Origin of the sequence: Lentibacillus sp., from assembly GCF_035301675.1 — a bacterium.
Lineage (GTDB): Bacteria > Bacillota > Bacilli > Bacillales > Amphibacillaceae > Lentibacillus.
Genome location: NZ_DATGTT010000018.1, coordinates 1 through 57,671, shown reverse-complemented (window position 1 = coordinate 57,671; position 57,671 = coordinate 1). Strand labels below are relative to the sequence as shown.

The 57,671-nt window shown below is 44.8% G+C and carries 56 protein-coding genes (1 of these 56 running past the window's edge); 8 read left to right on the top strand and 48 right to left on the bottom strand.

What is annotated here, in order from left to right; translation table 11 throughout:
- Positions 1-561: the 3' end of an aryl-sulfate sulfotransferase gene (locus tag VK097_RS03690; protein WP_324210452.1), read on the top strand. It extends 1,119 nt beyond the left edge of the window; the window shows 561 of its 1,680 coding nt (coding positions 1,120-1,680); its start codon lies beyond the left edge, outside the window; its stop codon occupies positions 559-561.
- Positions 562-654: 93 nt separating this feature from the next.
- Here the strand turns inward: VK097_RS03690 and VK097_RS03685 are convergent, their stop codons facing one another.
- Positions 655-1,401, bottom strand: a complete 747-nt coding sequence (locus tag VK097_RS03685; RefSeq protein WP_324210451.1) for a hypothetical protein — start codon at positions 1,399-1,401, stop codon at positions 655-657.
- Positions 1,402-1,635: 234 nt separating this feature from the next.
- Between VK097_RS03685 and VK097_RS03680 the strand changes: the two genes are divergently transcribed.
- Positions 1,636-3,018, top strand: coding sequence for a VWA domain-containing protein (locus VK097_RS03680; RefSeq protein WP_324210450.1), 1,383 nt, complete (start codon positions 1,636-1,638; stop codon positions 3,016-3,018).
- A 126-nt stretch (positions 3,019-3,144) separates the two neighbouring features.
- Here the strand turns inward: VK097_RS03680 and VK097_RS03675 are convergent, their stop codons facing one another.
- From VK097_RS03675 to VK097_RS03660, 4 genes are all read right to left on the bottom strand, one after another.
- Positions 3,145-4,605, bottom strand: coding sequence for an APC family permease (locus VK097_RS03675; protein WP_324210449.1), 1,461 nt, complete (start codon positions 4,603-4,605; stop codon positions 3,145-3,147).
- Between the two features lie 431 nt (positions 4,606-5,036).
- Complete coding sequence (locus VK097_RS03670; RefSeq protein WP_324210448.1) at positions 5,037-6,146, bottom strand: acyltransferase; 1,110 nt, start codon at positions 6,144-6,146, stop codon at positions 5,037-5,039.
- A 269-nt stretch (positions 6,147-6,415) separates the two neighbouring features.
- Positions 6,416-7,288: a UTP--glucose-1-phosphate uridylyltransferase GalU gene (gene galU / locus VK097_RS03665; RefSeq protein WP_324210447.1), complete on the bottom strand. Its 873-nt coding sequence runs from the start codon at positions 7,286-7,288 to the stop codon at positions 6,416-6,418.
- 313 nt (positions 7,289-7,601) lie between these two features.
- Entirely contained in the window at positions 7,602-8,678 is a 1,077-nt protein-coding gene (locus VK097_RS03660; protein ID WP_324210446.1) for a glycosyltransferase family 4 protein, read from the bottom strand.
- A gap of 165 nt (positions 8,679-8,843) precedes the next feature.
- Here VK097_RS03660 and VK097_RS03655 point away from each other — a divergent pair, with 165 nt between their 5' ends.
- Entirely contained in the window at positions 8,844-9,248 is a 405-nt protein-coding gene (locus VK097_RS03655) for a hypothetical protein (protein ID WP_324210445.1), read from the top strand.
- A gap of 131 nt (positions 9,249-9,379) precedes the next feature.
- Here VK097_RS03655 and VK097_RS03650 read toward each other — a convergent pair whose 3' ends face one another.
- From VK097_RS03650 to VK097_RS03635, 4 genes are read right to left on the bottom strand one after another with little or no spacing between them, the layout of a single operon-like run.
- Complete coding sequence (locus VK097_RS03650; protein ID WP_324210455.1) at positions 9,380-9,688, bottom strand: PTS sugar transporter subunit IIB; 309 nt, start codon at positions 9,686-9,688, stop codon at positions 9,380-9,382.
- Complete coding sequence (locus tag VK097_RS03645; protein WP_324210444.1) at positions 9,688-10,026, bottom strand: PTS lactose/cellobiose transporter subunit IIA; 339 nt, start codon at positions 10,024-10,026, stop codon at positions 9,688-9,690. The genes VK097_RS03650 and VK097_RS03645 overlap by 1 nt, the downstream gene beginning before the upstream one ends.
- A gap of 3 nt (positions 10,027-10,029) precedes the next feature.
- Entirely contained in the window at positions 10,030-11,319 is a 1,290-nt protein-coding gene (locus VK097_RS03640; protein ID WP_324210443.1) for a PTS sugar transporter subunit IIC, read from the bottom strand.
- Positions 11,320-11,368: 49 nt separating this feature from the next.
- On the bottom strand, positions 11,369-12,679 hold the full coding sequence (locus VK097_RS03635) for a 6-phospho-beta-glucosidase (RefSeq protein WP_324210442.1): 1,311 nt from the start codon (positions 12,677-12,679) through the stop codon (positions 11,369-11,371).
- A gap of 214 nt (positions 12,680-12,893) precedes the next feature.
- Here VK097_RS03635 and VK097_RS03630 point away from each other — a divergent pair, with 214 nt between their 5' ends.
- Positions 12,894-13,625, top strand: a complete 732-nt coding sequence (locus VK097_RS03630; RefSeq protein ID WP_324210441.1) for a GntR family transcriptional regulator — start codon at positions 12,894-12,896, stop codon at positions 13,623-13,625.
- A gap of 25 nt (positions 13,626-13,650) precedes the next feature.
- Positions 13,651-14,346 (top strand): ChbG/HpnK family deacetylase, encoded by a 696-nt coding sequence (locus tag VK097_RS03625; protein WP_324210440.1) that lies wholly within the window; start codon positions 13,651-13,653, stop codon positions 14,344-14,346.
- A 62-nt stretch (positions 14,347-14,408) separates the two neighbouring features.
- On the opposite strand, the gene VK097_RS03620 is transcribed toward VK097_RS03625, so the two are convergent.
- The 3 genes from VK097_RS03620 to ccmA form a co-directional block, all read right to left on the bottom strand.
- Positions 14,409-15,044 (bottom strand): TetR/AcrR family transcriptional regulator, encoded by a 636-nt coding sequence (locus VK097_RS03620; RefSeq protein WP_324210439.1) that lies wholly within the window; start codon positions 15,042-15,044, stop codon positions 14,409-14,411.
- 63 nt (positions 15,045-15,107) lie between these two features.
- Positions 15,108-16,124 carry an ABC transporter permease gene (locus VK097_RS03615; protein WP_324210438.1) on the bottom strand — a complete coding sequence of 339 codons (1,017 nt, stop codon included), beginning with the start codon at positions 16,122-16,124 and terminating at the stop codon, positions 15,108-15,110.
- Positions 16,102-16,842 carry a heme ABC exporter ATP-binding protein CcmA gene (ccmA, locus tag VK097_RS03610; RefSeq protein ID WP_324210437.1) on the bottom strand — a complete coding sequence of 247 codons (741 nt, stop codon included), beginning with the start codon at positions 16,840-16,842 and terminating at the stop codon, positions 16,102-16,104. Before ccmA ends, VK097_RS03615 begins: the two co-directional genes overlap by 23 nt.
- A gap of 195 nt (positions 16,843-17,037) precedes the next feature.
- On the opposite strand from ccmA, the gene VK097_RS03605 reads away from it, so the two are divergent.
- Positions 17,038-17,466: a DUF2935 domain-containing protein gene (locus VK097_RS03605; RefSeq protein WP_324210436.1), complete on the top strand. Its 429-nt coding sequence runs from the start codon at positions 17,038-17,040 to the stop codon at positions 17,464-17,466.
- A gap of 17 nt (positions 17,467-17,483) precedes the next feature.
- Complete coding sequence (locus VK097_RS03600; protein WP_324210435.1) at positions 17,484-17,747, top strand: hypothetical protein; 264 nt, start codon at positions 17,484-17,486, stop codon at positions 17,745-17,747.
- Positions 17,748-17,798: 51 nt separating this feature from the next.
- Here the strand turns inward: VK097_RS03600 and VK097_RS03595 are convergent, their stop codons facing one another.
- From VK097_RS03595 to VK097_RS03545, 11 genes are all read right to left on the bottom strand, one after another.
- Entirely contained in the window at positions 17,799-18,089 is a 291-nt protein-coding gene (locus VK097_RS03595) for a hypothetical protein (RefSeq protein ID WP_324210434.1), read from the bottom strand.
- Between the two features lie 292 nt (positions 18,090-18,381).
- A complete protein-coding gene (locus VK097_RS03590; RefSeq protein WP_324210433.1) occupies positions 18,382-19,332 on the bottom strand; it encodes an NERD domain-containing protein in 951 nt (316 codons plus the stop codon).
- Entirely contained in the window at positions 19,322-19,804 is a 483-nt protein-coding gene (locus VK097_RS03585; RefSeq protein WP_324210432.1) for a hypothetical protein, read from the bottom strand. Before VK097_RS03585 ends, VK097_RS03590 begins: the two co-directional genes overlap by 11 nt.
- Before the next feature lie 100 nt (positions 19,805-19,904).
- Entirely contained in the window at positions 19,905-22,976 is a 3,072-nt protein-coding gene (locus VK097_RS03580) for an efflux RND transporter permease subunit (RefSeq protein WP_324210431.1), read from the bottom strand.
- Entirely contained in the window at positions 22,973-23,842 is an 870-nt protein-coding gene (locus tag VK097_RS03575; RefSeq protein ID WP_324210430.1) for an efflux RND transporter periplasmic adaptor subunit, read from the bottom strand. Before VK097_RS03575 ends, VK097_RS03580 begins: the two co-directional genes overlap by 4 nt.
- A gap of 53 nt (positions 23,843-23,895) precedes the next feature.
- The gene (locus VK097_RS03570; protein ID WP_324210429.1) at positions 23,896-24,762 is read right to left on the bottom strand and encodes a TetR/AcrR family transcriptional regulator; all 867 of its coding nucleotides are present in this window, start codon (positions 24,760-24,762) and stop codon (positions 23,896-23,898) included.
- A gap of 266 nt (positions 24,763-25,028) precedes the next feature.
- Positions 25,029-25,532 (bottom strand): competence protein ComK, encoded by a 504-nt coding sequence (locus VK097_RS03565; RefSeq protein WP_324210428.1) that lies wholly within the window; start codon positions 25,530-25,532, stop codon positions 25,029-25,031.
- A gap of 185 nt (positions 25,533-25,717) precedes the next feature.
- Positions 25,718-26,041 carry a hypothetical protein gene (locus tag VK097_RS03560; protein WP_324210427.1) on the bottom strand — a complete coding sequence of 108 codons (324 nt, stop codon included), beginning with the start codon at positions 26,039-26,041 and terminating at the stop codon, positions 25,718-25,720.
- 463 nt (positions 26,042-26,504) lie between these two features.
- The gene (fabZ, locus tag VK097_RS03555) at positions 26,505-26,924 is read right to left on the bottom strand and encodes a 3-hydroxyacyl-ACP dehydratase FabZ (RefSeq protein ID WP_324210426.1); all 420 of its coding nucleotides are present in this window, start codon (positions 26,922-26,924) and stop codon (positions 26,505-26,507) included.
- A gap of 109 nt (positions 26,925-27,033) precedes the next feature.
- Positions 27,034-27,408 carry a DNA-directed RNA polymerase subunit beta gene (locus tag VK097_RS03550; protein WP_324210425.1) on the bottom strand — a complete coding sequence of 125 codons (375 nt, stop codon included), beginning with the start codon at positions 27,406-27,408 and terminating at the stop codon, positions 27,034-27,036.
- 316 nt (positions 27,409-27,724) lie between these two features.
- Positions 27,725-28,726, bottom strand: coding sequence for a rod shape-determining protein (locus VK097_RS03545; RefSeq protein WP_324210424.1), 1,002 nt, complete (start codon positions 28,724-28,726; stop codon positions 27,725-27,727).
- Positions 28,727-29,178: 452 nt separating this feature from the next.
- Here VK097_RS03545 and VK097_RS03540 point away from each other — a divergent pair, with 452 nt between their 5' ends.
- Positions 29,179-30,222 (top strand): nuclease-related domain-containing protein, encoded by a 1,044-nt coding sequence (locus tag VK097_RS03540; RefSeq protein WP_324210423.1) that lies wholly within the window; start codon positions 29,179-29,181, stop codon positions 30,220-30,222.
- 568 nt (positions 30,223-30,790) lie between these two features.
- On the opposite strand, the gene spoIIID is transcribed toward VK097_RS03540, so the two are convergent.
- The 25 genes from spoIIID to VK097_RS03415 all read right to left on the bottom strand — a co-directional run bounded on the left by spoIIID (position 30,791) and on the right by VK097_RS03415 (position 57,595).
- Positions 30,791-31,075 carry a sporulation transcriptional regulator SpoIIID gene (gene spoIIID / locus VK097_RS03535; protein WP_324210422.1) on the bottom strand — a complete coding sequence of 95 codons (285 nt, stop codon included), beginning with the start codon at positions 31,073-31,075 and terminating at the stop codon, positions 30,791-30,793.
- 599 nt (positions 31,076-31,674) lie between these two features.
- Complete coding sequence (locus tag VK097_RS03530) at positions 31,675-31,809, bottom strand: hypothetical protein (RefSeq protein ID WP_324210421.1); 135 nt, start codon at positions 31,807-31,809, stop codon at positions 31,675-31,677.
- A 93-nt stretch (positions 31,810-31,902) separates the two neighbouring features.
- Positions 31,903-32,916, bottom strand: coding sequence for an AimR family lysis-lysogeny pheromone receptor (locus tag VK097_RS03525; RefSeq protein WP_324210420.1), 1,014 nt, complete (start codon positions 32,914-32,916; stop codon positions 31,903-31,905).
- A 291-nt stretch (positions 32,917-33,207) separates the two neighbouring features.
- On the bottom strand, positions 33,208-34,200 hold the full coding sequence (gene spoIIQ / locus VK097_RS03520) for a stage II sporulation protein SpoIIQ (protein ID WP_324210419.1): 993 nt from the start codon (positions 34,198-34,200) through the stop codon (positions 33,208-33,210).
- 278 nt (positions 34,201-34,478) lie between these two features.
- The gene (gene spoIID / locus VK097_RS03515) at positions 34,479-35,600 is read right to left on the bottom strand and encodes a stage II sporulation protein D (RefSeq protein ID WP_324210418.1); all 1,122 of its coding nucleotides are present in this window, start codon (positions 35,598-35,600) and stop codon (positions 34,479-34,481) included.
- 232 nt (positions 35,601-35,832) lie between these two features.
- Positions 35,833-36,852, bottom strand: a complete 1,020-nt coding sequence (locus VK097_RS03510) for an ABC transporter ATP-binding protein (protein ID WP_324210417.1) — start codon at positions 36,850-36,852, stop codon at positions 35,833-35,835.
- Complete coding sequence (locus VK097_RS03505) at positions 36,852-37,808, bottom strand: C40 family peptidase (protein WP_324210416.1); 957 nt, start codon at positions 37,806-37,808, stop codon at positions 36,852-36,854. The genes VK097_RS03510 and VK097_RS03505 overlap by 1 nt, the downstream gene beginning before the upstream one ends.
- Positions 37,809-37,874: 66 nt before the next feature.
- A complete protein-coding gene (locus VK097_RS03500) occupies positions 37,875-38,792 on the bottom strand; it encodes a S66 peptidase family protein (RefSeq protein ID WP_324210415.1) in 918 nt (305 codons plus the stop codon).
- 384 nt (positions 38,793-39,176) lie between these two features.
- Complete coding sequence (locus VK097_RS03495) at positions 39,177-40,838, bottom strand: peptide ABC transporter substrate-binding protein (protein ID WP_324210414.1); 1,662 nt, start codon at positions 40,836-40,838, stop codon at positions 39,177-39,179.
- Positions 40,839-40,856: 18 nt separating this feature from the next.
- Positions 40,857-41,864 (bottom strand): ABC transporter ATP-binding protein, encoded by a 1,008-nt coding sequence (locus VK097_RS03490; protein ID WP_324210413.1) that lies wholly within the window; start codon positions 41,862-41,864, stop codon positions 40,857-40,859.
- Positions 41,865-41,872: 8 nt separating this feature from the next.
- Positions 41,873-42,829: an ABC transporter permease gene (locus VK097_RS03485; protein ID WP_324210412.1), complete on the bottom strand. Its 957-nt coding sequence runs from the start codon at positions 42,827-42,829 to the stop codon at positions 41,873-41,875.
- A 1-nt stretch (position 42,830) separates the two neighbouring features.
- Positions 42,831-43,763 carry an ABC transporter permease gene (locus VK097_RS03480; RefSeq protein WP_324210411.1) on the bottom strand — a complete coding sequence of 311 codons (933 nt, stop codon included), beginning with the start codon at positions 43,761-43,763 and terminating at the stop codon, positions 42,831-42,833.
- A 519-nt stretch (positions 43,764-44,282) separates the two neighbouring features.
- The gene (gene murA / locus VK097_RS03475; RefSeq protein WP_324210410.1) at positions 44,283-45,614 is read right to left on the bottom strand and encodes a UDP-N-acetylglucosamine 1-carboxyvinyltransferase; all 1,332 of its coding nucleotides are present in this window, start codon (positions 45,612-45,614) and stop codon (positions 44,283-44,285) included.
- Between the two features lie 33 nt (positions 45,615-45,647).
- Entirely contained in the window at positions 45,648-46,364 is a 717-nt protein-coding gene (locus VK097_RS03470; protein WP_324210409.1) for a YwmB family TATA-box binding protein, read from the bottom strand.
- Between the two features lie 209 nt (positions 46,365-46,573).
- Complete coding sequence (locus VK097_RS03465) at positions 46,574-46,807, bottom strand: DUF1146 family protein (protein ID WP_324210408.1); 234 nt, start codon at positions 46,805-46,807, stop codon at positions 46,574-46,576.
- 509 nt (positions 46,808-47,316) lie between these two features.
- Complete coding sequence (locus VK097_RS03460) at positions 47,317-47,709, bottom strand: F0F1 ATP synthase subunit epsilon (protein ID WP_324210407.1); 393 nt, start codon at positions 47,707-47,709, stop codon at positions 47,317-47,319.
- A gap of 383 nt (positions 47,710-48,092) precedes the next feature.
- Positions 48,093-49,496, bottom strand: coding sequence for a F0F1 ATP synthase subunit beta (atpD, locus tag VK097_RS03455; protein ID WP_324210406.1), 1,404 nt, complete (start codon positions 49,494-49,496; stop codon positions 48,093-48,095).
- A gap of 89 nt (positions 49,497-49,585) precedes the next feature.
- Positions 49,586-50,452 (bottom strand): ATP synthase F1 subunit gamma, encoded by an 867-nt coding sequence (gene atpG, locus VK097_RS03450; RefSeq protein WP_324210405.1) that lies wholly within the window; start codon positions 50,450-50,452, stop codon positions 49,586-49,588.
- Between the two features lie 104 nt (positions 50,453-50,556).
- Positions 50,557-52,068, bottom strand: coding sequence for a F0F1 ATP synthase subunit alpha (atpA, locus tag VK097_RS03445; RefSeq protein ID WP_324210404.1), 1,512 nt, complete (start codon positions 52,066-52,068; stop codon positions 50,557-50,559).
- 21 nt (positions 52,069-52,089) lie between these two features.
- Entirely contained in the window at positions 52,090-52,629 is a 540-nt protein-coding gene (locus VK097_RS03440; protein WP_324210403.1) for a F0F1 ATP synthase subunit delta, read from the bottom strand.
- Entirely contained in the window at positions 52,622-53,149 is a 528-nt protein-coding gene (gene atpF, locus VK097_RS03435) for a F0F1 ATP synthase subunit B (protein ID WP_324210402.1), read from the bottom strand. The genes VK097_RS03440 and atpF overlap by 8 nt, the downstream gene beginning before the upstream one ends.
- Positions 53,150-53,341: 192 nt before the next feature.
- Positions 53,342-53,551, bottom strand: coding sequence for a F0F1 ATP synthase subunit C (atpE, locus tag VK097_RS03430; protein ID WP_135110686.1), 210 nt, complete (start codon positions 53,549-53,551; stop codon positions 53,342-53,344).
- 100 nt (positions 53,552-53,651) lie between these two features.
- Positions 53,652-54,374 (bottom strand): F0F1 ATP synthase subunit A, encoded by a 723-nt coding sequence (gene atpB, locus VK097_RS03425; RefSeq protein WP_324210401.1) that lies wholly within the window; start codon positions 54,372-54,374, stop codon positions 53,652-53,654.
- Positions 54,375-54,398: 24 nt separating this feature from the next.
- A complete protein-coding gene (locus VK097_RS03420; protein ID WP_324210400.1) occupies positions 54,399-54,767 on the bottom strand; it encodes an ATP synthase subunit I in 369 nt (122 codons plus the stop codon).
- Between the two features lie 632 nt (positions 54,768-55,399).
- Positions 55,400-57,595 carry a S8 family serine peptidase gene (locus VK097_RS03415; RefSeq protein WP_324210399.1) on the bottom strand — a complete coding sequence of 732 codons (2,196 nt, stop codon included), beginning with the start codon at positions 57,593-57,595 and terminating at the stop codon, positions 55,400-55,402.
- Positions 57,596-57,671: the final 76 nt, after the last annotated feature.

The window sequence follows — 57,671 nt, the reverse complement described above, 5'->3', positions numbered from 1 at the left end:
ATTGATTATGAAACCGAAGAGATAAAATGGATGCTGGCGTATCCGGAAGGCTGGAATAAAACCATGCAGGAGCACCTGATTGATGGTCAGGGAAAAGACTTCAAATACCCGGGCGGCCAGCATGACGCGAACATTCTTCCTGATTTTGATAACAATCCGGACACACTTGATCTGCTGCTGTATGACAATAATGTGGTCGTTACACGCGGTGATGAGGATTTGTCCAAGCAGTTCAGTGCTGCCACTCACTACCGTATCAACGAAAAGACAAAAGAAGCGGAAGTGATCTGGAGCTATGGTGAAGAACGCGGCGAGGCATTCTTTACCAATATTATCGGCAGTGCCCGCTATCTGCAGGATAAGGGCAACATGTTAATTGATTTCGGCCATGTCGATTCCGGTGAGCAAAGCAATATTGTCGAGGTAACACACAACAAGGAGTCCGACGTGGTATTCGAGGCGGAAATAACGGATTTTCCAAAAGGTGCATGGGTTTATCGCTCCGTCAGATATTCACTGTATACGAATACGTGGGAAAACAAGTTTAAATTAAATGAATAGCGGTCAGGATTTATTCCAAAGCCGTTTATAAGAAAAGACCGGGTGAAGGTAGAGCCCGGTCTTGTTCATGGATTTTTTCCATAAAATAAAGGTTCAATTTTCCGGGTTATCCGGGTTTTTAGACTCTGCTCCCGGTTCAGATGATTCTTCATCAGGTTTTTCCGTATTTCCGGATTCTTCCTGATTTGGCTCCTCTGGTTCTTCCGAATTATTAGAAGACTCTTCTTCTGATGAGGATTCTTCGTCTTTAGGTTTTGACTCCCCAGTTTCTTGTTTCTCATCATCATTGGACTTATCCTCTTGTTTATCTGTTTCATCTTTTGATTTATCTTCTTCATCGGACGGGGATGATTTTGTTTCTTTATCTTTAAAGTTTTTATCCTCAGATTCCGTTGAATTCTTTGTTGTGTTTGTTGTTGTTTCTTCCTGTGATGTGCTGGTCTGTGGGGCGTTGGCCGATGAACTTGAATAATTATACGATGATTCCTGAGTATCAGCAGCTGCCTGTTCCCCCGTATCGGTGGTCTCTGCTGTTTCTTCATTTGTATGATCGGCCAGTTCTTGAGTCTCGTCCACATCATCTGATTCCGGCGTTTTTTCTTCCATATCTTTCTCGCTGATATTTATCACCGGAGTTGTATAGTCTTCGCTGTTTTGCCTTGCCGTTATAGCAGTATCGGGCTGAACACGTTCAGTTTCTTCTTCTGAATCCTCAGCCTCAGCTTCCTTGTCAGCAGGGGTTGGCGGGTTATATTCGTGCAGCGACATAATAATAATAATAGCTGCAACACCGGTTATATTTGCTGCTATTAAGACTTTCTTCCATTTTGTTTGACCCATACGGCACCTCCAATCAATGGATTGCCCTTATCTTATAAAAAAATTGTCAAAAAGTAAATTGTATGACACATTTTGCCGGAAATAATATTATGACCGCAAGCGTCACTGGGTGGTCGTGCTATAACATTTAGGACAAATGATCGATTTTTCATTGAAATATTTCCCTGATTTGGTAGTATTATCTTAGGAATATGATCTTAGATTTATAAGAAGGGAAATATTCGGAGGGATTTGATGAAAAAGAGCTTTATTTTGGCTGCTGTTGCGGTAATTGTCAGTCTTTTGCTTGTTTCTTGCGGTTCAGATGAGCAATCAGTTTCAGGTACAGATAAGAAAAAGGAAGAAGCTGAACAGTCTGAAGAGCAGAAACCGAAAGAAGAAGAAACGGAAAGTCCTGAGAAAGACTTTGAAGTCGCAACAACGATTGAAGAAATCATCGAGCAGGACCCGGGGGAGTATGCGGGCAACAAGTATAACGAAGCAGTGGTACATCGTGCGCTAGATGAGAAAAACTTTCAGGATAAAGACAGTTTTCAGGTATACGCTCATTTGCTCAATCTAATGAGCGAATCCGGCCAATATAAGGAGTATCATTCGTTTGTCAAAAATTTTAACCCACAGATTGAAACTGCTCTTTCCGATACACCTGGCAGCATGAAACTTGAAAACGGCGAGACTGTTAACGGAACAGCGAATATCGCCATCCTTCTTGATGCAAGTGGCAGTATGGCACAAAAAATCGGCGGGACCACCAAAATGAAACAGGCGAAAGAAGCCATTAACAATTTTGTCGCCTCGATGCCCGAAGCCTCCAATGTCTCGTTAAGAGTATATGGGCATAAAGGAAGCAACGCCGACAGTGATAAGAAAGTATCGTGCTACAGTACTGAACTGGTTTATGAGTTACAGTCTTATGATAATGAAAAATTCGGCGATGCACTGGATAAATTTGAGCCGACTGGCTGGACACCAATTGCCAAGTCCATATCCGAAGCCAAAAAGGACTTTGAAAAAGCTGAAGATGCTAGTCAAAACATTATCTACGTCGTCAGTGACGGTGTTGAAACATGTGGAGGAGACCCAGCCAAGGCCGCAGAGGCACTGCATGATTCCAATATCGAAGCGGTCATCAATATTATCGGTTTTGACGTTGACAGCAAAGGTCAGGAGCAGCTGCTTAAAGTAGCTGAAGCAGGCGGCGGGGAATTTAAAACCGTCGATTCAGGCGATGATTTCAAGGAAGTCTGGGAGGATGAACGTGTCCGGCTGTATAATGAATGGAGTTCATGGAACGCAGATAATTACAACAACGTCTCCGGTGAGCAGACGGATAAAAAGAATGAATTATACGGCAAAGAAAGTGATTTCAAAAATTTGACCTACGATGAAGAAGGCCATCTTAAGGATGCTGTTTATTACTTGGAGAATAATGAACAGATCAGCGATGAAGTCGGCAATGAAGTGATCAGCATGATTAAACAGCGCCAAGATATACTTAGCGGCTTAGAGGATGAATTCGATTCGCTGTTGGAAACGGTTGATGAGAAAGGTGATCAATTAAAAGAAGAAATTAATGAAAAAGGCGATGAAATGAAAGAGAAATATGATAATGATTAAAGAGATTATGAACAAAGGCTCGGGGCGCCCGTTTAGCGACGTACGAACTAGCCAAAAATTTATACTTTCTGATATAATCAAAAAATCCCGGAACTGAAAGTACAGTTCCGGGATTTTTCTATTTCCCTAGCCACGATTTTTTGCTTCAACTTTTTTATTTCCTAAAATCAAGTAATTGAGTTCTTCTTTTGGTATTTTCTTTAATTCCGTCCGGTTTGCCATATAGAAAGTAACGCCGAGGGCAATCCAGATAATGAGTGCGATGAATGACTCAAATCCCAGCGCTGCCGGTGACCCTGGAATCAGCAGCAGACCAAGGAATGTGACACTCGCTGCCATACCGAATCCTGCAAGGGCCTTTTTCCCGGGTGCAACGACATGCTTTTTTGGATTAAATTTCTTGTCCTTGGACCGTTTGAATAAGGTAAATGCCGTATAACAGGTATAAAAGTAAGCAATCGTTACACCGACAGAGGACATATCAACCACCCATGTCAGTGCCTGGCGGCCAAACCATGGCGCCAGCATCGCAACAACGACGGTAAATATAATGCCGACATATGGTGTTTTATATTTTGGATGCAGTTTGGAAAAGGCTGCCGGGATAATTTTAGCACGGGACATGGCAAATAACAGGCGGCTTGATGAAATGGTAAAGCCATTTAATCCTGTGAAAATCCCCATGGTGAGAGCGGTTACGAGAATAACGACGCCCATATTACCAAGAAGCCCTTGAATCGCTTCAGCTGTCCCCCATGTTTCTTCCTGCGCAACGAGTGTCTCCCACGGCACGATCATGGATGTGGCAATAATCATCATGCTGTAAAGCAGCGCAGCAAAGAAAATGGCCAGAATAATCAATGTAAAAGCCTTTCTGGATGAAAAATGGAATTCCTCCGCTGCCTGCGGGACATTATCGAACCCAACATATGCCCATGGTGCAATTGCAACAATTGAAATGACTGCTGCAAATGCGGTTGTATCAGTCGGGAATAATGGCGCGACATTGGAAAGACCCGCCCCGGGTTGTGCACCGACCATGAACGTAATGGCTATGACGCCAATTACCATAATCGAACAGAATACAAATTGCATACGGCCTGATAAACTTGATCCTCTAACGTTGAAATAGCCAAAAACACCTAATAATACAGAAGCGATAATCACTTCGGTGAAATAAACGTCCCAGCCTGCAATCGTATACATGTGCATGCTTTCAAGCAGTGATGGGAACACAAATTTAACCATTAATGAAAATGCGGATGCGTTCAACGCGACAATACATAAGTATCCAAGCGTCAAAAACCATCCGCTGATGAACGCATGTGTGCGTCCTAAACTGATATACGAATAAGCAAATTCTCCGCCTGATACCGGAAAACTTTTGATGAGAAATCCGTAGCTCACAGCAATCAGCATCATCAACAGCGCCCCGATGCTGAAGCCCAGGATGACGCCTAATGGACCCGCTGTTGACATCCAGGTCGTCGGCTGCACAAATGCCCCCCAGCCAATCGAGGAACCTAGCGCAATCGCCCAGACCCAGTGCGGCTTCAATGATTTCTTCAATGTTGTACGCTCTTCCATGCTTCGTCTCCTTTGTGGATCTCTTTTGTCATACCACTCATTTATATCAAATTCCGACTATTTTCGCAAAATTCATTTGGATGAGAAAATGTATGGAAATTGGTATAAATTCAGAGCAAATGACTATGATATGATGGTCAGTATGAATTACAGTCCGTTTTGAGCGTATTTCCGGCTCTGCCGCGTTTGCTGGTTGGGAGGTGGCGGATTAATTTAAGCTGGTGTCGCACGAGTTCGGGACGTTGCTGCACGAGTTTATTGTGCTGTCGCATAAGTTTATACGGTTTCTGCACAAGTTTTGAGTGCTGCCGCACAAGTTTCAGGTGTCCCTGCACGAGTTGGGGAGCCTGTCGCACAAGTTCATATGCCCCTCGCACGCATGACTCCTTATAACAGAAGATTTTCGGCAGCGGCCGAAAATCAACATCTGATTAATTATTTTTTGGGCGCATAAATGGTGCCTTTCTGCTTTGAAAAACTGCCGCCCCATTCTTTTTGATTTGCTGAAGTCTTTCATAAAACAAGTAAGCTGTCATGAACACAAGTGGTGTAAAGATAATATTCCAAATGAGTGTATCTTGCACACTTTCTATACCAATACGTCCAATAAAAATTTCAATCGTTTCCATAATAAAGACATGTGAAACGTAAATGCCCACCGCCCGGGATCCAATCTTTGATATTAGTGTACCTTTTCCAATCGAATGATGCTTCATAATGAACATAAACAAAATGACAATTAACGGAATCGTCGTAAGATAGTATTCTCCAGTGTCTCCGCCGAATTGTTTAATGGTCACATATCCTTCCAACGCTTGAATCAAAGGAAGGGCGACAAGTAATGCACCGTAAAAAAAGTCTGGCAGATTGTTCGCCTTTTGGTTCAGACGATCACCATAACGGGCAAACAACGCGCCCATACTCGTATAGAGCAGTCCGAAAAACAGCGCATCCCTTGTATCAAATGGCACATCCGCTAAAAATGAATACGATTGACCGGCAAGTCCATATATATTCAAGCCTAGGCTAAGAACAAAAAGTACACGCACAAGCCTTGCTTTTGCAAAAATGAAAAGCACTGCGACAGACCAGATCAATGCAAGCAAAAACCACAAATGATACTGATTATGCCCTGAGCCATAGTAAAAGGTTTCCCACGACAAAAAACTTTCAATATAATCATGGTACATGACCAAAAGAGCACCCTGGTTTTTCTCCGTTTCGATGAAGTTGATTGCCAGATCAAAGCAAAAATAAAATGCAAACCATGCCGCCCATAGCTTGATCAGTTTTATAATGTATTTTTTGGCGTAACGCAGCTGTGCTTCAAATCCTTGCAGTGTATGCAACTTCTGATAAAACAGGAATCCGGACACTGCAAAGAATAATGGCACAGCAAACCGCGCCGCTGTGTCGATGATAAAATCAATTGTTTCACCATCAATACTGCCCTGCACGTCTTTTAGTGTTCCTGTATGGATACACACGACAGCAAAAATGGCAAAAAACTTTAAGAAATCAATACTGTAATTGCGCTCCATCGCAGTGTACACTCCCTGTTAACATCCTTCTCAATCTAGTTAAATCTATTCGGAAGTGAGTCTTGAAAACAGAGTGTGATGCGGTTTACATTCCAATAACAAAAAAGCCACCGTCTGTAACGTGGCTTTTATAAATTGATAACCTTCTTTTTAGAGGTTGTTCAAAAAGTCTGGTAAAAATGGCACATCGAGTTTGTTTCTCCGCGGCTCGACATTGCGCCGCCTCGAACTTCTCGGTCCTTTTTATCCTCCTTTTCGAACGTGCACTTTTATGTAATTTTTGAATGCAGTTCGTCCAAATATGCCATCAGCGGCTCACGCAAATCATCGCGCGACAGCGCAATTTCAATCGTTGTTTGGATAAAGCCAAGCTGCTCCCCGACATCATAGCGGCTGCCGTCAATTTCAAGGGCAAATACACGCTGAATTTTATTCAATTCCTGGATGGCGTCAGTCAGCTGGATTTCTCCGCCGGCGCCAAGTTTTTGCTCTCCCAGAAAATCAAATATCTCCGGTGTCAGAATATACCGGCCGATAATCGCCATGTCGGATGGCGCGGTTCCCTGCTTTGGTTTCTCGACAAAGTTTTTCACCTGATGCAGATTGCCGGACTTTTCCTGTGGATCGATAATCCCGTAACGATGTGTCTCATCTTCCGGTACTTTATGTACACCGATGATCGATGCTTTCGCTTTTTCGTACTCACTGATCATTTGACTCAATCCCGGTGTCTCGCTTTGGATGATGTCATCACCTAAAAGCACGGCAAACGGCTCGCTGCCAATGAATTTACGCGCACACCAGACGGCATGTCCCAGTCCTTTTGGCTCTTTTTGCCGGATGTAATGGATATCAACATTTGCTGATTTTTTAACCCGCTCCAGCAGCTCAAATTTTTCCTTTTTCATCAAATTGTCTTCCAGTTCAAGTGAGTGATCGAAATGATCCTCAATTGCCCGCTTTCCTTTACCGGTGACAATGATGATATCTTCAATACCTGATTTCACAGCTTCCTCAACAATATATTCGATTGTCGGTTTATCCACGATCGGCAGCATTTCTTTCGGCATCGCTTTCGTTGCCGGCAAAAACCTTGTCCCAAGTCCTGCTGCAGGTATGATGGCTTTTTTGATTTGTTGCATGATTATACCTCCTTGCTTGAATCTATTGTAGCCTATATTTATTGTGGTTGCATGGATTTGATTAATTTATGTGAAAAAGGTTTGTTTCCAGGAATGCGTCATAGTTCAGCTCAAAATCGCTGTAGTCTATCAATTGTTATAAAAACTCGGTACAATCAGAATTAACTGGAGTAATTTAAGAATAAGAAGAGTAAAACAGATGAGGTATTATGTAAAATCCCGGAGAAATCCCACCTGGGGTATAAAGTTCCTCTTCAGTAATATCCTTAGCTTTTGCATCTTTCTCAATTGCATCGGCATACTCGTAAGCATCTTATTGCTGCTTCTCCCGTCTTCGAAACACGCGTCCAACCGAATCAATGACAGGCCTTTTACCACCCATGACTACGCCGCCGATTTCGGCAAAAATCTGCAGCAGCAGCAGAACGAGAAATGTGATGACAAGTGCTGTTGTCAGGCTGGCATACGAAAAGAGGATAGCCATCGTACCAAACAGGGCGCTGAATGCGTAAATGATCAAAACGGTTTTGCGGTGGCTGAACCCGGTTGCAATCAATCGATAGTGTATGTGCTTATTATCCGGCATCATGATCGGCTCTTTATTATAGGCGCGGCGGACGATGGCAAACAGGGTGTCAAAAATCGGGACCGCCAGCACGATGACCGGAATGATGAAGCTGAACAAAGCAATGTTTTTGAACAGTCCTACAATGGAAACTACCGCAATCATATAGCCGAGAAAATTCGATCCGGCATCGCCCATGTAAATTTTTGCCGGATAAAAATTGTGATACAAAAAGCCGAGATTGGCGCCAATTAGTACAATGCACAAATAAGCCGCTAATACCCTGGCATCAATAATCGCCATGATAAACATACTCGAGAGCGCGATTGTCGTGACACCTGTTGCAAGCCCGTCCAGCCCGTCAATCAGATTAATTGCGTTCGTAATGCCGACGATCCATAATACTGTAATCAGCACACTCATAAACCCAAGATCAATCATACCAATAATCGGGAGCGTAATCCGGTCGATGATCAGTCCGGATGAAATAAGAAATGACGCGGCAATCAGCTGACCGGTCAGTTTGATGACAGGCCTGATAGCAAAACGGTCATCCAGTGCACCGGTGAGTAGAATGACGATCGCACCAAGAATGATTTCCGGCAGATGCGGGTGAAACGGCTGCAAATAAAGCCCGCCCATAATAACTCCTGCAAATATAGCCACTCCGCCTATCCTCGGGGTCACTTTTTTATGTATTTTACGGTAGTTCGGCAAATCAACCGCTTTTAGTTTAATGGCCAGTTTTTTGACAGGAAATGTAAGCAAAAAAGTCGAAATGAGGGCAATAAAAAAAGCGATCGCCAAATCGGTATAATTAAACATGATCGGACTCCTTGGAAATGCTTGTTGTCGAACGATGTTGTTATTGGTTAAATTATAGCGGAATATAGGGGGATGGGGCAAATTAATGAATGCATCCCTTATTGAGGCGTTCATGGGATTATAGTAAACTGTAATGGATAATATTAACTTGGGGGAGGCGCCTTCATGGCATATGTTTTTGTGGCAGCTGCTTTACTTGCCGTTATTCCGATTGTAGTCCTTTTTAAAATAAACTTGGAAAAAATACGTGAAAATCCGGAAAGGTTCAAAAAGATCCAAACACATTTTTTCATTCGGGTTGCCATTGCCGAAGTGATTCCAATTTTACTGATCGTATTTGGACTTGCCAATGCGGCACCGGTCATCATCCCTGAAGACCTGTATATTCCGGGGCTCATCATTGTTCTGTTGATGGGGTTCGGTGTTTTATTCATGAATCTCCAGAAGAATGTGGACGTCGAAGTCGAATCAAAAAAGGCAGTTCGCAAATTTGCAATGATTGCCATTCCATTGGTTATGTTCATTCCAATTGCTTCACTCGTCGGTTTAGTTTCAATGATGCCATCATAAAAAGGGATGGATCATAGGGATAACTTAGAAATGTAAAAATAAGAAGCGTTGTACTTCACTATCGCATTTTGGTGAGTACCACGCTTCTTATTTTTGCTCATCGGGGATTATCCCGGCCCCATCCTAAGGAGTCATTCATTTTGCAATTCGATTGCTTGATCCAGCACTTTTTCACCTTTAACCATTCCATATGCCATTTGGTCAATGATACCGACTTTGATCCCCTTTGGTTCAACCAGCTGTCTTATTTGTTTTTCGAGATAGCGTACTTGTGGTCCGATTAAAACAACATCCAATTCATTCAGCTGATTTTTCAGCTGTGATTCCGCAACAGCATTAATTTCTGCATCGATTCCCCTGTCTTCAGCAGACTTAAGCATTTTATTCACGAGCATGGAAGTGGACATTCCCGCTGAGCATACTAAAACAATGTTCATGATTATCGCTCCTCTAATTGTTTCATTTTTTCATACATCTCAATCATTTCATTCGCCAAATCTTTCACTGTCATCGCTGTCATCAGGTGATCCTGTGCATGTACCAGAATAACAGTGACTTCATTTTGTTTTCCTTCCGCTTCATCCTGCAACAGTTTTGTCTGACTATGGTGTGCTTCGGTAAATTCTTTATCAGCTTCACTTATTTTACTGCGTGCCTCATCGAATTTGTATTCTTTTGCCAGAGTGATAGCTTCCATTGCATTGGATCTGGCATTCCCGGCATGCAGAATAATATTGAATGATAACAGTTGCATGTCTTCAGTTGCTTCGTTCGTCATGTTTTATCCCTCCGTTTTTTGATTAAATACTGCTTTTGCTCCTGCCTTAATAAACGGAATGTACATTAACGTGGCCACTGTGAGGTTGACAACTTGCAGAGCAATTCCCCGCCAGCTTCCGCCAGTTACCAGGTACCCGCTTAAAATTGGTGGTGTAGTCCATGGCACAATCGCCACCGTTTTCGGAACGATGCCTGTTGCAAGCGCTGCATATGACAGAATGGTTAACGTAACCGGAACTAGAATAAACGGTATAAGCATTACCGGGTTCAATACAATCGGCAGCCCAAAGATGATTGGTTCATTAATATTGAAGAGACCTGCAGGTGCAGCTACCTTTGCCACTTCATTGTATGGGTGCTTCCGTTCTCTGCGTAATACGATAAAGACTGCAATTAATAAGGCAATCGTCGTTCCGGAACCGCCCATGAATACAAATGAATCCAGGAATGGCTTTGTCACCAGGTAAGGTACGTCGAATGCCGACATGCCATTTCCAAAAAGCTCCAGATTTTTTTCAATAAGCGGTAAATAAAGTGGTTCGATAACCGATCCGATAATGTTTGTTCCATGCAGGCCAAAGAACCATAATAAATGATTCAAGAAAGAAATAATGATCGCTGCCGGTAATGTATTACCTAATCCTTGCAATGGTTCCTGAATAGCATTAAAAATAACTTCAAAAATACTCATTTCCACAAAAACGGTAATAAGTGCCTGGAACAGCCCGACAACCAGTAAAATAATCGTTGCTGGAATCAATGCCTGGAATGACTTGATAACCCCTTCAGGAACTCCCTCCGGCATTTTAATGGTAAGCTTCGACTGAACAAGAATGCGGAACATTTCAGTAACAATCAAGGCTACGATGATACCTACAAACAAGCCTTGTGCTCCAAGCCAGGTTACCGTCAGCCCGCCATCTTCTGTCCAAGGTACTAGCATAATATAGGATGCCGCTGAAATAAGTCCCGCTGACAACCCGTCAACTTCATACCCCTTAGCCAGATTATACGCAATTGAGAAAGCTACTAACAGTCCCAATATCGCAAAGGTACCATTCCAGATACTGCCGCCGACTGCTTGCCAATTGCCTTCACCGAATATACCGTTCATCCATCCAACAAACTCAAATGCGCCAAGCGGCGGAAAGTTGTTAATCAAAATACCTAATGAACCGATAATAATTAACGGCATAATGGCTATAAATCCATCACGAATGGCTACAAGATGACGCTGGGAACCAATACGACCTGCAATTTCAATAAATTTCTGCATGAACTTACTATTCATTCCAATTCCCCCTTGTTAAATTGTAAAAATCCCTCTCCCTATTAAAACCTTAAGAATAAAACTGTGGTAAAAACGCTCGATGTGCTTCCAGCAATTCATCAAGCAAAATCTTGCTTTTCTTTTCATCAGCTATTAAGGGATTCATCACAAATGCTTTATACGCATCGTTATAATCACCGGTTACAGCAGCTTGGATGACAAGTTCCTCAAACGCTTTCATTTGATAGACAACACCTTTGACACTCGATGGCAATGGTCCGGGTGCAATCGGCTCTGGTCCGTGCCCGGTAATAACCGAGTTCACTTCAATCGCCGCGTCAACAGGCAAATCAGGAATTGATCCGTTATTGGTGGTGTTTACCGTTTGCACATCTTCTTTATTGTTATAAATCGAATCCATCAGACTGCATGCCACATCACTGTAAAACGCACCTCCCCGTTCCTCCAGTTCTTTTGGTTTATCCTGCAATTCCGGGTCACCGTATAATTCAAACAGCGACTTTTCCAATTCCTGCACTTGTTCAGCCCGTGTTCCGTGTTCGTTAAACGACTGAATATCTTTTTCCAGCACATCTCTCGTCTGAAAATAATATTGATGATAAGGGTTGGGTAATAGACCAGTAGATTCGATAAATGTTTTCGACCACCCCAGGTTCACGATATTTGCCGGTGAATAATCCAGTCCGTCTCCCTGCAACGTTTTTAAAACTTCAGTTGTACGATCAATTCCCTGGACATACACTTTTTTTCCAAACACAAAATGGTTCATGCCGACAAATTCGATTCGTACATCATCGGGTGAAACGTTTAATATTTCCGCTGTGGAATACCGCATGTTAAACGGAATGTTACAAACCCCAACCACTTTTTTGTGTGCTGAATGTTTCAACAGAGCTTCGGTCACAATCCCCGCTGGATTGGTGAAATTGATAATCCATGCATTCGGACAAATCGCATGAACATCCGCCGCCAATTCCATTAATACTGGAATTGTGCGAAATGCTTTCATAATTCCGCCGGCACCATTTGTTTCTTGCCCGATAAACCCATGACTTAATGGAATTCGCTCATCTTTAGCACGTGCATCCAGACCGCCAACACGTATTTGTGTTGAAACAAAATCTGCATGTTCAAGTGCTTTTTTCCGGTCAACTGTCCATGATAGTTTAATAGGTTTACCGGACTTTTCAATCATCCGTAATGCGAGATTACCGATCACTTCAAGCTTTTCTTTCCCATCTTCAATATCCACCAGCACAATTTCACTTACCGGAAAACTGTCATGCCGTTGTATCACACCCTCTATTATCTCCGGTGTATAGCTGGATCCTCCGCCAACGACTACTAATTTTAATCCCATCTCGGTCAAACTCCTTTTTTAACTTTGTAAACGCTTTTATATAAGGTCAGAAAACAACGGAATTCCGAATGTTTTTATTACTGATTAAAATGTATCATACAACTATATTATTGTCTATAACATTTTATTTAATTGTTACTACAATAATTAAAACATTGTGTTCAGTTGTATTCTTTTGTAAACTTATATAAGAAGATACTTGAAGGAGTACATTATGGAAAAAAATCAATCGTTACATGCGTATATAAAAGAAGAATTACTTAATCGCATTAAATCCGGAAACTATGAAAAAGGCAAGCAAATTCCTACTGAGCTTGAACTCTGCAAGGACTTTAATGTAAGCAGAACAACCGTCAGATCAGCATTAAACCAGCTTACACTTGAGGGATATTTAGTCCGCAAACAAGGCAAGGGAACTTATGTCGCGGACAAAAAAGTAAGTCAGACGCTTTCCCATACAATGAAACGTTACAGTGATCAGGTTGCTGTCCAGGGAAAAAAAGCTAAAATTGCGTTAATAAGTATTCAGGTTGTACCGGCAACAGAGCGACTTGAACAATCTCTAGGAGTTGCCGGGAATGACCCGATCCAGCGTGTCGAGCGAACGCGTCATGCGAATGATGAACCGACACAATATGAAATTTCATATATCCCGTGGAGTGTTGCGCCCGGCATCACCCAGCTGCATGCAGAAACATCTTTGTATGCGGCTTTAAAAAAAGATTTCGGTGTACACATCGCCAGAACAACCGAGCATGTGGAAATAACCTTGGCAGATGAAAAGGTATCAGCGCTCCTGCAGTGTGAACCAGGCTTGCCCTGTTTTTATATTGAAACAATTGCACATGATACCAACGGCAATAAAGTGGAATTTTCGCGGTCTTATTTTAGGGGAGATAAAACAAACTTTATGATTGAGCGGAATTATTCTACGGACGAACATTAACTTTAAGGGACTGAGGGGGTTTATTATGAAGGTATTATTTAATGCAGATGATTTTGGTTTAACAAAAGGGGTTACAGACGGCATTATCGAAGCACATGAAGACGGTGTTATCGGATCGGCTACCATGATGATGAACGGTCATGCGGTTGATTATGCTGTGAGTCAGGCACGGAAACACCCTTCCTTACGACTGGGTGTTCACCTTGTTTTAACCTGGGGAAAACCCGTTAGTCATCATGTGCCCGGCCTTGTTAATGAAGATGGTGACTTCCGCTATAAAAACACATTTTTTGAAATGGAACCGCCCAATATCAAAGAAGTTGAGATGGAGTGGCGGGCACAAATTGAGGCATTTCTGAATACGGGATTAAAATTGCATCACCTCGACAGTCATCATCATATTCATGGCTGGGTGCCGTTAAAAGAAGTCATTGTTACGCTGGCTCACGATTACAATGTTCCAGTCCGTTATGTGGATTCTCTAAAAGAGCATCCTGAAATTCTGCTTACCGAATCCTTATGGCCGAATTTTTATGGTGATGGCGCAAATGTGGATGTATTTGATGAGCTAAAGGAATTGAACACTCGGTCAGTCGAAGTGATGACCCACCCTGCATACATTGATGATTTGCGTTCCATCAGTTCCTATCTGGAAAAACGTGAAGAGGAGCGAAAAATATTGTGTCAAATTGTTCCGCCGCAATGGGTTGAAATGATGTAATATTTACAGAATATGCAAACCAAAGCTAGTTCGCTTTTAATATGACTGGTTAAAGGTTGATTTCAACGACCAACTCCTCCCATAATAACGTCAATTGTCTGCTTGATTTCTGCTTCGTCGTCCCAGGTTTGATCCGGCTTCAAAATAAATCGTGTCATCATGAATCCCAGTATGGCCGGTACCATCGTGCGAATGATTGTCTCGTTTGGAAGGTCCTTGAGTTCACCTTTCTGTTTGTAAAAATCGATGGCCTGATTGAGGGCCGGGTAGACTTTTTCCGTAAACTGCCGCTTATACGCCGCCTGGATTTCCGGATGAAAGGCCAGCTCCTGCAGCAGAATTTTAATCAGCGGAACATTGGACTGCGCAAACTCGAAACGATTTTTGATAAACGCATAAAGCAGGTCCTCAAAGTTGGCGTACTCTTCACGGAACACCTGATCAACGAATTGTTTGGCAAAAAAGGGCGCTGAAAAATCTGAAATGACAGGTGTAACGATTGCGACGAGCAGATCCTTCTTTGTGCGGTAATGGCGGAAAATGGTCCCCTCAGCAACCCCTGCCCGCTTGGCGATTTCGCTTGTTGATGTATTGTAGTAGCCTTTTTCCGAAATCAGCTCGATGGCTGCTTTCAGAACCTCGATTTGTTTTGGCGTCAGCTTTTTTTCATTGCGCAATGTGTCGATCATATCTGACATGCTGTTTCCTCCTGTGTTTACTTACCTTAACTTGCAGCGGGAAAGCCACCCACTGAATGAAATTTATAATGTCCGGTGGCGCTTAAGTGCAATGATATTCAATATGATGAATGCTGCTGAAAAACCGATCAGTACGGCAATATCCACGGTGACCGCGCTTAAGCCCTCCCCACGTATCATGATGGCTTTTAATGCGTCCGCCCCATACGTGAGCGGCATGATTTTTCCAATCGCATCAATCCATTCGACCGATTCAATCGGAAAAACGCCGGAGAAAAAGACTTGCGGTACGATGACAACCGGGATGAACTGGATCATCTGGAATTCGTTTTTGGCATAGGCCGATAACAGTGTGCCAAGGCTTAAGGCCGTGATAGCCAGCAGGAATGCGGTCACCAGCACCGACAAGAATGATCCCGCCATGTAAATGTCGAGCACATAGATGGAAAACGCTGCGATGATAATTGATTGGATGACGATAAAAATACCGAATCCGAGCAGATAGCCCGCAACAATTTCCCAGCGCCGCAATGGGGTTGCCATCATGCGTTCCAAAGTCCCTTGTGTCCGTTCACGCAAAAATGATACCCCGCCAATGATAAAGACGAAAAAGAAAACAAAAAAGCCAATCAAGACAGAGCCGGTATTATCGAACAAATTTAAATCAGATGAGCCGTGCAGAAACGATACGTCCAGATCTGGCGCATTTGGATTAAGCTGTTTGACCGCACTGCTGATGACATTTTGCACAGCTGACGTTGCGGTCGGGTTGCTGCCTTCCATGGTCAGTTCGGGCTGGTTATTATCGAATAACAGATGGGCATCAGCATCCTCGTTCGCCAGCGCTTCTTTACCGTGGCTGGCATCGGTCTCCAAAATCGCAGCATCCTGTTCCTCGAGTGCTTCGCTTAGTGGTGCAGGCGCATCTGTCACAGCAATTGTCGGAATGTAATCTTCCATATCGAGGACAAGCCACAACAGTGTCATCACGAGGAGTGGCGCGACCATCATAAGAGCGATGCTGCGTTTATCGCGTAAAAACTGCCGGGTGACCCGTTTAACGATTGCCTGTATGCGCATGGCCGGCACCTCCAAAGTGTAAAAATGCTGTCTCAAGCGTTTCCGTACCACTTTGTGTACGTAAATCCTCCGGGCTGCCCTGGGCGATGAGATAACCATCCCGTAATAGTGCCAGATTATCACATTTCTCTGCCTCATCCATCACATGGGTCGTGATGATAATTGTTGTACCGGCTTGCTGCATTTTTCGAAATGCTTCCCAGATTGAAGCACGAAGGACAGGATCGATCCCGACAGTCGGTTCATCCAAAATCAGCAGTCCGGGCTGATGAAGCAAGGCAATCGCCAGTGACATGCGTCGCTTCATGCCACCGGAAAATGTTTCAAGCGTCTGATCGAGTACATCTGACAAATTGACCAGATCGGCTGCCTCAACAATCCTTTCTCGCTGCTTGCTTTTGGGAATCTTATAGAGCGTCGCGAAAAATTGCATGTTTTCCCTGGCTGTGAGTTCATTATACAAAGCATCCGACTGAGCCATGTAGCCAATTTTCTGCATCAGCTGGAATGACGGCATCTGTTTGTCTTCAATTCGGACGGTTCCGCTCTCAGGTGTCAAAAGACCAATGATAATTTTGACGAGCGTTGTTTTGCCGGACCCCGATGGACCGAGAAGCCCAAACAGCTGCCCTTCCGGAATGGCGAGATCCACTTCTTTCAACACCGTTTGTTTGTTGTAGCTGTGCTGAATGTTTTCCATTTTGACAACATCGGACATATGCAGCCCTCCAATTGGCAGTACCGATTTAAATTGCAATCTTTGTGTGTGAAGTGAGTGATTACTCACTATAATAATTTATTCGATTGATTTTGTAAAGATGAATTGTTTTTTCTTTAATTATCGAAATCATAAACCTGCTGTAACCGGCATAAATATTATTGGACAAATTTTTTGATAGCAGGGGGCTGAATTATGCAATTTTATTACGGCAGTCAGATGCCGCTTCGAGTGTTGGATGAAACGGAATTCTGGAAGCAGCAGGAAGCAGAGCATACAGTGGTCATGCGGGAGTTGGTCACCAATCTGGAGGATGAATATGTTGATGCTCTAAAACGTTGGGAGGAGGTACTTAATCAATCACACCAGCATGTGAAACGATTCATTGAGTCGGTCATCAGGAGCCATAACACTATTTCGCCGGCACTCCATCAGCAAGTACTCGATCTCGTATCATTCTGTCTGCAGGAGTCAGTCGCTTTTATTCAATTTTGCAGACAGGTTAAAAACGAGAGTGCTGCCGTTTCGGGCAACCAGACAGCCAAAGTCGTGATTGATCATATTATTGATGAATCGGAGTATTTTATAGGCATCGCACAGACGATTTTGTACGAACAGAATTGAATTCAGGAGCGGGGGAGTTGTTTGTCGCACAAGTTGCGGGTGTTGCCGCACGAGTTGTAGGCGTTCCTGCACAAGTTTTGGGTGTTGCCGCACGAGTTGAGGCTGCTCTCGCACAAGTTGCAAGCGTTCCTGCACAAGTTTTGGGTGTTGCCGCACGAGTTGAGGCTGCTCCCGCACAAGTTTTGAGTGTTGCCGCACGGGTTCCGGCTGCTCTCGCTCGAGTTCCGGCTGCTCTCGCTCGAGTTGGAGACGCCCCGCACGCCGGTTTGCAGAAGCAGTAAACCGGCTAATGAAATAATTAAATACGAAAAACGCTGCGCCATAGCATTGTATTAATGCTTATGGGTCGCAGCGTCGATAAGTAATACAATCGCGGTAATGATATGCATAATCATGCCGACAATTGGAATAACACCAATAAACGAGGTGACCATACCGAGGACGCTTCCCGCGATACTCCCCTTTTCGTTGCGTGCGATAAGCAACGTAACAAGATGCAGGATGAACATAACAAACAAGGCTCCCCATGATGTACTGAGGATAAACGACCCGCCAATCAGCGGGATTCCCAGAAATGCTTCACACCCGCCGGTCACCCATTTCATAATTCTGGACAACGACATAATTTTCCCCCCATTCAATATTTCTGTAGTACCTATCATACCATATTTTTATATGCAGTCATTTGTTCAGCAATCTATTCTAATCGGGAACTGGCAAATGAGTACCGCAGTCGCGCGATTTGGAGTGGGTGCCGCGCGAAATATCATGGGTGTCGCGCGAAATCAGCTGGTCGTCGCGCGATCTCGTGCCACCCTCGCGCGAAATTTCATGGCCGTCGCGCGATTTGGTGCGGGTGCCGCGCGATTAGGCGCGAAATACGCGCGAATTTTCACAAGTATCAGCTTAATAGATTCACGTCCTCTTAATCCAGCATTTGCGCCCATTCAAATATAGTAAGCCGCTTTTTTGCAATATTCTAGTCGCAGTACTCCTCGAAGTCAGCCGTAGCAGCCACATGCATTCCGTGTTCGTTATGGACCCATATAATAACAAATAATCATGAATCTCTTTAATATGTGCATGATGGCTTTTATGCCTGCATTTTGGGCAAATCCACCCGCCATGAATTCGCTTCATACCGCGCTTCCCACACCCGGGACAAAAGACGCCTGGAAGTAAATTCCTACATGTCAATCCATATTGCTCCATAATATTCATATCATATACGCCACATTCACGTAAGATTATTTTCCCAATCCTATAATCATGGAGTTTGGCGTTTCCTGCTTGAGCAAGTTCCTGGTCTTTCTCGATGATCATCCCGGGAATGCGTGATGCGTGTGCAACCACTTTCGAAATTTCCTCACGGTTCCCGTCCACCTTGATGATGGTTGAGGGGTCCGCTATGGCAATAAAGTAATAAATGGGGATATGTGCGAGCTGATGTTTTAAGAGCCAATTCTGGAGGTGAAATTTCTGATTTTTCGCTTGGGTAATGGGATACTCAAAGCCTGATTCAATTTTACCGTCATTTCGTGTTAGTTGCTTGAGGATTGAATCAAATATAATGGTTCCCATATAATTTTTTGCTTCAACTATGAAAATGGCATGATTTGCCGCAATAAGAGAATCAACTTGGAAATTCTTACCATTATTATGGAGATAGACGTCATCGAGAAGTGTGTACCGGCTAGCTAAAATTTCGAGGTGATAATCAACTTTGGTTTCGCCTGAATAGCCTCGTCCCTGCTTTTTAGCATCTTCCTTCATCTCAGGAAGCCGTGGGAAGTGTGGGGATAATCTTGGAGTGATCACATCAAGCTTTCGGAGTGGGAGAGGTTTTGAACGGGTTTTAATCTTCATAGTATGCTCCTTTATTTAGTTTTGGATTCAATATTAATATAGCACATTTATCAGGGAGAAAGAATATTTTCAAGATGAAGATTTTCGGCAGCTGCCGAAAATCAACATTAAAGAAGGTTTGTTCTCTGTGCATTTTAGTCATGTCGCGCGAAATACCATGGGCGCCGCGCGATTTCGTGCCACCCTCGCGCGAAATTCCATGGGCGCCGCGCGACCTCGTGCCACCCTCGCGCGAAATACCGAGGGCGTCGCGCGATCTTGTACCATCCTCGCGCGAAATACCGAGGGTGCCGCGCGATCTCGTGCCACCCTCGCGCGAAATACCGAGGGCGTCGCGCGACCTCGTTCCACCCTCGCGCGAAATACCGAGGGCGTCGCGCGATCTTGTGCCACCCTCGCGCGAAATACCGAGGGCGTCGCGCGAAATCAGCTGGTCGTCGCGCGATATCATGCGGATGTCGCGCGATTTCATGCCAATCTCGCGCGAAATTGATCCACGAGCGCCTCAATTCCCAAGCCCGCCGTAGAACGACAAAAGCTCCCCGCCACAGCAGGGAGCTCTTCTTCAATCATTATTCAGCTTTTTTACGCCGGCGTGTGATTTTTGCTGCCAGATCATCAAATAGTGTGTACACGACCGGAATCAGCAATAACGTGAAGATACTCGAGATTGTCAGGCCGAATATAATCGTTACAGCTAGCGGCTGCTGCATTTCAGCGCCTTCACCTAACGCAAGGCCGAGCGGCACCATAGCGAGAATCGTCGTCAGCGTCGTCATCAAAATCGGACGCAAGCGGCTTGGTCCCGCTTCAAGTATCGCCTCGTATCGGTCCTTGCCTTTCTCCCTGACGATATTAATATAGTCAACAAGCACGATTGAGTTGTTAACGACTATACCGGCGAGCATAATCACCCCGATAAATGCCGGGATGCTCAGCGGCAGACCGGTGACAAACAAACCGCCCAGTACGCCGACAACGGTTGCCGGCAGTGAGAACATGATAATGAACGGGAACAGGAAGTTTTCAAACTGGACAGCCATCACGGCATAAACGAGGAAAATCGAGAATACCAGTGCAATGGATAAATCCCTGAATGAATCGGCCATATCCTGTGCCTGACCGCCGATTTCGTAACTGTAACCTTCAGGGATGCTCATTTGATCCAACTTCTGTTCAACATCGCCCACAACGCTTCCCAAATCACGGTTGATAATTTCTGATGTCACGTTCACTTGCGGCTGCTGATTTTCGCGCTGCAGTGATACCGGACCTTGAACTTCTTTCAACTTGACCAGTGATGACAGAGGAAGCGCAGCACCGCTCTGGGATTGAATGGTCATGTTTTCCACATCACTGATCGTACTCCGTTCCTCTTCCGGATACATCAGCGTCACATTCATCTCATTGCCTTCTTCACGGTATTGTGCCGCCGTCTGCCCATTGAACTGGAGCTGGATCTGATTGATGATTTGCTGCTCAGTAAGTCCGTACATAGCGGCTTTTTCCGAATTGACTTCAATACTCATTTGCGGGGCACCCTCGTCAGCTGATGATGTCGCATTATGGACGCCATCAACTTCAGAAATGGCACCTGTCACCTCATCGGCCAGCTCACGGAGCACATCATGTTCAGGCCCTTTCAAGCTGATTTGGACCGGATCGCCCATTCCCGAAGCACTGTCAGTTGCCATGACGGATATCTCTGCCCCCGGGACCGATGACACATCCTCACTAATGGATTCAACAACGTCATCGGTATCCTTTGACCGTTCAGACGCAGGAATCAGCTGCAGCATATATGTCGCCTGGTTGCCTGACGATGCCATTGGCGCACCCCCGCCTCCACTGCTGCCGACATTCAAATAACTCGTTTCCATCACATCATCGTACGCTTCTAACTTGTCACTGACTTGCTCGGTCACTTCCTGTGTATGTGCAAGTGAGCTTCCTGGAGCGGTTTCGACCGTTATCTGGAGCTGTCCCTGATCTGATGAAGGAATAAACGATGCGCCAATCATCGGAATGAGCGCCAGACTTCCAACAATAACAGCGATTGTTCCAAATACGGTCGTTTTCCGATGTCCCAGAACCCATTTCAGCACCGCGCGATAACCATTGTTCACCCGGTCAAGAAGACGGTTAAACCAATAACGTCTTCCGCTCTCCTGAGTTGCTTTGGCAAGCAGTTTGGATGACAGCATTGGTACCAGTGTTACGGCCACAACGAGCGATGCAATCAGTGAGAATGATACAGCGAGTGCCAATGGTGTGAACATATCAGAAGCTATCCCCTCAACAAAGACCATTGGCAGAAATACAACCAATGTCGTTGTTGTAGAGGCGATAACGGCCGGCGCCAGTTCAGAGGCGCCCTTGATCGCTGATTCGACCAGCGTATGGCCGCGCTGTCTGTACGTAAAGATATGTTCGAGTATGACAATCGAACTGTCGACCATCATCCCGAGACCGAGTGCAAGTCCGCCCAGTGTGAGCACGTTCAGCGTTTCCCCGGTAAAATACATCAGGGTGAACGTTGAAATGATGGCAATTGGAATTGACAAGCCGATAACAATCGTTGCACGTAGGCTTTTCAAAAACAACAGTAGAATCAGGAATGAAATAGCCCCGCCAATCAAGATATTCTGCACGACTGAGCTGATCGACATCTTAATGTATTCAGACGTGTCAATGATGACATCCGACTGGACACCTGAAGGAAGTTCCCCTTCAATTTCTTTCATGCTCTCATTGATATTGTTTGCGACTTCAACTGTGTTGGCATCGGTCTGTTTCATGATAGACAGCACGACAGCGGATTCGCCATTTACCAATGTTTCCCCCGACGAATCTTTGTACGTATCCTTCACTTCGGCAAGTTCATCAACGTGAACAGTACCACCTGATTCGGTTTGAACAATTGTTTGTTTAATATCATCAACTGATTCAAATTCGCCGGTCACTCTCAGCTGCAGGTCTTTATTCCCTTTTTCAACTTTACCGACAGATGCCGATTGATTCGAGCTGTTCAATGACTGAGTAATGGTCTGTGCCGTCACACCATACTGCTGCATTTTTGCCTTATCAAGGACAATCTGGATTTCCCTTTCTTTGGATCCCTCAACGGTGACAGATGCGACACCGCTCTGACGCTCAAAAAACGGCACGATCTGATCGTCAGCGACTTTCGTCAGTTCTGAAGCTTCATCACCGGTCAGGCCAACCCACATGACGGGCAATTGATCAGGACTGAACCGCATGATACTGGGTTCGCCGGCTCCATCCGGCAGCATGCCTTTCACCTGGTCAACACTTTCACGCACGTTGAGCAGTGCCTGATCGAGATCTGTACCATTATTAAACATCATGATGACAAGGGATGACCCGGATTGCGACTGGGACTGAACCGTCTGGATCCCCTCCACCGAACTGACTGAGGATTCAATCGGCCGGCTGACTAAATTTTCGACTTCCTGTGGTGCTGCATCTTCATACGATGTTGCGACGACTGCGATCGGCAAATCAATTTTCGGAAACAAATCGACATTCAAATTTCGCAGTGACACTGTCCCAAGGGCGATAATCGCCAGGACGATCATGATGACACCGACAGGCCGTTTGACAGATGTATTGACGAGCTTCAAGAATTATCCCCCTCTTCGATGACATTGACTTCCTTGCCATCTGACAGGGTCAATAAGCCATTGACAACAACCTGGTCGCCTTCAGCGACATCACCTTCGACAGCTGTCTTCTCAGACTGGCTTTCCTTAATCGTCACGTTCGTTTTCACCGCCTGATTGTCTTTTACAACATAAACAAATGACTCGCCGCTTTCGGTGACAACCGCTTCAGTCGGCAGGATGATTGAATCTTTCACCCGGTTTTCCGGCACATTCATGCTGGCAACAACTCCTGTCTTAATGTTGCCCTCTTCGTTGCCAATCTCAGCTTCTACTGGATAAAGCCCGGTATCATCGGGCATCGTTCCGACAGAGATGACTTCAGCTTCATATTCCTGATCATCAATCATAACAGGATACGTATCCCCTGTTTTCAATAGGTCAAGTGTTTCAGCGGCAACGGTCAGATTGATTGTCATCGGATCAAAATCAGCAATGACCATGAGCGGACCGGAATCAGGCGAGGCCATCGATCCTTCTTCTGCTGTCAATTGGGCTATCTCACCAGCTTCCCGCGCATAAATATTTTTGTTGCCGGCAGCCGTTTGAATAGTCGCCAAATGGTCATCTTCTTCCACTGTATCGCCGTTTTCGACTTCGAGTTCAGTGATCTCCCCTGCAGACTGCACCGCCACAGGTGTTGTGCTGCTGGGCTCGGTACGGCCATATAATGATTTTTCGATGACCAGATCACCATTTGTTGCTTCGGCTGTTTCGACTGCCGTTGCCTGTTCCTCTTGTTCTGCGTTGTCGTCTTCGTTCTGACTGCATGCAGCAAGCACACTTATCAGTAAAATTGCTGCTGCCGTTAAAAATAATTTTCGCATGGCTGTAACTCCTCTTTTTCGTTTTATGTAATCGACTGTAAAGGGATTGTTTACTAATCCAGCAAATCCATATGCAAAAGACGCGCGAGTTCCTTGCATTCTGTTTCAAACGCCGGGATACGCTGAAAGTGAACTAGCATCCCCTGAATTACGGCTTTTTGCGGATGTTCTTTTTCCGCTTCGTTCTGGGTGACTACAAGGACTTCTTTCAGTTTGCCCGCCTTTTCCTTAGACAACTCCAGCGTCTCAATCTTGGTTTTCATGGCGTTTAATACTTCGGAGACGGACTTCTGCCCCTGGTAGTAAGCATTCGGTATTCGGGCTGCCGTGACCAGCTGTGTTTCTTTTCGTGCCAGTAAGCCGCTGACGAGATCATCCATCCTTCTTACGATGTAAGCACCCAATTGGTTTCCGTCAATCTGAATTCCGGCAATAATAATCCATTTGAAATAACCGTTAATCAGCCCTTCAATCTGGATAATGATATCAGGTTCATAGGATGCCATTTGGTCACCATAGATATTGATAACATTTTGCCGCAGCCAGTGAAAATTTTGCGTATTCATCTCCTGAATGAATGCATCCGTATTTTCCCCGATTGAAATATTTTGATAAAGGTGCATCGTTAAAAAATCTTTATACTGGTAAATGTATGTTGTCACCACTTCAATCTGTTTGGCAAAACTATCGCGTGGCGGAAGATTTTCTTGCTGGACGTATTCAATCCGTCCGGCAATCTCCTGGTGATAGTAATGAAACGCCGTCATGATGAAGTCTTGTTTGGATTGGAAATGCAAATAAAAGGCGCCTTTGGAGACGCCCGCACCTTCTGCAATTGCTTCAACCGAGGTCATATGGTAGCCTTTTTCGGCAAACAGCTTCATCCCGGCTTCAATTAATTTTATTTTTTTCGCATTCAATTTTAACACCCGGTTTCGAGTTTATTCCGCGTTAACGGGCAGCAGAACCCCTCTTCAATCATTTCAAGGATACCAGGAAAGATAAGCGGGAGATCAGCTGCCCGTTAAGATCCGGTTCGTTCAACTGACATTCATTGGGAAAAAGCACCCTAATTATTGAAGTTGTCATCTAAAAACTGTACTAACCAGTCAGTCACTTTTCAATTTTACACGGCACAGTTCATGAAAGCAAGAAAAAGAATCAGAATGTGAAACGATTCTTAAGTCTAATAACGACGCCTCCACCAATATGGACCGCTGCCAAAAAAGAATGAGCGGTTCAGCCTGGCAATGATCTGGCCTGTCCGTTTAAATTGCATATCAAATGTGGATTCCGATGTATTAATAAACAATCCGGTTCCGTCATAAAACGACACATATGTCCCGTTACCCTGCCTTTCAAAAGATTTTATGTGATAAAAAGAAACCCATACATTGTTCTTGTTTTTGGAAGCACAAGTCGGCAGCATAAAAACCCCTTTTTCAGGAATGACCGGCACCGGAACTTTACTTTTTACTTTCAAGAGATCCTTCGCTGAATCTCGCCGCCCCTGCAGTGTTGAGCCGTATAATATACACGTGTTATCGATGATTTGTTCAGGCCTGAGTGCCGAATTCAGCTCCTGTGACACCTCTAAAATCCGTGAACGGTAATAAGCAGAGTCTTTCGTCAATATAGCTTTCGTATGCTCGGTGATAATGTACACCGGCGATGCAAAATTTTCTCCCATTGAATCCCCCTTGATGTAAAATTGTGACATTTTTATAATCTGTGACTATTGTACTACTTTCTTCCGGGATTATCTATTAAAATTGGAAAAATTTTATAAGTATTTCCGGTTGTTTTTTGCCGGAATCGCACACCCGCATAAAAAATCCCCTAATATAGAAAAGGGGATTTTTAAGTCGTAAACGTTTAATTATTGTTTTCTTCTTCGTCAAGCGGATTGTCATTATTTCCATCATTCTGGTTTCCGTCATTGTCTTTATTATCGTTGCCATTCATGCCATCCTGATTAGTATCTGTTCCATCTTCATTTGTGCCATTATCGTTGCCGTTATCCAGCTGCGGATCATCCTGGTTATCACCGTTCATATCAGGATTGTCTTCCTCCTGATTCAGCGGTGCTTCGTCCTCATTTTCACCAGCCGGATCTTGCTGCTCATCATTTCCGCAAGCAGCAACCAGTGACAATGCCAAAATTGGCGCACCGATTTTTATAAGCCATTTACGCTGCATCTGTATTGTCCCTCCTTTTTAGTTCACTTTCGTTTATAGCTTAACCATTTTATAAAAAGTGATACTCAGTTTTTTAGAGGTTATTTAGTGTGGAGGCAGCTCAATGATTTGTAAGGAAATTAAAAAATCCCCCACAGCTGAGGTGGAGAATCAGACAAGATGATTATTTAATCACGCAGCTAACTGGCAGTAAGAGCAGGAAGCCAAATGCCAGTAAATGTGCGATTTTGTCCGAACTAACTAGAAATTATAATTGGTGCATTTACCTCGCTCCGGAAATATACTTCGCTTTCCGCGGGCGGCTGGTGAGCCTCCTCGTGCTTTTGCACTCCGGGGTCTCACCTATGCCTTTGCTCCCGCAGGAGTCTACGTATATTTCCTCCGCTTTAGGAGTCTAATGTTCATCTTTGTAATTGATCATTTAGTTATGTCCCAGTCTCGAAGTTTCACTTTTCCCCGAGTTTCACTTTATCGCAAAGGTGATTTCGCCTTCACAGGCTACTTCGCCGTCAACGGTTGCGACGCCCTTTCCTTTGCCGACCGGGCCTTTCAAGCGGATAATCTCAACTTCCAGCCGCAGCTGATCACCCGGTTTTACCTCGCGTTTGAACCGGCATTTGTCAAGGCCTGCGAGAAAGCCGATTTTGCCCTGATTTTCCTCAATACCAAGCACGCTAATCGCGCCGGTCTGCGCCAACGCTTCCACAATCAGCACACCGGGCATGACTGGATAGTCAGGAAAATGCCCCTGGAAAAATGGCTCGTTTGCTGTTACATTTTTTATTGCAACAACCCGCTTGCCCTCTTCTATTTCGGTTACTTTGTCAACCAGCAAAAAAGGATAGCGATGCGGGATGGTGTCTTTGATTTGGTTGATATCCATGCAATCTCTCCTCGTATAATATGTAAGATGCTATCATTATAACAGATGCTCGCTGTTTTCCGGGGATTTTATTAAAACAAAAAACATGCCCGTATTCGGCGGACATGCATTATTCTTCTTTTACGACGATATCGATAATATGCTGCCATGTTTCCCATTTTAATGCATCAATTGGATTGCCGTCTCCTATTACACCATAGCCAACCATCACACCGACTATCAGTGCAATTGCCGAAAGAACGAGAACAACAATAATCCGCTGCCAGATTGGAAAAATACGGCGGCGCGGCTTTTTGTTTTGACGCTTTTCTTGTCTCCGCTTTTTCTTTTGTTCTTTCCTTGTTGCTTCATCTGTCGCCGTTTCCTGGTGCTGCTTTTGTTTTTTGCGCGTCACCTTGCCCGGAGTCTTTTCCCGCTGCTGTTCTTTCTCCTGTTCTGCCGCTTTATTACGCTGTCCGTTTTTTTCTTTCACGTCTGTTGGCATGGTTTGTTTCTCCTTACTTCTGTTGTTGCATGTGAATTCTTGATGCTGGTGTTTTCGGGTCACGAATGTCAGAGTGCTTGCTTTGGAATTTTTTCCGAATTTAGTGCAGTGACATTTTCCCCAAATGTTTCTATTAATCCGGTAAATTTCCCGTCATTTTATTTACGTTACCACGTCAACCCGAATTTTGTCCATTTCACTGAATTGATCCGGTTATGGCCACCACAGCAGGGGCATATACTTCGTTTTTTGAAAGCACACCATCGAGGTGGATTACAGCCTCGTATGTTGCCAGCCGCAGACTTGCCAAAACAGATTAAACGATCTTTTTCCGTTCGATTTTGTCGATGTTTTCCAGCATGATGCCTGTCCCTTTGGCAACACAATCCATCGGGTCTTCAGACATGAGGACAGGGACTTTCAGCTCGTCGGCAAGAAGCTGATCGATTCCATGCGTCAGCGCACCGCCGCCGGTCAGGATAACGCCGCGGTCAATGATATCAGCCGATAATTCGGGCGGTGTTTTCTCCAGCACTTGCTTAGCGGCATGCACAATTATGGAAACCGGCTCCCGGAGTGCTTTTTCAATTTCTTCTGAGTAAACTGTTATTGTACGCGGCAAACCGCTCATCATATCACGGCCGCGAATCTCCATTTCCTCATTGCGCGAACCTTCCCAAACGGTTGCGACATTCACTTTGATATCCTCAGCTGTCCGTTCCCCGATCAGCAGTTTATATTCTTTTTTGATGTACTGAAGAATCTCCATATCAAAATTGTCCCCGGCCACTTTAACCGTTTCAGCCGTTACAATGTTGCCCATCGACAACACCGCTGCGTCCGTTGTGCCACCGCCAATGTCCACGACCATGTTCCCGCTCGGCTGGTATATCTCCATGCCGGCACCGACCGCAGCCACTTTCGGCTCTTCCTCCAGATAAACTTTCTTGCCGCCGGATTTTTCAGCCGCTTCCTTAATCGCTTTTTGCTCAACTTTGGTGATATTTGTCGGACAACAAATCAGCATTTTCGGTTTAGTGAAAAATCCTTTGACATTAATTTTATCGATAAAATGCCGCAGCATCGCTTCTGTCATATCAAAATCGGCGATCACACCATCTTTCAGCGGGCGAATCGCATCAATATTGCCAGGCGTCCGCCCAACCATGCGGTACGCCTCCTCTCCGACCTCAAGCACGCGGCCGGTATTCTTATCGATCGCCACAACGGAGGGTTCATTCAAAACAATTCCTTTTCCTTTCAAGTGGATCAACACATTGGCAGTTCCCAGGTCAATCCCGATATCCCTTGAAAACATTCGTTTAGTCCTCCCTGCTATCAAATACTTTCTCGTATCCATATGTAAACACAATTCCGCTAATATTATATTTTACCACAAAACATGATATATAACTGCAATTTGTGAAAAAAAGCTCAGGAAAAATTCACTATGCGGCGGGTGTGGTTGATACGGTTATACCGGGGAAGAGCGCCTCGGAAATCAAAGTGGTGTTTGTGATTTTGTGTCGTTATTTGCAGTTTTGTGTTCATGTTTTTCCGCTTGCGTTCATGCTTGCGAGCTCCGCCCATGTTCTCGTTTTCGTGCCCGTGTTTTGGCGCTCGGAAACATATTTGCCAGCTCCCGCCCATACCCCGACGTTTGAGCCTCACGTTATTTTTAAAATATAATTGTATTTTTAGCAGGAATTTACATTATGATGTCGAATAATAATCCTGATCAATCAAATTTCAATAAGGAGTGATGAACTTTTGTTCCCGACAACAGTATTGCAACGAAAGAAAGCCCACGAACTTCTCGCCTATGAAGCGCTGTTCAGATGTATTCTGGAACAGTACCGACAGCATGAATCCATCGTTTCAGAATACAAACGGGTAAAGGCAGGTTATGACGGCGAGAAGAATGTTGACTACAAACTTTCCACATACCCGCGTAAAGATTTCTTCGTTTTTCAAGGCATCCGTCTGGAAAACCCTCCATTTTATTTTCAAATCGATACGCTGATCCTGACAAAAAAAGCCATTTACATTCTCGAGATAAAAAATCAGAAAGGAACATTTAATTACAATTCAGAGCAGCGCCAGTTAACACAGATCGTAAATGGAGAGGTGAAATCCTACAAAGATCCGATTTTGCAAGCCGAGGCACAAAAAAATCATTTGCAGGGATGGCTTGCACGATTTGGCATTTTCAATATCCCGATTGAGACACTTGTTGTTGTTGCTTACCCCTCAACCATTATCGAAAATGACACACGAGATCCGGAAGTTTATAAGAAGGTCATTCATAACGAAAGCCTCCATCAGCATCTTGACAGATTAAGCGGCAGCTACACAAAGAACATCCTCACCAATTCAGACATCAAGAAATTGTGCCGCATCTTATTAAAGGAAAACAAACCACTCCGGACAGACATTATACAGCAGCACAACATAAGCAAACATCATCTGATAAAAGGTGTGCCTTGTGAAAAGTGCTATAAACATCCGATGAAACGTCTGTACAAAAGATGGCTGTGCCCATGCTGTTCTGCTATCAGTTACAATGCCCACGAACGTGCTATCCTTGACTACTTTCTTCTCCATGGCACAACGATTACTAATAAACAATGCCGTGAATTGCTGCAGATTGTTTCTCCAAAAACAGCACATGTTATAATGAATTCGATGAACCTACAAAAGACCGGAAACACTAGTGCCAGGGTGTATTTCTCACCTCCAATTAATGACTTCCCACAAAATTCTACCATCCCGATCAACTTTAGGAACAATTTTGCAAAACAAACGCTTGATTAGTTGTTGATCCTAGGGCTGAAGTTTCCGTGCTCGGGCAGAACATTTCATTCTCGGGCTGAAGTTCCCGCGCTCGGGCAGAACATTTCATTCTCGGGCGGAAGTTCCCGCGCTCGGGCAGAACATTTCATTCTCGAGCTGAAGTTCCCGCGCTCGGGCTGAACATTTCATTCTCGGGCTGAAGTTTCCGTGCTCGGGCAGAACATTTCATTCTCGGGCTGAAGTTCCCGCGCTCGGGCTGAACTTTTCATTCTCGGGCGGAAGTTTCCGCGCTCGGGCTGAACATCTCATTCTCGAGCTGAAGTTCCCGCGCTCGGGCAGAACTTTTCATTCTCGGGCGGAAGTTCCCGTGCTCGAGCAGAACATTTCATTCTCGGGCTGAAGTTCCCCCGCTCGGGCGGAAGTTCCCGCGCTCACAGCTCCTCCCTGACTTGACTGCACCTGCCTTAAAAACCCGGCCGCACATGGGCCGGGTTTTCTAGGTATCAACTGCACCTCCTCAGACGTGGATTGTGGTGCTGTGGTGGTACCACCTCCTTTAGTGGTCGTCAATTGTGGCAGTCAGCTCACATTATCCTACCGGCTTGAAGGTGGAGTTTTCTGTCCTATGGTCATCTCTGTATTTGTTACGGGTTGCTTCGCCTCCGCGGAGATGGCGGATTGATTTGTGGTAGTCGAGTACGTCTTTGACCTGGTTGTAGAGTTCGGGATTTATTTCCGGCAAGCGTTCTGTTAAATCTTTGTGGACTGTGCTTTTGGAGACACCAAATTCTTTGGCAATCAATCGGACAGTTCTCCTCGTCTCCACGACATATTTGCCTATCCTGATTGTCCTTTCTTTGATGTAATCGTGCACACCGTTCGCCTCCCTAAGTTGGATATTTCCGAGGTGTGGTTTGAGACAAGGTGATACATGTTACACTGTTCACTTATCTTCTGGACAATTCTTCTGTGCAGCTCTGGCTGTATTTTCTTTATTGGATCAACTGAAGAAAAACCCCTTCGCATATGACGTTTGTATGTATTGGATGAAAATTCGGATAGCTGGATGGAAAGCTACACAAGCTCTCACCTCAGACTTTTCTGAATGCTTGGTTTGTAATATTTTATTAACGTTCAGGGAGGATTATGATTAAATTTGCATCTTTGGAGAAATGAGGACAAGACGTTTTTTTGACAACATCACAGGGGCAGCTTCATTGTAAACGGGGATGAATCAAAAAATCCCCGAAATCTGCAACAGACACCTGGTCTTTGAAAATAATTCGGGAATCACTCGATTTTTTATTCTTTTTCAGATATAATAAAAAATGAAAATAGGGATACGGCTTTAATGCTCTTTGCCCAAAACTGAGCATATCAGAAAAACAAATCATTCCCGGATTAACGGTGTATGACGCTGCTGCAAAACACTTATCCGGAGTCGATTCTTTTATGAATAATACCTCTCTGTCACTACATCACGTCTCCCAAATCCGGATCATAATTCACAACTGGCGGCTGGTCTCCCGCTATGCTTGTTGATCCAAACGGCAATACACCTAACAGCAATGTTGCAGTTACACCCAACGAAACAATGAATTTTTTCAATTTTAAGCTCCTTTCAATTAATTTTAAAAGCCGACCCTATTTTCATATCAAACAAATTCATGTGTGCGCGTGGCACCTTCATCAAAATAAAAACTAACTGTTCATTTTCTGAAGCGCATTTAGCGGCAGTCTGCTGAAGAAATAGTCGCTTCTTTTTTCAATAAATTGGTTGTATGACTGTAAAAGAATAGTTTTATCCTTTTTTGCGAGTCCCAAATAGTACAGCCTGAATGGGGTATTGATTTCTATCTCGCTTAAAATGGCCTCCGCTCCGGCGTAGTTACCTTTAGCTATTTCAAGATGAGCTTGCTCACTTTTATCCGTAGATGTAACCCCTTCAACCTTGTTAAAATGTGCTGAAATAAAAGGAATATTATTCTGTTCGATTATCTCCACAATCTTATCCTGATTTTCTTTTTGTGCGATTTTCAGTGCTTCCTTAAAGTGATACATCGCCTGAAAATATGTGTCAAAAATGTACGACAATCCAAGAGCCATATGCAGGCTGATTTTAGTTTCGGGATTGGCTGTTTGCATAAGGACCCGAAAAGCATACTTGCGTGCAATGATCACTTCATTACGGGCAAGGTAATAAATGAATGAATAGTGATATGAACGGCTGCGGAAAAATTCAAGCAAGAAGCCGTCATCTATTTTTCCGAATAAGTATTGCTGTTTCTCCATGATGTTGCCTAATCTTCCGTATTCACACCGTTTAAAATAAATTGATGTCTTTATAAATTCGAGCAGGCACTCCAGCTCAGGTTCCTCTGTCTGAAATGTGTCAGCACGGGTTAAAATTTCATTTTCCGGATACCGTCTTTGCTTCCGGTCCAGCATCAGCTGATATACATCGGCCCAGTTCCGGATGGAGAGAGATTCTGAAGATTTATTCCTGATGATTAACTGTTGCAAATCATCATAATAGCCATTCATATATAAAAATTCCATACCCTTTTTTCTGATTTCCCCGGAGATCGTTTCATAGCAAATTTTTCGCATCAGCTGGTGGACAGTATGCTCATCGTAATCCTGCCGCAATATTAGCAAAATTTGTTCCATCCTCAGCTTGTCATCAGTAGACAAGGCTGCGACTGAATCAGGCATGAATACCCCTCCTAATCAAAATGGGTATGGGTTTAAGTACATAACGGAAATTTGTTAAGAAGTCTATATTCTATATATCTATATAATAACACAAAATTCGCCAAATAATAGCAATTTCCTTCGACAATTTTCGCACAGATGATAGAAATCGCGCTTTAAAACACTTAAAAAACTTGGCTAATCAACAAAAAAATAACCCTAGTTGAATGATCACTAGGGTTCTGATATGAATAGATGAAACGTTTTGTGATGTGGAAGATGAAGGATATATATTTTCATCTTCCGCACCGGTTATTCATTTCCAGGTCTTGTCACATCAGTCGAGTCATCGTCCTGATTGCCGCCTTCACTTCCGTCAGATTCCGGATTCTCATTGTCAGACGAGCCGGATTCGCTGTCTTCTGTGCCATCAGAGTCTGCGCCTTCCTTCTTAGAGTCTTCAGAGTCTTCACTTTCCTTCTTAGAGCCTTCAGAATCAGCGCCTTCTTCTGCTGCACCATCGGAATCGGATTCAGTATTATCCTCTTCCGGTGCTTCTGATTGCTCGCTTCCGTCAGACTCTGCGTCTCCGCCTTCCGCTTCTTCCTTATCGGACGTAGCTTCATCAAGTGCGCTTAATGGCTGATTGAAGAAGTTTTCCGGATTAACATCCTCTCCATCTTTTCTTATTTCGAAATGGAGATGAGTGCCATTGTCCTTGCCGAAAAGATTTTTGCCCGCGGTTCCGATGGCTTCTCCCTGCTTGACTTTTTGGTCAGCGGAAACCTGAACGTCTCCTAAACTGGCATAATGCGTTGTGACGCCACTGTCATGTGTCAGTGTTACGACTTTGCCAAGCAATGGATCTTCCTTGATTTCGCTGACTGTTCCACTCAATGACGCCAACACATCAAATGTTTCACCTTCAGCAGATGCAATATCAATGCCTGTACTTTGATAGTAACGGTCGTTGAATACGACGATTGCATTCTCCTGAGCTTCCTGGTCTGCGTTGTAGTCATAGTATTTAGTTACGATTTCTGCTTGATCCATGTTTTCGACAGGCGCTTGAACAACTTCCTGCTGATCCATGACTGGCTGTGCCTCTTCATCATTCTCGACTGGTGAGTACTCCTCTGTATTTTCTTCCTGGCTTTCGTCAATCTGATTGCCAAGATTCTGGTACCATACCACCAGCGACAGAAGTAGTGCAGCTATGGTCAGGTAGACTGCCGGAAAGAACCACTTCTTCCGGAAAATGCGACTCCATTTATTTTTTGGAGTGCCATTGTTTTCTTCTTTCATGTCTCATCACCTCAACAACCATTCTGAGCAGAAAAATTGGAAACTATACATTTTAATCAAAAAAATTCCCGGTTTTGTGCATTTTTTCTGAAAACCGGGATAAAGTAAGGGGTTAATATGGTTGTTGGGAGAGGGATTTGACAGATTTTACGGTGGTTTAGAAGTTTTGGGTGATAAAATTTCTTCCGATGTGCAGTGCTGTTTTACCGTTTAGGGCCGCTGGTCTGCCCTGGAATACAAAAATACCCGGGACATCATATCCCGGGCATGCATATGAACTATTTAGCGACTAATTTCGGTGCGGTATCGGAAACGGTGCTGATTTCAACTCCCTGATAATAATGCTTTACAATTTCCTTATATGTTTTCCCTTCTTTGGCCATACCGTTTGCACCAAACTGGCTCATGCCGATGCCGTGGCCGAATCCTTTTGTTGTGAAAATCAGATGATCGTTCTTTTTCTCGATGGAAAAATCGCTTGATTTTAATCCCAGCTCTTCGCGAATTTTCCGTCCTGAATAGGATTTCTCACCAATCTTAAGCTGGTCAACACGTTTACCGTCTGTTCTCGTGATTTCCATTGACAGTTGTTCAAGCGGCGGAAGTTCCGATCCCAGTGAATCTTCCATTTCTTTTACCGTCAATATTTTTTGATCCATGAATTTTTGAGTATTTTTATCCCACGGGCTTTCCACACTGCGCAAATACGGCACTTTATTTTTCCAATAATCCTCGGAGTTTTCCGTATAACCGTTGCTTGTGGAAAAATAAGCGGCTGTAATTGGGTTATTCTTATAAGTTAAAATTTCACCTTTAGTTGCTGCGACTGCTTTTTTGATTTTGGTCATTTCCTCATCGTAGTCGCTTCCCATTGTCTTTCTTAGTTCCTGTTCATTATGGTACACCTGGTCACTTGTCGTATCCGTCACATCCGGCTTGTCGGCATTGTCCTGATGCAGCAGACGGTTGACGATAAACGTTCGTGCGGCCAGGGACTGTGCCTTCAAGGCTTCCATTTCAAATTCAGCGGGGGTTTCCGAGGCGACTACACGGGAAACGTAGGTCTCGAGCGGCACTTTTTCAACCTGTTCAGAATTCGCACGCATGACTTCGACAGCAAACGGCGAATCACCCATCGCAATCTCCACATCTTCACCGCTTTTTTCGACGGATTCTTTCTGTTCACCCGAACTGGACATGAACGGCACTACGATTAATGTCGGAACTACCAAAATGACCGTCACTAAGCAGGATACAAATAGTATGGTGGATGCTTTCCATGATGCCGGAGATTTGTTTAGTGACACCGGTTTTCTATTTTTTTGGAGAAGCTGCAGGGATTGGGACTGACGTTTTTTCCGCTTTTTCCTGATCTTTTGTATGATGTTATCTTTTCTCATGTACTGCCTCCTTAACCTTATATAAAATTCTGCAGGTACAGCCTCTAGCATTTCTACTAGTGTGTGTGTTCAAAAAGGAGGATAAAAAGGACCAAGAAGTTCAAAGTATCCTTTTTACCGGACTTCTTGAACAACCTCTACTATTAAATTTTATACAGTTGAGGAGAGCAATAGAACCAGAGATTATAAAAATCCATCCTGCCATCACACCTATTCGATCAGAAGCCTGTGGTTATGACCGCACAGGCTTCTGATTGATTGTTATGTCCGGATGACCCGTCTTATTCCATGTTTCATCGTACAAGTGGCAGGCAACATAATGATCTTTTTCCACTTCAAGCCACTCGGGCTTTTTCCGGGCACAAACATCCATCGCAAATGGGCAGCGCGTGCGAAACACACAGCCGCTCGGAGGGTCAATCGGGCTTGGCAGTTCGCCTTCCAGAATAATCCGTTCCCGTGTATCCTCGATATCTGGATCCGGAATCGGAATGGCCGACAGGAGTGCCTGTGTATACGGGTGGAGCGGGTTTTCATAAAGCGAATCACTCGAGGTCAGTTCTACTAGATTTCCTAAGTACATCACACCGATCCGGTCAGAAATCTGCTTCACCATTGATAGATCATGGGCAATGAATAAAAAGGTCAAGCCTTTTTCCTCTTGCAAATTTTTTAATAGATTAACAACCTGAGCCTGAACAGACACATCCAATGCGGAAATCGGCTCATCGGCAATGATAAAATCCGGATCAAGTGCCAATGCACGTGCAATACCAATCCGCTGCCGCTGCCCGCCGCTGAATTCATGCGGGTAGCGTTCGGCGTGGTCACGATTCAGCCCAACCTCTTCCAAAAGCTGAATGACCCGGTCAAGCTGCTCTTTCTTGTTCGGATAAAGGCCATGAACTTCCATCGGCTCTGCGATGACTTCTTTGACAGTCGAACGCGGATTCAGCGATGCATACGGATCCTGGAAAATCATTTGCATGTGACGGTAAAAATTAAATATTCCTTTGTCGTTAAGTTCATGTACGTTTTGACCATCATAAACAACATCACCTGACGTCTTATCGTAGAGAGCCATAATGGTGCGGCCGACCGTTGTTTTGCCGCAGCCGGATTCTCCGACAAGGCCGAATGTTTCCCCTTTATTGATATGAAACGTCACGTCATTGACTGCCTGCAGGATTTGACCTTTGCCCATATTGAAATGTTTTGTCAAACGTTCAAGCTGTAATATTTTCTCCGCCATTATGATTGCTCCTCTGTTTGCTGCCAGTATCTGGTTGCAGCACAAAGCTCTTTTTCATATTTCGTGCCTTTCAGATCAATCAGCTCAATGCCCCGTCCGGTTTGCGGCGAGTGGAGCATTTTTCCGTTGCCATAATAAAATCCGACATGATGCAATTTACCTTTTCCTTCTTCATAGGCGAAAAAGAGTAAATCACCCGGTTCCAGCCGCTCATATGGTATTTGTTGGCCGGATTGCGCCTGATCCCCGGCGTCACGCGGAATTAGGTAGCCATTTGCTTTATGCATGGCATAGGCAAAACCTGAGCAGTCATAGCCGAATGAACTCATGCCGCCCCAGAAATAATCCAGGCCCACGTAAGGTGTCCCGGTTTTTAATAGTCCAGCGCCCGGCTGCTTTGGCAGACCCTGATCCGACCGGAAAATCGCCACGTCATTTTCCTGTAAATAATAATAACCATGCGGTGTGTTTACCTTAACACGGGCACCCGCTTTCGTTTCAACAGGCAAAATCGTCATATAACTGAGCTTCATTGTCTTTTGGCCGTCCTCAGTCTCCAGCCAGGCATTCTGTGACGTAACCGCAGCTGATTCCTCGCGCTGCCAGCCCTGCTTATTCACCTTTTTCAGCTGATGCAGCGGCATCCATCCCGGATACCCTCGTTCGTCTTTTACTGAGGGCTGCGTCGGGATAACGACATGCGCCCAGTCATCTCTTGTTTCCGTAACAATGACCGCTTCCCCGTATAATGTTTGCGTCTGTATACGATTTTCATCGGACAGAGCCACGGTTAATTCGTAATTGAGACTGCTGATCCAGCCATCGATGTCAGTCGGATTGTTCAGTCCGTCTTCGTCAATCGTTCTGGGTGACGACGGTGACGTCCATACCGTTGCGACCTGAACCGCGGTTACCCAAAGCTCTTCTGAATATTGATCGAACCATTGTTTAGTCAACAGAAGTTCCCCCTCTTCACGCTTGTTGCACCGATCATTGCTTTCTTTGTCAGCAAAATTATGAATCTATCTCATACCTGCTTCGACTGTCAGTGTTTTGTCCGTTGTATTTATGACAGCCGTTTCTCCTAATGGCACGGAAAAATGCGGGAAGCAGTGGCCGATTTTAAATCCGGACATAACCGGACATGGCAGACTGTAAAAATAATCATAAAATACCTGATCCAGGGAGAGGGAGGGTTTCCCTTCCGGCGGATCGGCTTCAGCAAAATCCCCGATTACGATTCCTGCGGCCGCATCCAATTTCCCGGCAAGCCTCAGCTGATTGAGCATGGAATCGACACGGTATGGTTCTTCTCCGATATCTTCCAGTAACAGCAGTTTCCCGTGTGTATCGATTTCATATGGTGTGCCGAGTGTGCTGATTAAAAGTGACAAATTCCCGCCAACCAGTTCCGCACACGCCTCACCCGGAACAATTACATTCAGCGGGGAAATGTTTTCCGAATAGTACAGCGCAGCAGGCTCAAACAGCTGCCGAAACATGCTTGCAGACAATTCATCAAAATCATTATCAGCCACATCAGATGCCGGCATCGGGCCATGAAACGTCGTCAGTCCGGTTCTTTGCCGAATGGCTGTATGCAGGTAAGTGATATCGCTGTAGCCCCATATTATTTTAGGATTCTGCCGGATGAGCTGATAATCAATTTTGTCCGCGATTCTTGCCGTGCCATAACCGCCGCGGGCAAAAATAATCGCTTTGATTGAATCATCAGCAATCATTTGATGAAAATCAGCAAGCCGACCGGCATCTTTTCCGGCCAAATACCCATGCTTCAGGTCGAGTGTTTTGCCAAGCTTGACATGCAAGCCCATCTGTTCAAAAAAAGGAATTGTCTCTTTCACACGTTTCATGTCGGCAGGGCTTGCCGGAGCTGTTATACCAATTATATCACCTTTTGCCAAACGTATTGGTTTCATCGGATCAAGTCCTTTTTGTCTACGTTCTTCTAAGCATAATGCTGAATAGGCTTTCTCTCCTCAAGCCTGCAGCATCCCCTTCATTCGTACAATAGTCCTTTAATATATGTATCAGAAGTGAAAGAAGGAGCGGCTGCTTGAGCCATTCCTTCCCACACTTCAGGATTATTTCGCGTGAATGCATGTGTGCGACTCGCGACTTTTGATCGGTGTTGCGCGAAATATTGGTGCAGCGCGCGATAATAGGCCTCGGCCGCGCGATATTCCACTGCTGCCGCACGATTTAGCGGCATCCTCGCACGAAATTACCTCTCAGTCGCGCGATCAGCTATCTTAATCGTATTTCCAAAGAGAAGATTTCGGCAGCTGCCGAAATCAACCCTTCTACTGTTGGATATCTGCCCACTTCAGTTCGAGATAACCGACCGGATGGCGGACAATATCTTTTACATCATCTTTGTAAATGTAAACCTGGTTATAGTAATGGATTGGGAAAATCGGCATTTCTTCCGCCAATATCTTTTCCGCTTCATACATCATTTCCCAGCGTTTTTCTTCATCCGCTTCCTTTTTAGCCTGTGAAATCAGCTTATCATACTCCTCATTTGACCAGCCCGTGCGGTTCATTGAGGAATCCGTGATAAAGCTTTCCAGGAAGTTGATCGGATCGCCATAATCAAAAAGAAATGAGCTTCTGGAGAATTGCAGGTTCAATGACTTCTGATCTTCCAGAAAAACGTTCCATTCCGTATTGGCCAGTTCAACATCAATACCAAGATTTTCACTGAACATATTCTGCATCGTTTCCGCAATGGCCTTATGCTGTTCATCCGTATTGTATGTCAGTGTAACCGGCGGCAGTTCGTCATAGCCTTCCTCTTCCATGCCTTCTTCCAAGAGCTGTTTTGCTTTTTCCGGATCAAAGTTCACCAAATCGCCGTTCACATCACGGAAATCCTCGCCGGATGGGTTAGTGAAGCCTGGTGACACAAATGCTTTGGCTGCTTCCTCTTTGTTTTTGGTAACATAATTAACAATCTCTTCCTGATTGATGGCCAAGGCAAATGCTTTTCGGATTTTTTTGTTCTGAAATGGTTCCTGATCTACATTAAAGCGGTAAAAATAAAGACCTGCCTGATCTTCAATGACAACGTTATCCCCATCGATGAGCTGATCTGCCATATCAGATGGAATTTCAGTCATATCCAGTTCGTCACTTTCAAACATCTGGTACTCGGTGTTGACATCGTTAACCATTGCCCAGTGGACTTTATCGAGGCTAACGGTATCTTTATCCCAATACTCATCATTCTTGGCAAACACCATTTCCTGATCGTGCTTCCATGATTCCAGTTTAAATGGTCCATTGGAAACAAATGAATCCGCCTCCGAATGCCATTCCGGATTTTCTTTGGCAACTTCTTTATTGACCGGGAAAAATGCCGGATTGGTCACCACATGTAGGAAGTAGCCAGTCGGAGCTTCCAATGTCACTTCAAATGTCTTTTCGTCAACGGCTTTAACCGCTACATCTTCCGCCGAGCCATCGCCGGTATTGTACGCTTCCCCGCCTTCAATAAAATAGCCGAGAAATGCCGCAGATGATCCCGTTTCCGGATTCAACAGCTGTTTCCATGCATAAGCAAAATCTTCAGCCGTTACCGGGTCCCCATTTGACCAGTTCGCATCCTCACGCAGATGAAACGTATAGGTTTTTCCATCATCGGAAACGTCCCAATCCTCTGCCATTGCCGGCTGCGGCGTGTCGTCCTTACCCAGTCGCGTCAACCCTTCCATCAGGTTGTTCAGCGCATTCCATGAAACAGCATCAAAGCCAACCGGCGGATTCAATGATGTCGGTTCTTCGCCGTTATTCATGCGCAGGACTTTCTCGCCGCTGCTGCTATTTTCCTCCGTTGCTTCCGCTTCTGAATCCGAACCTGAATTTTCCCCCTCGCTGCCTTCATCGCCAGTTGACGTCGTACATGCCGCCAGCACTAGAATGAAGGCTGCAAACATGAACAGCAAAAAGCCTTTTTTCTTCATGTTTTGTTCTCCCCCTTGTTAGTTTTTGTCGGCTGTTGCAGCCAAAAGCTGTTTAGCCCGGTCATCCTGGAGCCAGCAATCCACTTTGTGTGTCTCGCTGAGTTCCTTCTGGAGCGGGTAAACTTTATCACACACCTCCATGGCCATTGGACACCGCGCTGTAAATGGGCATCCTTGTGGAGGTGAGAATAAATCAGGTGGTGTTCCATCAATCGGAATCAGTTTCTCCCCTTGAATATCGAGCCTTGGCACTGATTTTAACAACCCCCTTGTATACGGATGCTTCGGCTCGTAAAACACTTCCTTCCGTGTGCCTTCCTCGATAATCTTCCCGGCATACATGACAACGATGCGGTCTGCTATTTTCGCGACAACCCCAAGGTCATGCGTGATTAAAATGATGGATACACCGGTTTGCTCTTGAATCCGTTCAAACAACTCAAGTATCTGTGCCTGAATGGTTACATCAAGTGCTGTCGTCGGCTCGTCGGCAATCAGAAGTTCCGGCTCACAAATTAATGCAATTGCAATTACAATCCGCTGCCGCATGCCGCCGCTGAACTGATGCGGATACTGCTTGAACCGTTCCTCAGGATTCGGGATTCCAACCAGATCCATCATCTCCAGAGCTTTTTTCTTTGCCGCGGCACTTGATGTTTTCCGGTGTTCCATTAAACCTTCAACCAGCTGTGTTCCAATCGTCAGTGTCGGATTCAGTGCTGTCATCGGATCCTGAAAAATCATTGAAATATCGACACCGCGGATTGATCGCATGTCTTTTTCGGGAATTGTTGTCAGCTCTTTCCCCTTAAATGTGATCATCCCATTTGAAATTTTTCCGGGCGGATCGGGAATCAGCCGCATAATCGCATTTGAGGTTACGCTTTTTCCGCAGCCGGACTCGCCGACAATTGCCAGTGTTTCACCTTTATGTAAATCAAAACTGACACCCCTTACTGCTTTGACCGTTCCGCCATATGTCGTAAACGTTACGTGCAGGTCGTTTACATCCAGTATTTTTTCCATCTGTCCACCTACTCTCTCAGCTTCGGATCAAGAGCATCCTGAAGCCCATCACCTAATACGTTAAATGCAAACATCGTAAATGAAATAAAGAAAGCCGGGAAAAACAGTGTCCACCAATACCCTGAGAGAATGGCGCCCAACGCATCATTTGCCATCACACCCCAGCTTGCAAACGGTGATTGGATTCCCAGTCCCAGGAAGCTCAGGAAAGCTTCGGCAAAAATCGCATTCGGAACTGTCAGTGTCGTTTGAACGATGATCGGACCCATCGTATTCGGGATCAAATTTTTCCGGATGATCCTCGGGGTCTTGGTTCCAAATGATTTCGATGCCAGAACAAATTCATAGTTTTTAAGTTGCAGGACCTGCCCCCTGACAATCCTCGCCATCCCGACCCAGCCGGTGACAGACAGGGCGATAATGATTGTTGTCAGACTCGGCCCCATAACAACAAGCAGCAAAATGACAACCAGCAGATACGGAAGGCCGTACAAAACTTCGATAATACGCATCATGACACTGTCCGTTCGGCCGCCTTTATACCCGGAAATGCCGCCGTAGATAATCCCAACAGAAAAATCAATCAAAGCCGCCATTAACCCGACGAACAGTGAGATTCTGGCGCCATACCATGTTCGGGTGAAGACATCACGCCCAAGTGAATCCGTGCCAAACCAATGATCTGTTGAGGGGGGAAGAAACTGGTTCGGGCGGTTCTGATCGGTCACCGTGTATGGCGATATCAGCGGGCCAATGAACGCAAGAATTCCTAATATAATCAGAAAAGCAAGCCCTGCCATGGCCAATTTATTTTTCTTGAGCCGCCTCCATGCATCTTTCCAGTACGAAAGCGAGGGACGCGAGACGGTTTCAGCCGCTTTTAAATCTTTATCTTTCCATTTAAACCATTCATCCGGAATCTCGGCAGGAGAATGGACGTGTTTGGTTTCGTCAGCTGCAGACATATTATTCTCCTCCCTTTTTATGTAATTTAATTCTCGGATCAAGCAGACCATAGGCAACATCGACTAAAAACAGCATCAGTATCAGAAACGCACTGTAAAACACAGTCGTTCCCATAATCACCGGGTAATCCCGCTGGTTAATGCTTTCGACAAAATATTTGCCCATGCCCGGAATCCCAAATATCTGCTCAATAACGAAGGTTCCCGTCAAAATGCCGGCAAGAAGTGTGCCCATGATTGTCACCACCGGCATTAGTGCATTTTTCAATGCATGCTTAATGATGACTTTCCATGGCTTCAGCCCTTTAGCACGTGCCATTTTGATATAATCCTGTGTCAAAACTTCAAGCATGGTCGAACGTGTGAGGCGGGCGATGATTGCCATCGGTCCGGTTGCCAGCGCAATGGTCGGCATAATCATATGCATCGGACTGGACCATGTTGCCGCTGGAAGGATACCCCAATTGACTGCCAGCACTTGAATCAGTATCGTCGCAAGGACAAAGTTGGGGATCGATATTCCCAGAACAGCAATCGTCATAGCCAGATAATCAATGATTCCGTTATGTTTAAGGGCCGCAAAAATACCGAGTGTGATTCCGGAAATAACTGCAACAACGATCGTGACAATCCCAAGCTCAAACGAAATCGGAAAGCCTCGTCCGAGCAAATCGTTCACTGTTTCGGTTGGCTGTTTAATCGATGGGCCAAAATCCAATGTGACAATTGATTTTATGTAAAGCAAATATTGTATGTAATAAGGCTCATCCAAATTATAATGTGCTTCAAGGTTGGCCTGAACCGCCTCGTTGGTCGTCCGTTCCTCATTAAGCGGCGACCCCGGCAGTGTCACCATCAGAACAAATGTCAGTGTGACAATGATCCAAAGCGTCACAGCCATAATGGCGAAGCGTTTTAAAATATAACCGAGCATTCTGCTACACTCCTATGTTACCCGCCTCAGTTGTAAGCGATTACAAGTTGTCAATATAACGAAACATAATGAGTCATCTGTCTTACTACTGTTTTTTAATTTTCTTAAATTTTATCATATTTTAATCAAATTGCAATATGAAATTTGGCAGATGGTGAAGAAAGGCCCGGGAGGAAAAACCCTGACTGCAGTGACCATTCAATAATTTAGGCATAAAGTATGAAGTTTCAGTTTTACGGTTATATTTAGCGACAATCAAAAGGGGTGGAACATAACTAAAACGTTTAACATTAAAGACGAATGATAACTGGAATATTTAAGTGAAATGTATGGGGAAATCTTAACCACCGCTGCGGAAAAATGCTTCGCTGGTTTAGATGGAAACGAATTATACTATAAAAAGAAAAATCCGAACTGATTCGAAATCTAACTGAAGAATTTTGAACCATCATTCGGATTTTTCTTTGATTCATTACTTTTGTCTAAGCCTCGATATTAATAATTCGTTCAACTGTAGTTTTAGTTCTCAGCTTCAACTGCAATTTCTTCAGCAGGAATTTCAGTTTGTACAACCTGTGTAACGGCATTACCGTTTTCATCCACCCGCTCTATATTAGCTCCCAATCCCGCTAATTTCTCGGCAAAATCTACATAGCCGCGGTCAAGGTGCTTTAATTCAGTTACACGGGTATATCCGTCAGCAACCAATCCTGCCAGAATCAGTGCGGCTGCCGCCCGCAAATCCGTTGCTGCGACTTCAGCACCCTGCAGATCAGCAGGACCTTCAATGATCACATTTCGGCCTTCAATTTTCATTTTGGCATTCATGCGCCGGAATTCTTCCACGTGCATGAATCGGTTCTCAAACACCGTTTCCGTAATGACACTTGTGCCATATGCATTCAGCATCAACGCCATCATTTGCGATTGCATATCAGTTGGAAATCCTGGGTGCGGCAATGTTTTAATATCGGTAGAATGTAATTTATCAGGACCAATAACACGGATGCCGCCGTCCTGTTCAAAAATTGTGACACCCATTTCTTCCAGCTTGGATATAACGGAACGTAAATGTTCACTCTCCGCATTTTCAATCAGAATATCCCCGCCGGTAATGGCTCCTGCAACCAAAAAAGTGCCGGCTTCTACACGATCCGGAATAATTGCATGTTCAGCACCATGGAGTTCGTCAACCCCTTCGATACGGATTGTTTCCGTTCCGGCACCGACCACTTTGGCTCCCATTTTATTCAGGAAGTTGGCCAGGTCTACAATTTCAGGTTCCTTTGCACAATTCTCAATGACGCTTTTCCCTTCTGCGAGTGCTGCTGCCATCATAATATTTTCAGTCGCGCCTACACTCGGCATATCCAAATAAATTTTGGCACCCTGCAGGCGTCCGGGTGCTTCCACTTCCACGTAACCATTTCCTACGTGTACATGTGCACCCATTGCTTCAAATCCCTTTAAGTGCAAGTCAATCGGTCTTGAGCCAATTGCACACCCGCCGGGCATAGCCACTTTTGCATGACCGAAACGTGCCAGGAGTGGTCCAAGAACCAATACGGAAGCACGCATTTTTCGCACATATTCAAAGGGAGCTTCAGTCAGTAATTGATTAGCCGCATCAACATAAACAGTATTATTTTCAAAATGTACATTCGCATTCATGTTTCGCAATACTTCATTGATCGTATACACATCAGCCAGGACGGGAACATCGGCAATAGCACTTTTTCCTTTGCTGGCCAGTATGCTCGCGGTTATGACCGGCAGTACCGCATTTTTAGCTCCTTCAACCTTCACGGAGCCGTTTAGCCGTTCTCCGCCTTTAACGATGATTTTTTCCATATTCTATTCCCCTTATAATCCAATTTCACTATATTAATATTCATTTATCAGGATAGGTGTGCCTATCGTCAGACGTACGCTGTTCTGTGCCGCATTTTCAACAACTGCTTGAAAATTCATCGGTTGCTTCATCTTAATCGACTGCTCCCATATTGGTGTATACCCGTACATAATCTTTTTAACCGTCGAATGTTCCACATTATCGGTTTGTTCACGAATATTCGACAGCTGAAGGGTCTTTTTCAGTCGTTCAAAAAAATAGCCACTATCAATTTTACCACCAATTGTTGTCGAGAGACAAGCAAATTTTGTCGACTTTTTTGTGAAATATGACATATGTATGTCGTTTATGCGATCAATATAATCGACAGAAATTTTGTCATTCCAATCGTCCCCTTGCAGAACCGCAACCAGTTCCGGCTCATACATCGGATTTTTCGGAATGACAACACTATAGCTTTCGGAAAGCTTTGCGTTTTTCTGTCCGCGCCCAAAGAAATATTTTACTGTGTTTTCATCTTCGGTACTAGAGACTTTATAACTATTTTTATTCTTTAGTTTTTGTAATACTCTGTTTATGGCATCCTTGCTCATTTTTTCTTTGATTGTCACCTGCCAGCTGTCGACGGATAAATCACTGCCGGTCACCAGGGATGCCAGGTCGGTCATTTCATCGCTTTCGTTGGCAAACGCCGTTGTGTTCACAATCATCAATATAAAAATACTTGTTATAAGTGCAAACTTTCGCATTTAAAAACTCCCCCTAGTTCTTACTATATAACTAGTATGAACAAGAGAGAGATTTTGCATACGGTCAGAATAATAGTTTTATAGAATTGCAGACTGATAAACTGACCGCTTTCTGAGAGTCCCAGACTTGTCGTCCCAGAGCCTTTCTGTTAACTTTATAATACTTGTTTTAACCCTTAATGGAGCCCATATAAAGGTTAAAGCTGCTATCAGAACAGATACATCAAATCTTGTGACCACTGTATGAACTCGAGGAAAAATCTGCTGACACCCGTGCCGATGACGATTGTGATAAACATTATCAGCACTCTGGCTTCTGTTTCGCGGCCTTTTCTGATCAGCGGATCAAAATTGATTGTCGTGACAATCCGCCATGTTATATAAATGAAAATCAAATGCGATATCATGCTTATGATTGCGGTTACACCAATTGAAGAAAACATATTTCCACACCTTTATCTGTTGTCAAATCACTTATTTGCTTTGTATCAATTGTTACTTTGCCATGTCTCGGGGTGTTTGTCAAATCAGGCAGCCGCTCTCTCAGGTATTTATTTAACCCGCTTTAATCGACTACAAGATCCCCGTTTTATCGACAGGGCTTATTATTTCCCGGGAAATATCGACAGGAATATAGGCGGTTTTAAACTGTGTTGTTGATATTTTCATTCTACTGCTGATATTACTGTTCTTCTGCAGATAATTCCGTTCTTCGGTTGATACTCCACCTCTTCTGCAGATTCTGTCAGGCTTTCATGAGTATCAAACGCAAAAAATCTCTTATAACAAACTGTTACAAGAGATTTTTGATTATCCCGCATCTGACTGGCAGTAATGCTCACATTTCCTTCCTGTCTGATTTACCCGGAGGACATTAGCGGAGTAACTGTCAGTAAATGCTCGACTCTGTTCAACTGACATTCAGTGGGGAAAACCGCCCCGCTGAATTTGATCATGAAATATCCAATCGATTCATTGCGCGTTTGAGTGCTGACTTTGCCCGTTGGAAGTCAACATCGTCCTGTTTGGACTGAATCCGGCGCTCAGCACGCTCTTTTGCTTCCCGAGCCCGTTGAACATCTATGTCAGCAGGCTTTTCAGCAGTCTGAGCCAGAATCGTAACTTTATCCGGACGCACTTCCAAAAAGCCCCCGCTAACAGCCAGGTTAGTGGAATCATTTTCAAGCTTCAGCCGTACCGAACTAATAGTTAATGGCGCAACCATCGGGATGTGCCCAGGCAAAATACCAAGCTCGCCATTTTCGGCTTTACAGCTGATCATATCAAAACTGTCTTCCAAAACTGGACCATCAGGAGTAACAACACTCACAGTCAGTGTTTTCAATGCAACCCCTCCTTGAGACAGGTTAATAGCTGGATGAAACTGCAGCGGCTGTCCAAAAAGCCGGATAAAAAGACGGGTTGAATGTCTTTTTTATCCTTTTTGAACACACAGGAGCATGCTCAATTCATCGGTTTATCATCTGATTAAAATTGACGCTGCTTTCACCCATTATTACGTCTGCTTTATTATCTAGCTATGGCGCCTGGCTTCTTTTGCCAGCGTTACGATAAAGGCAATACAACTCATTGCGTTCGTTGTGTATCCTTTATCTTATGCGTCCAGTAAGGCGGATTGGTTAAACTCGCCGCAATGCACGGCAAGGCCGAACCGCCTGCAACGCTGAGCACAGTTCATACGTTGTGTCCAGTCGCCTTCGCTGTTCCTTATTCCATGTCTTTTCCTTTTTCCACAACTTCTTCAATACGACCCACCAGACGGAATGCATCTTCCGGCAGTTCGTCATGTTTACCGTCAAGGATTTCCCGGAACCCTTTAATTGTTTCGTTGACAGGCACATATGAACCTGGCTGTCCGGTAAACTGTTCAGCAACGTGGAAATTCTGGGATAAGAAAAATTGGATACGGCGTGCGCGGGAAACCGTCAATTTATCCTCATCCGAAAGTTCATCCATACCAAGAATGGCAATAATATCCTGTAATTCTTTATATTTCTGCAGTGTTTGCTGAACTTCACGTGCGACATCGTAATGTTCTTCACCGACTACTGTAGGGTCAAGTGCACGGGAGGTTGATGCCAGCGGATCCACTGCCGGGTAAATGCCTTGCTCGGATAATCCGCGGTCAAGGTTGGTTGTTGCGTCCAAGTGCGCAAACGTTGTTGCCGGCGCAGGGTCAGTATAGTCATCGGCAGGCACGTAAATAGCCTGGATTGATGTTACCGAGCCTTTATCCGTTGTTGTGATACGTTCCTGCAACTGCCCCATTTCGGTTGCAAGTGTCGGCTGATAACCGACAGCTGATGGCATACGGCCGAGCAGCGCTGATACTTCCATACCTGCCTGGGTGAAGCGGAAGATATTATCGATAAATAACAGAACGTCCTGTCCTTCTTCATCACGGAAGTATTCTGCCATGGTCAAACCTGTCAGAGCAACACGCATACGTGCTCCCGGCGGTTCGTTCATCTGACCGAATACCATGGCTGTTTTGGAGATAACGCCTGAATCCTTCATTTCATAATACAGGTCGTTACCTTCACGTGTACGTTCCCCGACACCGGCGAATACGGAAATACCGCCGTGCTCCTGGGCAACGTTGTTGATCAATTCCTGAATCAATACGGTTTTACCAACTCCGGCACCGCCGAACAGGCCGATTTTTCCACCTTTGGTATATGGCGCCAAAAGGTCAACAACTTTAATACCTGTTTCCAGAATTTCCGTATCGGTTGTCAGGTCTTCAAATTCCGGTGGCTGACGGTGAATCGGATCCCGTCTATTGTCTGCCGGCACCGGTTCATCAAGGTCAATGTTATCACCAAGGACGTTGAAGACGCGGCCGAGAGTGGCTTCACCAACCGGGACTGAGATTGAGGCGCCTGTATCTTCAATTGTCATGTTGCGTTTCAGACCATCTGTTGAGTCCATCGCAATCGTACGAACTGCATTATCCCCAAGATGAAGTGCTACTTCGAGTGTCAGGTCGACGTCCGTATCATCTTCATCGGGACGGACAACTAATGCATTATTAATATCCGGGAGCTGGCCTTCGTCAAATTTAACGTCGACTACAGGTCCCATGACTTGTGTAATGTGTCCTTTGCTCATTGATTTCCCTCCTATCCTACTATCGAACATTCCAAGAGGATGTTCAAAAAGTCCTTGTTATCCTTCTTTTTGAACACGCACTCCAAGGGCTATTCAAGTGCAGCTACACCGCCGATAATTTCATTAATCTCCTGTGTGATTGCTGCCTGGCGTGCACGGTTATAAGATAATGTCAAGTCATCGATAAGCTCGTTGGCATTATCGGTTGCATTACGCATCGCGGTCATTCGTGCTGCATGCTCACTTGCTTTGCCATCAAGCAATGCGCCATAAAGTAAACTTTCCGCATATTGAGGCAACAGCACTTTGAGAATCTGTTCCTGATCCGGCTCATATTCGTACTGACTGGTGCTGGTGTTGCCCGCCATTTCTTCGATGTTCGTCAGCGGCAATAATTGCTTTGCTGTCACGACCTGTGAAATGGCACTTTTATAATGATTATAATACATGGTCAGTTCGTCGATTTCCTCATCCGCAAACATTTGAACCGTTTCGGATGCGAGTTCTTTTATATCATTGAAATTCGGCTGATCCGCCATCCCAAGAATACTTTTGGATACCGGCATGCCGCGTTTCTGGAAAAATTCATAGCCAACACGCCCCACAACGATGATGGTGTATTCATCTGTGGATTGATGTTTCTTCTGAATGGTTTCATAAATCTTCTTCAGAACGCTGCTGTTATAAGCACCTGCCAAACCGCGGTCAGAGGTGATCACAAAATAGCCGGACTTTTTAACCTCGCGCTTCTCGAGCATCGGATGTGCGGCATCCATGTTATTATTCGCGATTTGGGCGACAACTTCCTGGATTTTTTCGCTGTAAGGTACGAATGATTTGGCATTTTCCTCGGCTTTGCTCATTTTAGAAGCCGAGACCATTTCCATTGCCTTCGTAATCTGTTTTGTCTTGGATGTCGAATCAATCCGTTTTTGAATATCCCTAAGTGATGCCAAGCATTTCACCACCCTTCCTTTACAGAGGTTGGAGGTTAGATGACAGAGCCTGGCAAACTTTAAGCCAGAGCCCTTTAATCCAAACTCTATTATTGCCTGATCATTTACTGGTCACTTGGTAAAAATGTTTTCTTGAATGCTTCAACTGCTTCATTCATATCTTCTGCTTCAGCAAGTTTGCCTGTTTCACGGATGGTCGAAAGCAGTTCTTTGCGGTTTTCATCAAGCCATGTATGCATTTCTGACTCAAAACGGGTGATATCTTCAACCGGAACATCATCAAGATATCCTTTTGTCAGGGCATAAATGATCATGACCTGTTTTTCAACAGCCAGTGGTTTATGCAATCCCTGTTTCAATATTTCGACTGTCCGTGCACCACGGTCGAGTTTTGCTTTTGTCGATTTATCAAGGTCTGAACCGAATTGAGCAAATGATTCCAGTTCACGGAACGATGCCAGATCAAGACGCAATGTACCGGCAACCTTCTTCATCGCTTTCAGTTGTGCCGAACCGCCGACACGTGATACGGAAAGACCTGCGTTAATCGCCGGGCGCACACCTGAGAAGAACAAATCAGATTGCAGGAAGATTTGCCCGTCTGTAATGGAAATAACGTTTGTCGGGATATAGGCACCGATGTCGCCTGCCTGTGTCTCAACGAACGGCAGTGCTGTCAATGAACCACCGCCTTTTGAGTCATTAAGTTTTGCTGCACGTTCCAACAGACGTGAGTGGAGATAGAAGACATCTCCCGGAAATGCTTCACGGCCTGGCGGGCGACGGAGCAGCAGGGAAAGTTCTCGGTATGATGCTGCCTGCTTGGTTAAGTCATCATATACAACAAGCACGTGCTTACCGTCGTACATGAACTCTTCACCCATCGACACACCTGCATATGGTGCCAGGTATAAGAGCGGTGCAGGTTCTGATGCACCGGCGGATACGACGATGGTGTTATCCAGTGCGCCATAGCGGCGGAACGTTTCAACCGTGCTTCTTACTGTTGATTCTTTCTGCCCGATAGCAACATAAATACAAATCATATCCTGATCTTTTTGGTTCAAGATTGTATCGACCGCGATTGTCGTTTTACCGGTCTGACGGTCACCGATGATCAATTCACGCTGGCCGCGTCCGATCGGGACAAGTGCGTCAATCGCCTTGATGCCTGTCTGCAAAGGCTCGTTTACTTCCTGACGATCCATAATAGAAGGTGCCGGTGCTTCAATCGGACGGTTTTTGGTCGTTTCAACCGCTCCTTTGCCGTCAATCGGCTGGCCCAGCGGGTTAACAACGCGTCCAAGCAGCTCCTCACCTACAGGTACTTGCATAACTCTTCCTGTGCGGCGAACTTCATCACCTTCATGAATATCCGTGAATTCGCCTAAAATGACAATACCGACGTTTGCTTCTTCAAGGTTTTGGGCCATACCCATTACACCGTTGGAGAACTCAAGAAGTTCACCGGCCATAGCGTCATCAAGCCCATGTGCACGTGCAATACCGTCACCGACTTCAATAACGGTGCCGACATCATTGACTTCAATATCCGTGTCAAAATTCTCGATTTGCTGTTTTATCAGTGAACTGATTTCTTCAGCTTTAATGCTCATACCATTTCACCCCTATCTTCATTAGTTTGCCGTTACGATACTCCGTTCAATCCGTTTTAATTTACCGCTGATCGTGCCATCGTAAATCGTGTTGCCGATCCGTAGTTTAAGACCGCCAATGATTGATGGATCCACAATCGTCTCAAGTTGCACGGCTTGTTTATTAAAACGTTTCGCAAACGTGTTTTCAAGCTGTTCTTTCTCGCCTTCCGACAATTCACGAACAGTATAAACCTTAGCTTCCGCAATTCCTTTTACATCGTTTACCATCCGGGTAAAATGATTAATAATGTCAGGCACATTTCCAATGCGATGCCTTTCAATCAATAGATATAATGTGTTCAGAATATCATCTGAAAATCCTTGAAACACATCGTTAATGAATTGCTTCTTCTTTTCATTATCAACGCGCGGATGTTCCAGGAATGGCACAAGCTTTTCATTTTCAACAAAAATCGATTCCAGGACATGCAATTCCTCAACCAATTGCTCTAATTTACCTGTTTCATTGCCAATCTGAAAAAGAGCTTCGGCATAGCGGCTGGCAACTACTTCACTCATCGCTCTCTCCTGCCTCTTTGATGTATTGATTAATCAGCTCTTCCTGATCCTGTGCACTGATTTCTTTTTCAATCACTTTGCTGGCAATTAGTACAGATAGAGAAGCGACTTTGTCCTGAAGTGTCTGTATCGCTTTTTCTTTTTCGTTTTCAATTTCTTCCTGCGCAGATTCTTTGATGCGGTCTGCCTCACGACGGGCGGATTCAATAATATCCTGTTCTTGTTTCGTACCGGCACTTTTAGCATCTTCAATAATCTGCTGTGCTTCCTGTTTGGTCTGCTTCAATTGTTCGGCTGCTTCCGTTTGTGCCTTTTCAGCTTCAGCACGGCTTTTTTCGGCAGCTTCAATTTCACCTGTTACATAGTCCTCACGTTGTTGCATGACGTTCATTAACGGACCCCATGCAAATTTACGAACCAACAGGATTAAGACAATAAAAAAGAACAGCTGAGTCAGCATATCGCCAACCTGAAGTCCGCCGATTGCAGCGTTAATTGTTAACCCGGTAAATGCCTGCACAGAATTCACTCCTTTCACTTTACATATCGAACGTTCGATTGTTTAGGCTTGAAGTACAAACAACGGCGAAGGTTCTTTTGTGAAGATGATCTCCGCCATTATCGTGTTTAGAGGTTGTTCAAAAATTCCGGTAAAAATGACACTTGGTCCTTGTTATCTTCCTTTTTGAACAATCATTTAAATTCCATTCTGTTACATGACGATTAGTGCGATAACAACTGCGATAATCGGCATTGCCTCAACCAGTCCGACACCAATAAACATGGTAGTTTGAAGCTGACCTCTCAGCTCTGGCTGACGAGCAATCCCTTCAACCGTACGACTTACAATCAAACCGTTACCTACACCGGCACCCAACGCCGCCAAACCTACTGCTATTGCTGCTGCTAATGCTCCAGACATAATATAAATCCTCCTCAAAAATTATTGTATTAGTTTTTTAGTAATTTCCTGTTTCAGCAGCTGGCTGCCGAAACGGGTTACTTAACAATATTCATAAAACCTAGTGATCACTTGATACCTTGTGCGAGATGTAAACCATCGAAAGCATCGTGAAAATAAATGCCTGGATGGTCCCGATAAACAGACTGAATCCTTGCCACGCTAACATCGGAATTGCTCCGCCGAAGAATCCCAACACCGTTGTAGATGTTAAACCGGCTAACAATCCGAGCAGAACCTCACCGGCATAAATGTTACCAAATAAACGGAGACCCAACGTCAGTGTATTGGCAAACTCCTCAACAATTTTAATCGGCAAAAACAACGGGAACGGGCGTAAATAATCCTTTCCATATTCCTTCACCCCGCGCTCTTTGATGCCGTAATAATGGCTCAAAACGATGACCATTGCCGCCAGTGTCAAGGTAATACCGGCATCTGATGTCGGCGACTTCCACCATAACTCATCGCCAAATACCGCCATGGTCATAACACCGAGCAAGTTACTCACCAATATGTAGGTGATCAATGTCAGCGCCAAAGGCAGAAATGTTTTTCCCGTTTTCCAATCCATTGTGTCGCTGATCATGCCTTTAACAAAATCAAGGACCCACTCCATGAAATTCTGTGCACCCGACGGCTTCATTTGAAGATTTCTTGCGCCCAGGACACAGAGGACAAATACGATAAGTGACGCAATAGCTATCATCAGTACGTTTGATAAGTTAAAATCGAGCCATGATATCCCGAGCACATCTTCTATTAATGGTGCTTCATGATCCACTTTGCTTCACCCCTCTTCCAAGCATTATTTTTCAGATTTGGACATAAAAAAATCTATCACAATGACCAGATAAGATGTCATTAATCCAACTATAACAAAAATCATGTCGAAATAGGCGTCATAACGAAGTGCAATAATTACGGCCAAAACAGCTGATGCCATCCTGGAAAACGTCCCAAGACCTGTTGCCGACTTGCTCTTTTCAGCCGACTCTGCAAATGCATCTATCTTGCGCTGCAGCAGCCATAAGTTATAGAAACTCGCAGCCCCTCCTAACAGAAGCCCGAGGAAAATGCGCGGATATGGTGAAAAACCTGCTCCCAGCACGAATGCGGCGAGAAAGTAAAACATCCACTTGCGTTGCCTTTTAATCGTCATTCCATAATACGACATGATTAGACTCTTCTCCCCAAAAATTCGAGCATGATAAATGTCCCCTGTATCAGCTCACTTAGCGGGAATGAGCCCTTATATCAGAAGTGAGGTAAATCACAGCTAATGTGAAATATACATCCTTTAATCTATGTAAAGTTTGAAACCCCTACCATTCCCACTAAGCTAGTTTACATTAGCCATATCCCATTGTCAATTAGTATGTTGATAAAATAAAATGCCATCTGCTGCCAATTCCACACGCTCCTCGGCACTTCATTTCGCACCGCTTTTTTCCCTTTTTAGCTTTCTATTAGTGCGTGTTCAAAAAGGAGGATAAAGTGAAACTTCATTCAGCGGAATGACTTTCTCCGCTGAATGTTAGTTGAACAGAATCGGGCATTTAAGGTCTGTTAGCCACCGTCGTTTGGCGGGTTATTGACCGTTAGATGCGGGATAAAAAGGACCCGGGAAGTTCGATGCGGCGCAGTTTCGAGCAGCGGAATGTATGCTTTTAGATACATGAGCCGAGGAGAAACTAGCCAACGACGAAATTCGATGTGTCATTTTTACAGCACTTTTTGAACAGCTTCTATTATATAGGAAGACCCGGTCGATTTCTATGAACATTATGTGAACAAATTTGTCGATATTTAGCCAGGCGATTTTGACCTTGGGATATGAATTTTAGTCTGATAACTCACCATCCCGCCATTATTAAGTTTTACATTGATGACAGCCAAATACTGTCCGGGCTCGCCCAATTCCGATTGTTCAAGCTGCCCTTCATTCAAGCCGACTTTTACATCATCAAACTTCAGCAGTGTCCGTTCATACATCAGTGTGTCTGGATTGTAGAGCGTAACAGCAACATTTTCCGCCTGTTCAGAAAGATAAAGCTGATAAGTGTACATATCATCGGAAAATGGCTGCAACGAAAATTCGAAGCCCATTGCTCTTGGATAGTCCGCTGTTTTGTTGATAAAAAGATATGGCAGCTGATACTTTTGATCTTCCCCGTTCAATGTCAGCCAGCCCTGATGAAGACCTTCATCCAACTGCCTGCTGATAACCTCCAAGTCGATGGAAATTTTCTTTGTTTCCCCTTTTTCCAGCGTAAAACTTTGCGGCAGTTTCCAAGTCAGTCCTTTTTGTTTTTTCGGTATCGAAAACGTATACGTCTGCTGCTGATTTGAATGATTTTCGATGGTCATAGCGTGTGTTTTCGTTTCGTTATTGCCGCTGATTTTGCCGAATGACATAAGAGGCTTGTCAATAATCGTTTCTGTCCTGATGGCTTTTTCCGGCTGAATTTCGCCCGCTCCCTGAATAATGGGGGCAAACGGTTTACCTTGTTCATTCCTGATGCGTTTTGCAGTTGTTTTCAACGCACCTGTCAGCTGTTCGGCCGACCAGTCGGGATGTGCTTCCATCAGAAGTGCCATTGCGCCGGTTACATGTGGTGCTGCCATACTCGTCCCCTGCAGCTCCCGATAACCTCCTGGGACCGTGCTTAAAATATTGGTGCCCGGCGCAGTCACTTCCGGCTTCAAGTCCCAGTTCACTGTAACCGGGCCGCGCGAACTGAATTCGGCCATCGTTTGTTTCGTTTTCTCATGTTTTGTTTTCATGTACAGATTGTTGTTACGGGTGTTTTGGATAAGCCATTCGCCATCCTGTTGCGAAATTGAGGCGACAGGGATTTGGATCGGTTCTTCATGATTCTGGATCATCCCCCGAAAACGGCCTTTTTCATTGTTATAAATGATGGCAGCAACCGCACCGGCTTCCTCTGCCTGTTTGGCCATCTCAGAGAAAGGTGTTTCACCGCGCTCCATCAGGGCAATTTTCCCCTGTACGTTTCCACCCTCAAAAACAGCGACGTCATAGCTTTTTTTTAGTTCCCATGGTTTTGACCCGGCCATTTCGGTCAGCGGAATTTTCTTGTTGGCGAGCGATTCAAACAGATACGGAACGCTTTGCGGATTGGATGCGGCACCAACGGAAAGCGCGTTTGCGGCTGTTGCCGGTGAGCCGATTGTCCACTTCTCCGGACCATTATTGCCGTTAGCAATCACGACCGGCACACCAAGGTCCTGCGCCCGGTTCACGGCAACACTTGTCGGAAAATCCGGTCCATTGACACTGTTTCCTAACGAAAGATTAATAATATCCGCCCCGTCATCAACCGCCTGCTCCAATGCAGCAAGCACCTGTACTGAAGTCCCCATTCCGCCGGGGCCAAGCGCACGATAGGCAAAAATGTCCGCATCAGGAGCCACTCCCTGCAGCTCGCCATCTGCAGCAATAATCCCCGCCACATGCGTCCCGTGCTGTGTCGGCATCCCTTGTTCAGCCGTTGTTTCCATCGGATCATCATCGAGGTCGACCACGTCATATCCGCCGGCGTAAGCGTCGGCAAGATCGGGGTGCTCGTAGTCAATTCCCGTATCGATCACCGCAATCTGGACTCCTTTTCCCGTATAGGATGTAGTGTTAAGCGCTGCCGGGATGACACTGTTTTCATTTTTATTTAAAGACTCAATCTGGCCGATCTGTGTTTCATACGTTGCCACGGGATGAACCGCTTTTATGAAATCAAGTGACTCGATCTGTTCAAACCGATCGGGCTCTGCTTTCAGTGCCAGACCATTGAAAAGCGTGTCATATGTATGCACCACTTCGATATACGGGTGATAGGTGTTAAGATATGATTTGTGCTCGCTGGGATTGCCGCCCACTTCAATGATGACGGCTTCTTTTTCGGTATTTTTATGTACGGACTCAGCCGCTGCGGGCACGGCTGCGAGCGCGGCAAGGGCAATAATGCTAATCAGGATGCGATACATGGCGGGTGCTCCTTTTTGGATAAGTATATGGCTAGCATTTGGAAAAAAGAGGGGAAACATACATGTAGGATGGGTT

Coding starts and splice junctions, on each gene's coding strand:
- VK097_RS03670 (WP_324210448.1), bottom strand. CDS start 6,146: ATGGAGCGCAATTACAGTATTGATTTCTTAAAGTTTTTTGCCATTTTT.
- VK097_RS03495 (WP_324210414.1), bottom strand. CDS start 40,838: ATGAAGAAAAAAGGCTTTTTGCTGTTCATGTTTGCAGCCTTCATTCTA.
- VK097_RS03615 (WP_324210438.1), bottom strand. CDS start 16,124: ATGCGCATACAGGCAATCGTTAAACGGGTCACCCGGCAGTTTTTACGC.
- VK097_RS03640 (WP_324210443.1), bottom strand. CDS start 11,319: ATGAATAGTAAGTTCATGCAGAAATTTATTGAAATTGCAGGTCGTATT.
- VK097_RS03490 (WP_324210413.1), bottom strand. CDS start 41,864: ATGGAAAAAATACTGGATGTAAACGACCTGCACGTAACGTTTACGACA.
- VK097_RS03550 (WP_324210425.1), bottom strand. CDS start 27,408: ATGCCAACAGACGTGAAAGAAAAAAACGGACAGCGTAATAAAGCGGCA.
- atpA (WP_324210404.1), bottom strand. CDS start 52,068: ATGAGCATTAAAGCTGAAGAAATCAGTTCACTGATAAAACAGCAAATC.
- VK097_RS03590 (WP_324210433.1), bottom strand. CDS start 19,332: ATGAAGATTAAAACCCGTTCAAAACCTCTCCCACTCCGAAAGCTTGAT.
- VK097_RS03440 (WP_324210403.1), bottom strand. CDS start 52,629: ATGAGTGAAGTAGTTGCCAGCCGCTATGCCGAAGCTCTTTTTCAGATT.
- VK097_RS03585 (WP_324210432.1), bottom strand. CDS start 19,804: ATGAAATCGCGCGACATCCGCATGATATCGCGCGACGACCAGCTGATT.
- galU (WP_324210447.1), bottom strand. CDS start 7,288: ATGCAACAAATCAAAAAAGCCATCATACCTGCAGCAGGACTTGGGACA.
- VK097_RS03525 (WP_324210420.1), bottom strand. CDS start 32,916: ATGCCTGATTCAGTCGCAGCCTTGTCTACTGATGACAAGCTGAGGATG.
- spoIIQ (WP_324210419.1), bottom strand. CDS start 34,200: ATGAAAGAAGAAAACAATGGCACTCCAAAAAATAAATGGAGTCGCATT.
- VK097_RS03480 (WP_324210411.1), bottom strand. CDS start 43,763: ATGCTCGGTTATATTTTAAAACGCTTCGCCATTATGGCTGTGACGCTT.
- VK097_RS03620 (WP_324210439.1), bottom strand. CDS start 15,044: ATGTCAGATATGATCGACACATTGCGCAATGAAAAAAAGCTGACGCCA.
- VK097_RS03560 (WP_324210427.1), bottom strand. CDS start 26,041: ATGCAGCGTAAATGGCTTATAAAAATCGGTGCGCCAATTTTGGCATTG.
- VK097_RS03660 (WP_324210446.1), bottom strand. CDS start 8,678: ATGTTTAATTATACCGATTTGGCGATCGCTTTTTTTATTGCCCTCATT.
- VK097_RS03465 (WP_324210408.1), bottom strand. CDS start 46,807: ATGTTTTCTTCAATTGGTGTAACCGCAATCATAAGCATGATATCGCAT.
- VK097_RS03595 (WP_324210434.1), bottom strand. CDS start 18,089: ATGTCGTTGTCCAGAATTATGAAATGGGTGACCGGCGGGTGTGAAGCA.
- VK097_RS03575 (WP_324210430.1), bottom strand. CDS start 23,842: ATGCGAAAATTATTTTTAACGGCAGCAGCAATTTTACTGATAAGTGTG.
- VK097_RS03605 (WP_324210436.1), top strand. CDS start 17,038: ATGCAATTTTATTACGGCAGTCAGATGCCGCTTCGAGTGTTGGATGAA.
- spoIID (WP_324210418.1), bottom strand. CDS start 35,600: ATGAGAAAAGATAACATCATACAAAAGATCAGGAAAAAGCGGAAAAAA.
- VK097_RS03645 (WP_324210444.1), bottom strand. CDS start 10,026: ATGACGAACGAAGCAACTGAAGACATGCAACTGTTATCATTCAATATT.
- atpE (WP_135110686.1), bottom strand. CDS start 53,551: ATGTCTGGAGCATTAGCAGCAGCAATAGCAGTAGGTTTGGCGGCGTTG.
- VK097_RS03675 (WP_324210449.1), bottom strand. CDS start 4,605: ATGGAAGAGCGTACAACATTGAAGAAATCATTGAAGCCGCACTGGGTC.
- VK097_RS03680 (WP_324210450.1), top strand. CDS start 1,636: ATGAAAAAGAGCTTTATTTTGGCTGCTGTTGCGGTAATTGTCAGTCTT.
- murA (WP_324210410.1), bottom strand. CDS start 45,614: ATGGAAAAAATCATCGTTAAAGGCGGAGAACGGCTAAACGGCTCCGTG.
- VK097_RS03415 (WP_324210399.1), bottom strand. CDS start 57,595: ATGTATCGCATCCTGATTAGCATTATTGCCCTTGCCGCGCTCGCAGCC.
- VK097_RS03500 (WP_324210415.1), bottom strand. CDS start 38,792: ATGAAACCAATACGTTTGGCAAAAGGTGATATAATTGGTATAACAGCT.
- VK097_RS03420 (WP_324210400.1), bottom strand. CDS start 54,767: ATGTCGTATTATGGAATGACGATTAAAAGGCAACGCAAGTGGATGTTT.
- VK097_RS03630 (WP_324210441.1), top strand. CDS start 12,894: ATGGAAAAAAATCAATCGTTACATGCGTATATAAAAGAAGAATTACTT.
- VK097_RS03625 (WP_324210440.1), top strand. CDS start 13,651: ATGAAGGTATTATTTAATGCAGATGATTTTGGTTTAACAAAAGGGGTT.
- VK097_RS03565 (WP_324210428.1), bottom strand. CDS start 25,532: ATGGGAGAAAATTTTGCATCGCCGGTGTACATTATCACCGAGCATACG.
- VK097_RS03635 (WP_324210442.1), bottom strand. CDS start 12,679: ATGGGATTAAAATTAGTAGTCGTTGGCGGAGGATCCAGCTATACACCG.
- atpD (WP_324210406.1), bottom strand. CDS start 49,496: ATGAGCAAAGGACACATTACACAAGTCATGGGACCTGTAGTCGACGTT.
- ccmA (WP_324210437.1), bottom strand. CDS start 16,842: ATGTCCGATGTTGTCAAAATGGAAAACATTCAGCACAGCTACAACAAA.
- fabZ (WP_324210426.1), bottom strand. CDS start 26,924: ATGGATATCAACCAAATCAAAGACACCATCCCGCATCGCTATCCTTTT.
- VK097_RS03485 (WP_324210412.1), bottom strand. CDS start 42,829: ATGTCTGCAGCTGACGAAACCAAACACGTCCATTCTCCTGCCGAGATT.
- VK097_RS03470 (WP_324210409.1), bottom strand. CDS start 46,364: ATGCGAAAGTTTGCACTTATAACAAGTATTTTTATATTGATGATTGTG.
- VK097_RS03685 (WP_324210451.1), bottom strand. CDS start 1,401: ATGGGTCAAACAAAATGGAAGAAAGTCTTAATAGCAGCAAATATAACC.
- VK097_RS03655 (WP_324210445.1), top strand. CDS start 8,844: ATGGCATATGTTTTTGTGGCAGCTGCTTTACTTGCCGTTATTCCGATT.
- VK097_RS03545 (WP_324210424.1), bottom strand. CDS start 28,726: ATGTTTTCAAGGGATATCGGGATTGACCTGGGAACTGCCAATGTGTTG.
- VK097_RS03510 (WP_324210417.1), bottom strand. CDS start 36,852: ATGGCGGAGAAAATATTACAGCTTGAACGTTTGACAAAACATTTCAAT.